Origin of the sequence: Streptomyces sp. S063, assembly GCF_002832675.1 — a bacterium.
Taxonomy (GTDB): domain Bacteria; phylum Actinomycetota; class Actinomycetes; order Streptomycetales; family Streptomycetaceae; genus Streptomyces; species Streptomyces sindenensis.
Window position 1 is genome coordinate 170,615 of the sequence record NZ_CP021707.1, and the last position, 57,671, is coordinate 228,285.

At 72.4% G+C, this 57,671-nt stretch carries 31 protein-coding genes and 13 pseudogenes (1 of these 44 cut by a window edge); 18 read left to right on the plus strand and 26 right to left on the minus strand.

All coding sequences use genetic code 11. The features are described from left to right. The 4 genes and pseudogenes from CCZ36_RS00795 to CCZ36_RS00810 form a co-directional block, all read right to left on the minus strand. Positions 1-759 (minus strand): annotated as a pseudogene (locus CCZ36_RS00795) (xanthine dehydrogenase family protein molybdopterin-binding subunit) (it extends 1,340 nt beyond the left edge of the window). A 126-nt stretch (positions 760-885) separates the two neighbouring features. After that, positions 886-1,887: an FAD binding domain-containing protein gene (locus tag CCZ36_RS00800; protein ID WP_069735098.1), complete on the minus strand. Its 1,002-nt coding sequence runs from the start codon at positions 1,885-1,887 to the stop codon at positions 886-888. Beyond that, positions 1,884-2,444: a 2Fe-2S iron-sulfur cluster-binding protein gene (locus CCZ36_RS00805; protein WP_128816847.1), complete on the minus strand. Its 561-nt coding sequence runs from the start codon at positions 2,442-2,444 to the stop codon at positions 1,884-1,886. Before CCZ36_RS00805 ends, CCZ36_RS00800 begins: the two co-directional genes overlap by 4 nt. A 148-nt stretch (positions 2,445-2,592) precedes the next feature. Next, the gene (locus CCZ36_RS00810) at positions 2,593-2,931 is read right to left on the minus strand and encodes a hypothetical protein (RefSeq protein WP_128816848.1); all 339 of its coding nucleotides are present in this window, start codon (positions 2,929-2,931) and stop codon (positions 2,593-2,595) included. A 204-nt stretch (positions 2,932-3,135) separates the two neighbouring features. On the opposite strand from CCZ36_RS00810, the gene CCZ36_RS00815 reads away from it, so the two are divergent. Both CCZ36_RS00815 and CCZ36_RS00820 read left to right on the plus strand, forming a co-directional pair. Then, entirely contained in the window at positions 3,136-3,477 is a 342-nt protein-coding gene (locus tag CCZ36_RS00815) for a DUF6479 family protein (protein ID WP_069735101.1), read from the plus strand. A gap of 221 nt (positions 3,478-3,698) precedes the next feature. Further along, positions 3,699-4,510 (plus strand): annotated as a pseudogene (locus CCZ36_RS00820) (VOC family protein). Positions 4,511-4,516: 6 nt separating this feature from the next. On the opposite strand, the gene CCZ36_RS00825 reads toward CCZ36_RS00820, so the two are convergent. Then, positions 4,517-5,074, minus strand: coding sequence for a DUF6328 family protein (locus tag CCZ36_RS00825; RefSeq protein WP_069741933.1), 558 nt, complete (start codon positions 5,072-5,074; stop codon positions 4,517-4,519). A gap of 209 nt (positions 5,075-5,283) precedes the next feature. On the opposite strand from CCZ36_RS00825, the gene CCZ36_RS00830 reads away from it, so the two are divergent. Beyond that, on the plus strand, positions 5,284-5,664 hold the full coding sequence (locus CCZ36_RS00830) for a VOC family protein (protein ID WP_128816849.1): 381 nt from the start codon (positions 5,284-5,286) through the stop codon (positions 5,662-5,664). 95 nt (positions 5,665-5,759) lie between these two features. On the opposite strand, the gene CCZ36_RS00835 is transcribed toward CCZ36_RS00830, so the two are convergent. Both CCZ36_RS00835 and CCZ36_RS00840 read right to left on the minus strand, forming a co-directional pair. Then, positions 5,760-6,257, minus strand: a complete 498-nt coding sequence (locus CCZ36_RS00835) for a GNAT family N-acetyltransferase (RefSeq protein WP_128816850.1) — start codon at positions 6,255-6,257, stop codon at positions 5,760-5,762. 10 nt (positions 6,258-6,267) lie between these two features. After that, positions 6,268-6,695, minus strand: a pseudogene (locus CCZ36_RS00840) (J-domain-containing protein). 220 nt (positions 6,696-6,915) lie between these two features. Between CCZ36_RS00840 and CCZ36_RS00845 the strand changes: the two are divergent. Both CCZ36_RS00845 and CCZ36_RS00850 read left to right on the plus strand, forming a co-directional pair. Continuing rightward, positions 6,916-7,494, plus strand: coding sequence for a hypothetical protein (locus tag CCZ36_RS00845; protein WP_069735107.1), 579 nt, complete (start codon positions 6,916-6,918; stop codon positions 7,492-7,494). After that, on the plus strand, positions 7,491-8,015 hold the full coding sequence (locus CCZ36_RS00850) for a hypothetical protein (protein WP_128816851.1): 525 nt from the start codon (positions 7,491-7,493) through the stop codon (positions 8,013-8,015). The genes CCZ36_RS00845 and CCZ36_RS00850 overlap by 4 nt, the downstream gene beginning before the upstream one ends. Before the next feature lie 99 nt (positions 8,016-8,114). Here CCZ36_RS00850 and CCZ36_RS00855 read toward each other — a convergent pair whose 3' ends face one another. Both CCZ36_RS00855 and CCZ36_RS36830 read right to left on the minus strand, forming a co-directional pair. Next, positions 8,115-8,912, minus strand: coding sequence for a tyrosine-protein phosphatase (locus CCZ36_RS00855; RefSeq protein WP_128816852.1), 798 nt, complete (start codon positions 8,910-8,912; stop codon positions 8,115-8,117). A 261-nt stretch (positions 8,913-9,173) separates the two neighbouring features. Continuing rightward, positions 9,174-9,494, minus strand: a pseudogene (locus CCZ36_RS36830) (DUF6325 family protein); the annotation flags it as partial. Positions 9,495-9,760: 266 nt separating this feature from the next. Between CCZ36_RS36830 and CCZ36_RS00865 the strand changes: the two are divergent. The 4 genes from CCZ36_RS00865 (at position 9,761) to CCZ36_RS00880 (ending at position 15,359) form a co-directional block, all read left to right on the plus strand. Beyond that, positions 9,761-11,623 carry a methylmalonyl-CoA mutase family protein gene (locus CCZ36_RS00865; RefSeq protein WP_128816853.1) on the plus strand — a complete coding sequence of 621 codons (1,863 nt, stop codon included), beginning with the start codon at positions 9,761-9,763 and terminating at the stop codon, positions 11,621-11,623. After that, complete coding sequence (scpA, locus tag CCZ36_RS00870) at positions 11,623-13,863, plus strand: methylmalonyl-CoA mutase (RefSeq protein WP_128816854.1); 2,241 nt, start codon at positions 11,623-11,625, stop codon at positions 13,861-13,863. The genes CCZ36_RS00865 and scpA overlap by 1 nt, the downstream gene beginning before the upstream one ends. A 12-nt stretch (positions 13,864-13,875) precedes the next feature. Continuing rightward, positions 13,876-14,880 carry a methylmalonyl Co-A mutase-associated GTPase MeaB gene (gene meaB, locus CCZ36_RS00875; protein WP_128816855.1) on the plus strand — a complete coding sequence of 335 codons (1,005 nt, stop codon included), beginning with the start codon at positions 13,876-13,878 and terminating at the stop codon, positions 14,878-14,880. A 92-nt stretch (positions 14,881-14,972) separates the two neighbouring features. Beyond that, entirely contained in the window at positions 14,973-15,359 is a 387-nt protein-coding gene (locus tag CCZ36_RS00880) for a hypothetical protein (protein WP_443069779.1), read from the plus strand. A gap of 66 nt (positions 15,360-15,425) precedes the next feature. Here the strand turns inward: CCZ36_RS00880 and pgm are convergent. From pgm to CCZ36_RS00895, 3 genes and pseudogenes are all read right to left on the minus strand, one after another. Beyond that, positions 15,426-17,068 (minus strand): annotated as a pseudogene (gene pgm, locus CCZ36_RS00885) (phosphoglucomutase (alpha-D-glucose-1,6-bisphosphate-dependent)). Between the two features lie 211 nt (positions 17,069-17,279). After that, positions 17,280-18,347: a chitinase gene (locus CCZ36_RS00890; protein ID WP_206515701.1), complete on the minus strand. Its 1,068-nt coding sequence runs from the start codon at positions 18,345-18,347 to the stop codon at positions 17,280-17,282. Positions 18,348-18,720: 373 nt separating this feature from the next. After that, positions 18,721-19,152, minus strand: a complete 432-nt coding sequence (locus tag CCZ36_RS00895; RefSeq protein WP_443069780.1) for a hypothetical protein — start codon at positions 19,150-19,152, stop codon at positions 18,721-18,723. 278 nt (positions 19,153-19,430) lie between these two features. Between CCZ36_RS00895 and CCZ36_RS00900 the strand changes: the two are divergent. Then, positions 19,431-20,392, plus strand: a pseudogene (locus CCZ36_RS00900) (DUF3048 domain-containing protein). 67 nt (positions 20,393-20,459) lie between these two features. Here CCZ36_RS00900 and CCZ36_RS00905 read toward each other — a convergent pair. Beyond that, a complete protein-coding gene (locus tag CCZ36_RS00905; protein WP_128816857.1) occupies positions 20,460-22,196 on the minus strand; it encodes a discoidin domain-containing protein in 1,737 nt (578 codons plus the stop codon). A 352-nt stretch (positions 22,197-22,548) separates the two neighbouring features. Here CCZ36_RS00905 and CCZ36_RS00910 point away from each other — a divergent pair, with 352 nt between their 5' ends. Next, positions 22,549-24,738 carry a discoidin domain-containing protein gene (locus CCZ36_RS00910; protein ID WP_128816858.1) on the plus strand — a complete coding sequence of 730 codons (2,190 nt, stop codon included), beginning with the start codon at positions 22,549-22,551 and terminating at the stop codon, positions 24,736-24,738. A gap of 196 nt (positions 24,739-24,934) precedes the next feature. Here the strand turns inward: CCZ36_RS00910 and eno are convergent, their stop codons facing one another. Then, on the minus strand, positions 24,935-26,236 hold the full coding sequence (eno, locus tag CCZ36_RS00915; RefSeq protein ID WP_069735120.1) for a phosphopyruvate hydratase: 1,302 nt from the start codon (positions 26,234-26,236) through the stop codon (positions 24,935-24,937). Positions 26,237-26,434: 198 nt separating this feature from the next. On the opposite strand from eno, the gene CCZ36_RS00920 reads away from it, so the two are divergent. Further along, positions 26,435-26,857: a MarR family winged helix-turn-helix transcriptional regulator gene (locus tag CCZ36_RS00920; RefSeq protein ID WP_069735121.1), complete on the plus strand. Its 423-nt coding sequence runs from the start codon at positions 26,435-26,437 to the stop codon at positions 26,855-26,857. Between the two features lie 163 nt (positions 26,858-27,020). Then, entirely contained in the window at positions 27,021-28,127 is a 1,107-nt protein-coding gene (locus CCZ36_RS00925) for an alpha/beta hydrolase-fold protein (protein WP_128816859.1), read from the plus strand. Between the two features lie 78 nt (positions 28,128-28,205). Here CCZ36_RS00925 and CCZ36_RS00930 read toward each other — a convergent pair. The 9 genes and pseudogenes from CCZ36_RS00930 to CCZ36_RS00965 form a co-directional block, all read right to left on the minus strand. Then, positions 28,206-29,905: pseudogene (locus tag CCZ36_RS00930) on the minus strand (ABC transporter ATP-binding protein). A gap of 5 nt (positions 29,906-29,910) precedes the next feature. Then, complete coding sequence (locus CCZ36_RS00935) at positions 29,911-37,818, minus strand: amino acid adenylation domain-containing protein (protein ID WP_443069781.1); 7,908 nt, start codon at positions 37,816-37,818, stop codon at positions 29,911-29,913. 197 nt (positions 37,819-38,015) lie between these two features. Continuing rightward, positions 38,016-40,879 (minus strand): annotated as a pseudogene (locus CCZ36_RS36835) (amino acid adenylation domain-containing protein); the annotation flags it as partial. A 57-nt stretch (positions 40,880-40,936) separates the two neighbouring features. Continuing rightward, the gene (locus CCZ36_RS00940; RefSeq protein WP_128816860.1) at positions 40,937-42,724 is read right to left on the minus strand and encodes an ABC transporter ATP-binding protein; all 1,788 of its coding nucleotides are present in this window, start codon (positions 42,722-42,724) and stop codon (positions 40,937-40,939) included. Positions 42,725-42,770: 46 nt separating this feature from the next. Next, entirely contained in the window at positions 42,771-43,823 is a 1,053-nt protein-coding gene (locus tag CCZ36_RS00945) for an iron-siderophore ABC transporter substrate-binding protein (RefSeq protein ID WP_069735126.1), read from the minus strand. Between the two features lie 163 nt (positions 43,824-43,986). Further along, complete coding sequence (locus CCZ36_RS00950) at positions 43,987-44,841, minus strand: ABC transporter ATP-binding protein (RefSeq protein WP_128816861.1); 855 nt, start codon at positions 44,839-44,841, stop codon at positions 43,987-43,989. 37 nt (positions 44,842-44,878) lie between these two features. After that, the gene (locus CCZ36_RS00955; protein WP_206515702.1) at positions 44,879-45,985 is read right to left on the minus strand and encodes an iron chelate uptake ABC transporter family permease subunit; all 1,107 of its coding nucleotides are present in this window, start codon (positions 45,983-45,985) and stop codon (positions 44,879-44,881) included. Between the two features lie 17 nt (positions 45,986-46,002). Further along, positions 46,003-47,060 (minus strand): annotated as a pseudogene (locus tag CCZ36_RS00960) (FecCD family ABC transporter permease). Between the two features lie 90 nt (positions 47,061-47,150). Then, positions 47,151-48,527: a lysine N(6)-hydroxylase/L-ornithine N(5)-oxygenase family protein gene (locus CCZ36_RS00965; protein WP_069735130.1), complete on the minus strand. Its 1,377-nt coding sequence runs from the start codon at positions 48,525-48,527 to the stop codon at positions 47,151-47,153. A 536-nt stretch (positions 48,528-49,063) separates the two neighbouring features. Between CCZ36_RS00965 and CCZ36_RS00970 the strand changes: the two genes are divergently transcribed. Next, on the plus strand, positions 49,064-50,176 hold the full coding sequence (locus CCZ36_RS00970) for an NAD-dependent epimerase/dehydratase family protein (RefSeq protein WP_128816862.1): 1,113 nt from the start codon (positions 49,064-49,066) through the stop codon (positions 50,174-50,176). Here the strand turns inward: CCZ36_RS00970 and CCZ36_RS00975 are convergent. Both CCZ36_RS00975 and CCZ36_RS00980 read right to left on the minus strand, forming a co-directional pair. Beyond that, positions 50,157-51,261: pseudogene (locus CCZ36_RS00975) on the minus strand (sensor histidine kinase). The gene CCZ36_RS00970 and the pseudogene CCZ36_RS00975 overlap by 20 nt on opposite strands. After that, entirely contained in the window at positions 51,258-52,016 is a 759-nt protein-coding gene (locus tag CCZ36_RS00980) for a response regulator transcription factor (protein WP_128816863.1), read from the minus strand. Before CCZ36_RS00980 ends, CCZ36_RS00975 begins: the two are co-directional and overlap by 4 nt. A gap of 124 nt (positions 52,017-52,140) precedes the next feature. On the opposite strand from CCZ36_RS00980, the pseudogene CCZ36_RS00985 reads away from it, so the two are divergent. From CCZ36_RS00985 to CCZ36_RS00995, 3 genes and pseudogenes are all read left to right on the plus strand, one after another. Next, positions 52,141-52,875, plus strand: a pseudogene (locus CCZ36_RS00985) (glycosyltransferase family 2 protein); the annotation flags it as partial. A gap of 22 nt (positions 52,876-52,897) precedes the next feature. Further along, a pseudogene (locus CCZ36_RS00990) lies at positions 52,898-53,553 on the plus strand (TIGR04282 family arsenosugar biosynthesis glycosyltransferase). Next, entirely contained in the window at positions 53,550-54,383 is an 834-nt protein-coding gene (locus tag CCZ36_RS00995; RefSeq protein ID WP_128819378.1) for a class I SAM-dependent methyltransferase, read from the plus strand. Before CCZ36_RS00990 ends, CCZ36_RS00995 begins: the two are co-directional and overlap by 4 nt. Positions 54,384-54,777: 394 nt before the next feature. Here the strand turns inward: CCZ36_RS00995 and CCZ36_RS01005 are convergent, their stop codons facing one another. Next, complete coding sequence (locus CCZ36_RS01005; RefSeq protein WP_128816864.1) at positions 54,778-56,049, minus strand: molybdopterin-dependent oxidoreductase; 1,272 nt, start codon at positions 56,047-56,049, stop codon at positions 54,778-54,780. Between the two features lie 169 nt (positions 56,050-56,218). Between CCZ36_RS01005 and CCZ36_RS01010 the strand changes: the two are divergent. Beyond that, positions 56,219-57,664, plus strand: a pseudogene (locus CCZ36_RS01010) (hypothetical protein). Positions 57,665-57,671: the final 7 nt, after the last annotated feature.

Below are 57,671 nucleotides of genomic sequence, written 5' to 3' on the forward strand. Positions count from 1 at the left end.
ACTGGGCGGCCATCGCGGCCAGGACCCCCTGGGGACGGGTGGTGCCCTTCGAGCCGAAGCCGCCGCCGACGTGCTCGGAGACCACGGTGATCCGTTCCGGGTCAAGGCCGAACGCCTGGGCGAGACTGCCGCGTACCTTGTCGGATCCCTGGCTGGAGTCGTGGACGGTGAGGTGTCCTTCGGCCCATACGGCCGTGGCGGCGTGCGGCTCCATGGGGTGATTGTGCAGCGCGTCCATCCGGTACGTCGCGTCGACCTGGACGGGCGAGTCGGCCAGGGCCCGCTCCACGTCGCCCCGGTCACGGACGGCGGGGAACCCGCCGTTTGCCTCCTCGGGCGTGTAGAGGCCGGGTGGTCCTCGGTGAGGGTGACGTCGTGCGGGTCACGTTCGTACTCGATGTGGAGTTCCCCGGCTCCCGTCCGGGCGGCCTCCGGGGAATCCGCGATCACGAGGGCGACCGGGATGCCGTGGTGCGGGACGCGGTCGTCCTGGAGCACGGCGAGGATCGGGTCGTCGGGCTCCTGGAGCCGGGGCGCGTTGTCGTGGGTGAGGACGGAGTGGACGCCGGGCACGGCGAGGGCGTCGACGGCCCGTACGGCGGTGACGCGTCCGGCCGCGATCGTGGCCGGAACGGTCCAGGCGTACAGACAGCCGGCCGGTGCGCGGTCGGCCGCGTAGCGGGCGCTGCCGGTGACCTTGTCCCGGGCCTCTCTGCGGACGACGGGCGCACCGGGGAACTGCGGGGCCTGCGTGGTCATGGCGGGGATCCTCGGGGGTCGGTGGTGCGGGAGAGCCTCCGGTACCTGCGGGGCAGCCGGGACGGCGGGGTCAGCCGGTCCGGACGGTGTCGGGCCGTCCGGGCGGCGTCCGCGGGGACGGCGGGATCAGCCGGCCCTGCTCGGCTGCCGCTCGGTGAGTTCGCCGAGTACGTCCAGGGCGAGGCGGCGGGCGAGGTCCACCTTGAACGCGTTGTCGCGCAGCGGCCGCGCCTCGGCCAGTTCGGCGATCAGGGCGTGCTGGAAGGCGGCGGGGGTGGCCGGGGCGCCGCGCAGTTCGGCCTCGGCCCTGCGGGCCCGCCACGGCCGGTGGGCGACGCCGCCGAACGCGAGCGTGGCATGTTCCACGCGGCCCGCCGCCACCCGGAGCGTCGCGGCGACGGAGACCAGCGCGAAGGCGAAGCTGGCCCGGTCGCGGGCCTTGCGGTAGCGGGAGGCCGCCCCGGGCGCCGGCGGCGGGAGCACCACCTCGGTGATCAGCTCGCCGGGCCTGATCACGGTGTCCTGGTCGGGGTTCTCCCCCGGCAGGCGGTGGAATTCGGTGAGCGGCACGGCCCGTTCGCCCTCGGGCCCGATGAGGTGCACGGTCGCGTCCAGAGCGGCGAGCGGCACGGCCATGTCGGAGGGGTTGGTGGCCACGCACTCCGGGGAGTGCCCGAGGATCGCCAGATCGCGGTGGGTTCCCTCGCGCGCGGGGCAGCCGGAGCCGGGGAGCCGTTTGTTGCAGGGCTTGGAGACGTCCTGGAAGTAGCGGCACCGGGTGCGCTGGAGCAGGTTGCCGCCGGTGGTGGCCGCGTTGCGGAGCTGGCCGGAGGCCCCGGCCAGCAGCGCCTGGGACAGGGCCGGGTAGTTCTCCGTCACGTCGGGGTGGGCGGCGAGGTCGCTGTTGCGTACGGTGGCGCCGATGCTCAGGCCGCCCTCCGCCGTCCGTGTCACCCGGTGCAGGGGCAGGCCCGAGACGTCGATGAGGACCCGGGGCGTCTCCACGCCGAGCTTCATCAGGTCCACCAGATTGGTGCCGCCGCCCAGGAAGTGGGCGCCGGGGCCGGCCGCGCAGAGCCGGACGGCCTCGTCGGTGGAGGCGGGGCGCGCATAGCCGAACGGTTTCACTCGATCACGTCCTCGATGGCTTCGACGATCCGGGGGTAGGCCCCGCACCGGCACAGATTGCCGCTCATGCGTTCCCGGATCTCGTCGGCGTCGAGTGCGACCGGCCCGGTCGCGTGATCCGGTTCGGTGACGTGCGAGGGGTGCCCGTCGGCGGCCTCGCGGAGCATGCCCACGGCGGAGCAGATCTGGCCCGGGGTGCAGAAGCCGCACTGGAGGGCGTCCCGCTCGACGAACGCCTGCTGTACCGGGTGCAGGCTCTCGCCGTCGGCGAGCCCTTCCACCGTGGTGATCGTGGCGCCGTCCCGGGTGACGGTGAGCAGCAGGCAGCTGTTGACCCGCCGCCCGTCGACGAGAACCGTGCAGGCTCCGCACTGGCCGTGGTCGCAGCCCTTCTTGGCTCCGGTGAGGCCGAAGCCCTCGCGGAGCGTCTCCAGGACCGTGGCGCGGTGGTCGACGGTCAGCGTCGTCTCCTCGCCGTTGACGAACAGCGTCACGGTGGAGTGTTCGTCGACGACCGGTTCCGGTTCGAGGTCCGCTCCGAGAGCGAGGGAATCCATGCGCGCGCCTTTCGCTTCGCCGCGGGGCAGGTCCCGCCCCGGTCGGTGTCCGGTCGTTCGCCGGGCGTGTTCGTTTCCGGTCGTTCGCCGGGGGTGTTCGTGCCTGTTTGTTCGCCGGGATGTTCCGGGTGTGTCGTCGTCCGGCCGGTCACCGGCTCTGGAGCCGCAGCCGGACCTCCTGTTCCTGGTCACCGGCGGCCGTGCCGACGACGCTCACCGCGAAGGCCCCGGTGAGGTGGGTGCGCAGCCGGTCGACGGCCCAGTAGCCGCCCTGGGCGTCCACCGTGACCGGCGCGGTGAGGTGGGCGGGGGTGGCGTCGGCCTTCGGCTCGGACACGTCGACGGTGGTGACCCAGACGGTCGGGCGGGGGCCGGAGGCGTGCTCAGGGGTCTCCCCCATCGGGTGGTCGGAGGCGAAACCCGCGGCGAGCACGTCGAACACGGTCCGGGCGTCCTCCGTGTCGCAGCGGCTCAGCGAGACCACCACCTCCCGGCCCGCCGGATGATCCTCGCCGCTCTGCTCGGGGTGCTGTTCACCGTGGTTCCTTCCGGAGGGTCTGAACTTCCTGATGGCGGGCAGAAGGGCTGTCCTGACTCGCCGTCTTGAAACGCGTTTCCCCTGAGATACCCATAAAACATGAATTGCTGTGAATAGCTGACTGATGCCCTTCTCTCGGGGTATGCGAGTGACATGGATGTTCTCAAGGCAGTCAATGCGGTCGATGCGCCCGCCGAGGTCACGCTGGCGGACGGCACAGGGGCCCTCGGGGTCTTCCTGGGCGTCGTGGCACTGGCCGTCGTGGCCCTGCTGATCGGCGGCTTCCTCCTCAGCAAGCGCAAGCACGACGCCGAGCCGCCACCGCCCCAGCCCCATGAGCAGCCGCCGAAGCCCGAGCGGCGTACGCACATCGAGCAGACCGACCCGCATTCCTCCGACCGCTTCCCCGAGGACGGCCACGCCTTGTCGCCGTACGAGCTCAAGGACCACGGCAACGGCCCGCTGCCGCCCGACGAGGAGCAGCCCCGCGGCTGACCCGCCCGTCCCCCCGGGGGAGCCTCGCCGGTTCCTCTGTCCAGGAGGTCCGGGAGGTGGTGATGGCCGGCCCGGCCGCGTCACGAACGCCCCGCCGCGCGCCGGGCTGTGACCCGGGCACGGGTCCGGCCCGCGTTGCGGGACCGGGCGGGCCGGTCGAGTCTGGTTGCTGGACCGCAGCGGCCGGGCAGGACGCCGCTCCCCGACGAAGGCAGTGGACCATGACCGGAAGCGATCCCCGTACGGCCTCCTCGGCAGCGCCCCTGACGGGGCCGGCCGCACCGTGCTGGGTCACCCTCATGACACGGCACCGGGAGACCGCGGAGCGTTTCTACTCCCAGGTTCTCGGCTGGTCGTTCCGCCCGGGCGGCTCGGGTCCGACTTCTCGGTCGCCTACCGCGGTCAGGTCCCGGTGGCCGGCCTCTTCGCCGTCTCCTCGGCGCTCCAGGTCGCGGTGGCGTGGACCCCGTACTTCTCGGTGGAGGACGCGAACGTGGCCGCCGCACGGGTCCGCGAGCGCAGCGGGACCGTGGCGGTGGGCCCGCTGACGCTCGGCAAGGGGCGCGGGGTGCTGGCCTCGGACCGGGACGGGGCGTCCTTCGGCCTGTGGGAGCGCACCGAACCCTCCACCTCGCCGCAGGCCCCCGCCGACCACGCGCACTCCTGGCTGCGGCTGCGGACCCGGAACGCCTTCGACGCGGCGATTTTCTACGGCGAGGTACTCGACTGGGCGAGCGGGCGGCCCGGGGGCTGCGATGTCGCGTACGAGGGCGAGGAGGTCATCGTGCGGTGCGAGGGCCACCCGCTGGCCCGGATCAGCTCCGGGGCCGTGGAGACCGCGGTCGACCCGCTGGTGCGCCCGCACTGGCAGGTCCAGTTCCCGGTGGCAGACCTCGCGGAGACGGTCTCGGCCGCCGAGCGGCACGGCGGCGCCCTCGTCGAGGACCGCAGCGGTTTCGAGGGCACCGAGGTCACTCTGCGCGATCCGGACGGCGCGCTGTTCGCGGTCACGGATGTGCGCAGCCCCGCCTGACAGCCGCTAGGCTCCGCGCCCCCGGTCCCCCCTGTCGTCCACGTCGTCCGTGTTGCCCCCGCCGTTGGTGTCGGTCTCGCGCGGGCCGGAACGTCCCCTGGCGATGGCCCACACCGGGAAGACGAACCAGCAGGCCAGGAACCACAGGGCCATCCCGCCGACCAGCCACAGGGCCACCTCGTTGTGCAGGGCCACGCGCAGGATCAGCAGCAGCGCCGAGCACATGGTGCAGAAGAGGAGCACCAGGCCGAGGACGGTCATCCGGGAGGCCCAGGTCACCGTCTGGGGCTTCATCCGGCGGCCGGTGAGCAGCCGGTGGTACGAGACGGGGCCGATGAGCGCCGCGGCGGTCGCGCAGCCCAGCATCACGGTCACCACGTAGATGTTCCGGTCGGCGTCCCCCAGGTCCTCGAACCGTGACTGGAAGACCACCGCGAGCAGGAAGCCGAACAGGATCTGCACCCCGGTCTGCGCGACGCGCAGTTCCTGGAGGAGTTCGGACCACCGCCGGTCCGCCCGCTCCTCCTGGGTCTCCTCCCGGCCTCTGCCGTCGGTCTCCGTCATCGGTGTCTCTCCTCGTCTCGACCCGGCCGGGGCGCTTAAACGCACGTTCGATGCAGGACTACGGATGCCCCGGCGGGGCGAGGCCAATCCGAACGCACTCGACCCGGCTGCGCGGCGCGTCTAAGATCGCCCCACGGCATCGCGCGTCGGTCACCGGCCGGGTGAGGCGTGGAGGTAGCCCGTGAGATGCCCGTTGGAGGCATTCCACCGTGTCAGTCGAGTTGAACCACACCATCGTCCATTGCAAGGACAACCGCGAGTCCGCCGAATTCTTCGCGGATCTGCTGGATCTCCCGGTCGGCGAGGAGTGGGGCCCGTTCATTCCGGTCGTTCTCGCGAACAGCGTCACGCTGGATTTCGCGACGATTCCCGCCGATTCGATCGCCCCGCAGCACTACGCCTTCCTCATTTCGGAGGCGGAGTTCGACTCCGCGTTCGCGAAGATCCGGGCGCGGGGAATCGAGTTCTACGCCGATCCCCAGAAGAAGCACCCCGGAGAGATCAACCGCAATGACGGCGGGCGGGGCGTGTACTTCCCCGATCCCGGCGGTCATTGGCTGGAGCTGATCACTCGCCCGTACGGCGGCTGACCGGCACCGGGAAGCGTCGCCTTTCGAGCCGGGGCACGGCCGCGCGCGTCGCGGCTGGGCCCCGGTCGTCCCCGGAACCGCCCGCCACGGCAGCCTCAGCCGGTCCGGAGCAGGAGTTCGGGCCGGTCCCACATCACAGCCGGCGGGTTGGCCCGGACCGTGCCGACGGGTTCGGCGCCGATGCTCCGGTAGAACCCCTCGGCGGGCGGGTGGGAGACGATCCGGACGCCCGTGAGCCCGGCGCCCCGGGCCTCCTCGCGCAGATGGGCGGCGAGCAGCCGGCCGATGCCGAGCCCCTGGGCGGCGTCGGCGACGAACATCAGGTCCAGTTCGGGCGGATCGAGGAGCAGCGCGTAGAACCCGAGGACCTGGCCCGTGGCGTCGTCCGTGGCGACGAAGACCCGGTGCGCGTCGATGTAGTCCGGCCCGACCCGGTAGCCCGCGACCATCGGGGCGTACGGGCCCTCGTAGGCGCGTGACGTGCGGACCAGCCGGGTCAGTCGGTCGGCGTCGCGCACCACGGCGCGTCGGACCACCACCTCGGCACGGCGTGGGGCGCGCCCGTTCCGTCGTCCTGCGCTGCCTGCTTCCATACGGCGATTATCAGGCACCGCCCCGCGGCGGGTCCCAGGCGGTGCGGCGCTCCTCGCGCCAGCGGCGGACGGTCGCCTCGACGTCGAAGGGTTTGAGGTGCAGCGGCGGGCCCTCGGGAGGCATCGTGACGGCCCGCTCGATCTTCTCGTTCACCCCGGTGAGGATGTGCCGTACCTCGGACTCGGTGCGGGCCGCGGCCACCGCGGCGGGAACGTCCTCCGCCTCTTTGCGCAGGGCCAGCGCGGGCGGCAGCATCGACACACCCTCCCGCTGCATCTTCTGCTTGATCCACCAGGCCTCGTCGTACGGACGTTCCAGGCCGGCGATCGGTTTGCCGAACCCCGGGAGCCGTGAGAAGTCGCCGCGCTCCTGCGCCTCGTGGATCTGCCGGTCGACCCAGGACTCGAAGCTGACCCGGGTGGTTTGCGCTCCGTCATCGCGTGCCCCTTTGACCTGCCGTCGATCCGACGCTTCTCACCCTACACAGGACGCCCTGCGGAGCTTTCCGTCGCGGGAGGCTGCCTCGAACGGGGATCCGGGGGTACACGAACTCCTGCACGTCGTCCGGCGATTGCCGTCGGGCCCGGACCGAAAGGGGTTGACCACTGTGCGACAGCAGAGCTACGTACCGGCCGATGAACGTTGGGGGCGGTAGCCGTGACGACAGCGATCATCATCATCGCCGTGGTCGCCGTGGCGGCCATCGCCGCGTTCTTCCTGCTTCGTGGACGTCTCACCGGCGGCCGGGGGCTGCGCAGCCGCTTCGGGCCGGAGTACGACCGGGTGGTCGCCCGGCACGGCGGCGACACCGAGGCGGCCGAGCGGGAGCTCGGTGATCGGGTGAAGCGGCACGGGGCCATCGAAGAGCGCCCGCTGACCGAAGAGGCCCGCGCGCGCTACGCCGCCCGCTGGGCGGGCGCCCAGGAACTGTTCGTCGAATCGCCGGAGCGCTCGCTCACCGAGGCCGACGCGCTGCTGGCCGAACTGTCGCGCGAGCGCGGCTTCCCGGACGGCGACGACTTCGAGGACCGTACGGACGCGCTCTCCGTCCACCACGCCGCGCACGTCGACGGCTACCGTCGGGTGCACGGCGCGCGACGCGGCGACGCGGGCACCGAGGAGATGCGTGAGGCCCTCATCGAGGCCCGCAAGCTCTTCGACGCCCTGCTCGAGGGCGGCGGATCGGGGCGTGGGCACGGCAACCGGCATCTGGTGAAGGGACGGGGCACATCATGACGCGGACACCGGACGACAGGACGAACCCGCCCGCCGGCTCCCGGCTTCCGGAGGGCGCCGGCCCCATCGACACGGGTACCCCCATCAGCCGCACGGGTGCGCCCGCCCCGGCCACGAGGACGGTCACGGGCAAGGAGACGGCTCCGGTCGCACCCGGCCCGGTCGCACCTGATCCGGTCGCACCTGATCCGGTCGCGCCCGGCCCGGTCGCGCCCGACCTGGTCGAGGACGGTCCGCGCCCCGGGAGGTCACTGTTCGCCCCCGCGGAGCAGGAGGCCTTCGCCGCCCGGATCCAGCAGGCGGTGACCGCGTTCGTGGAGGACCCGCACCGGGCGGTGCGGGACGCCGACGCCACGTTCGAGGAGGTCGTCGCCGAACTCGGCGCAGCCCTGGCGGAACGCGGGCGGCGGCTGCGGTCCGGACAGGACGGGAGCGGTGCGGACTCCGGGCCGGACACGGAGGAACTGCGGATCGCCCTCCAGCACTACCGCGACCTGACGGAGCGCCTCGTACGCCTCTGACAGGGGGCCTCTGCACGACCGTATGAGGGGGCCGGTCCGGGCGAGATCCTTCTCGCCCGGACCGGCCCCCTCACGTCGGCGACGCCTCGGGCGTCCGCTTCAGCCGCGGATCACCAGGCCCTCACGCAGCCGTTCCAGTACGGCGTCGGGCACGCGCAGGCCGTTGCGGACATAACCGTCGAGGCCGCCCCACCGCTCATCCATGGCGTCGAACGCCACGTCGAGATAGCGGGGGCGGACCTCGATGATGGCCGCGGCGACGGCCGGGTCGCCGCCGCCGTCCAGGAACTTCGCGACCTGCGGGGCGAAGGCGGCCCGCAGGGCGGGGTTGACCGCGAGGAAGTCGGCACGCACCGTCGCGCGGGGCGCTCCCAGGATCATGAGCAGCACGGCGGCCGCCCAGCCGGTACGGTCCTTGCCCGCCGTGCAGTGGAAGAGCAGGGGGCGCGCGGCGGGGTCGGCCGCTGTCTCCAGGAAGGCCCGGCAGGCGGCCGCGGCGCCCGGTGAGAGGACCATTTTGCGGTAGGTCTCGGCGAAGAGTTCCTCGGCCCGGCCGCCCCCGAGAGTCCGCTCGGCCTCGACCGGGTCGGCGAGCAGGGAGCGCAGCCGGGCGGGCGCCACGCCCGGGTGGTCGCCCAGCACGTCGGCGACGAAGAGCCGCGCCCGGTCCGGCAGCCGGTCCGGGGCCCACTGACGCTCGTCGGCGGTGCGCAGGTCCACGACGGTGCGGATGCCGAGCGCGGCCACCGCGCGGTCGCGTGCCGGGTCGAGTTCGCTCAGTTGCCCCGAGCGGAAGAGGAGGCCCTGCCGCACCCGGCGGTCACGCCCGAGCGCGATGCCTCCCAGGTCGCGCAGATTGACGACGGTGGCGGCCGGAACGGTCCGGGCGGTCTGCACGATGCACTGCCTCTTTCCCTGATGAATTCCAGGAATTCCTGACCAGGATCAACGTCGTGTGCGTCAGTCCGACAGAAGCCTGGTCTTCTGCTCCACGAACTCGGCGTCGGTGAGGATCTCGCGCTTCCACAGTCCGGTGAGCCGCTCCAGCCGGTCGATGATGTCGTCGCCCGCGGCCTCGCCCGTCTCCGCCCCACCGGTCCCGAGGCGCTCGTGCGCCACGAACGCGCCTCCCGCCTCGCGGGCCGTACGGGCGAGCTCCGTGGTCCACAGGTCCTCCCGGACGACGATCGCGACGACATCGCCCGCCGGTACGCTCCGGTCGAGCCGGTCGATGTCCTCCGCGCTCAGCAGCGCCGCCGCCCCGCCGGCGGCCGTATCGGCGGGAATCACCCCTTCCGGGTCCAGTTCCCGCAAGTCCACGGGGGCCGGTGCGCCGCCTTCGGTCCGCCGGACGAACGCAAGGTCACCGGCGCGTACGGCGCCGGACGACACGGCTTCGGCGAGAGTGGGGGCGACCGCCCCGGAGAAGCGACTGCCGGGGAAGGCGATGACGAGGTGTTCCACAGGTCCGACGGCCACGGTCGCGTCCTCTCCGTGTCCCGGCGGCCTCAGGGGCGCCGGGGTGGATACGGCATTCCAGGGATGACATAAGAAATCAGGAAACTTCGCACATAATATGCACCAATGCCCTCATTCCTCCGATGTCGAGCATTGCCGTGTTGCCCCCGTCCGTCCGCCGAGCCGGTTACGCGACCGTATGTAAAGGATCAAGTACATGCCTGAGAGGGCAAGGTCACAGCACGTGCCCCTGCTGCTCCTTCGGCGCACTGGCCTAGCATCTGAGCATGACGGTCCAGCCTGCTGACGGGCTCTCTCCGGCCGCCGCGTTCCCCGACCCTTCCCATGACCAGTGGCAGAGCCTCGTCGAAGGCGTACTGCGCAAGTCGGGCAAGGAAGTCACGGGCTCGGCCGCCGAGGAAGCGCTGTACACCACACTGGAGGACGGGCTCACCACCCGCCCCCTCTACACCGCGAGCGACGAGTCGCCGGACACCGGCTTCCCCGGCTTCGCCCCCTTCACCCGGGGCAGCAGGCCCGAGGGGAACGCGGCCGGCGGCTGGGACGTGCGCCAGCGCCACGCCCTCACCGACCCGGCCCGGCTCAACGAGGCGCTGCTCGGCGATCTGGAGAACGGGGTCACCTCACTCTGGCTCACGGTGGGCGGCCCGGCGGGCGTCCCCGTCGACGGGCTCGCGCGGGCGCTGGAGGGTGTGTACCTCGATCTCGCACCCCTCGCGCTCGACGCCCCGGCCGACCTGGACGCCGCCGCGACACGGTTGCTGCGCCTGTACGAGGAGCGCGGCGTCGCCGGGAACGAGGCGCGCGGCACGCTGGGCGCCGACCCGCTCGGCCATGAGGCCCGGACGGGCGTGGAGGCGGACCTCGCCCCCGCCGTGCACTGGGCACAGCGGTGCGACGCGGAGTACCCGGGGCTGCGGGCGATCTCCGTGGACGCGTTGCCGTACCACGAGGCGGGCGGTTCGGCCGGCGAGGAGCTGGGGCTCTCCCTGGCCACCGGCGTCGCCTATCTGCGGGCCCTGACCGGCGCCGGGATGAGCGTGGAGGCGGCCTGCGGCCAGTTGGAGTTCCGTTACGCGGCCACCGCCGACCAGTTCCTGACCATCGCCAAGCTGCGCGCGGCGCGCCGGCTGTGGGCGCGGGTCGCCGAGGCGTCGGGCGCTCCCGCCGCCGGGGCGCAGCGGCAGCACGCCGTCACCTCGCCGGTGATGATGACGCGCCGCGACCCGTGGGTGAACATGCTGCGCACCACGCTCGCCACGCTGGGCGCGGGGGTGGGCGGCGCGGACTCCGTGACCGTGCTGCCGTTCGATCACGCGCTGGGCCTGCCGGACGCGTTCGCGCGGCGGATCGCCCGTAACACCTCGACGATCCTCATGGAGGAGTCGCATCTGGCCCGGGTCATCGACCCGGCGGGCGGCTCCTGGTACGTGGAGCGCCTGACCGACGAACTGGCCGTGGCCGCCTGGGCGTTCTTCCAGGAGATCGAGCGGGCGGGTGGCCTGCCCGCCGCCCTGCGCTCGGGGACGGTCGCGGAGCGGCTGGCCGCCACCTGGGCGACGCGCAGTGCGAAGCTGGCGCGTCGCGAGGAGCCGATCACGGGCGTCAGTGAGTTCCCGATGCCCGGTGAGCGTCCGGTGGAGCGCGAGCCCGCCCCCGACGCGTACGCCGGTGCTCCGGGCGGTCTGCCCCGGGTCCGGCGGGACGAGGCGTTCGAGGCGCTGCGCACGCGGTCGGACGCGCACCTCGCGGCGACGGGAAGCCGCCCGAAGGTGTTCGTCGCGGCGCTCGGTCCGGCCGCCGCGCACACGGCTCGGGTCTCGTTCGCCGTCAACCTCTTCGGGGCGGGTGGCATCGAGGCGGTGCACGATCCGGTCTCGGTGGACGCGGGCACGGCCGCCGGTGCGCTGGCCGCCTCCGGGGCGTCGGTCGCGGTGCTCTGCTCGTCGGACGCGCTCTACGCCGAGCAGGCGGAGCAGGTGGCCGGTGCGCTGAAGTCGGCCGGCGCGTCGCGGGTGTTCCTGGCAGGGCGCCCCGGCGAGTACGCCGATGTGGACGCCTACGTCTTCGCGGGCTGCGACGCGGTCGCCGTTCTCACCTCCGTTCTCGACCGTATGGGAGTGGCGTGATGCCGACCTCGCCCACGGACCGTCCATCCTCCGTTCCCGATTTCTCCGACGTACCGCTCACGCCCCCCGCGTCCGCCGGCGCGGCCGCTTCCGCCGTTTCGGCCGGGGAGTGGCAGGCGGCCGTGTCGAAGGCCGCCGACGGCGCCGAGGCCCCGCTCTGGGAGACGCCCGAGGGGATCACGGTCAAGCCGCTCTACACCGGTGAGGACCTGGAGGGCCTGGACGCCCTGCACAGCTACCCGGGCATCGCCCCGTATCTGCGCGGCCCCTACCCGACGATGTACGTCAACCAGCCCTGGACGATCCGGCAGTACGCCGGTTTCTCCACGGCCGAGGAGTCCAACGCCTTCTACCGGCGTAACCTCGCGGCCGGGCAGAAGGGTCTGTCGGTCGCCTTCGACCTGCCGACCCACCGGGGTTACGACAGCGACCATCCCCGGGTGACGGGTGACGTCGGCATGGCCGGGGTGGCGATCGACTCCATCTACGACATGCGCCAGTTGTTCGACGGTATTCCGCTGGACCGGATGTCGGTGTCGATGACGATGAACGGCGCGGTGCTTCCCGTGCTGGCGCTGTACATCGTGGCAGCCGAGGAACAGGGCGTACCGCCCGAGAAGTTGGCCGGGACCATTCAGAACGACATTCTGAAGGAGTTCATGGTCCGCAACACCTATATCTATCCGCCGTCGCCCTCGATGCGGATCATCTCCGACATCTTCGCGTTCACCTCGCAGAAGATGCCGCGCTACAACTCCATCTCGATCTCCGGCTATCACATCCAGGAGGCCGGGGCGACGGCCGACCTGGAGCTGGCGTACACGCTCGCCGACGGGGTGGAGTATCTGCGTGCCGGGCAGGAAGCGGGCCTGGACGTCGACGCGTTCGCGCCGCGTTTGTCGTTCTTCTGGGCGATCGGGATGAACTTCTTCATGGAGGTCGCCAAGTTGCGGGCGGCCCGGCTCCTGTGGGCGCGGCTGGTCAAGCAGTTCGATCCGAAGAATCCCAAGTCGCTTTCGCTGCGCACGCATTCGCAGACCTCGGGGTGGTCGCTGACGGCGCAGGACGTGTTCAACAATGTGACGCGTACGTGCGTGGAGGCGATGGCCGCGACGCAGGGGCACACCCAGTCGCTGCACACCAACGCCCTCGACGAGGCGTTGGCGCTGCCCACCGACTTCTCGGCGCGGATCGCGCGTAACACGCAACTCCTGCTCCAGCAGGAGTCCGGTACCTGCCGGGTCATCGACCCGTGGGGCGGCAGCGCGTACGTGGAGAAGCTGACGCGCGACCTGGCGGACCGGGCCTGGCAGCACATCGAGGAGGTGGAGGCGGCCGGCGGGATGGCGAAGGCGATCGACGCGGGTATCCCCAAGCTCCGGGTGGAGGAGGCCGCGGCGCGCACGCAGGCGCGGATCGACTCCGGGCGGCAGCCGGTGATCGGGGTGAACAAGTACCGGGTGGAGACCGACGAGCAGATCGACGTGCTCAAGGTCGACAACTCCTCGGTGCGCACTCAGCAGATCGAGAAGCTGCGCCGCCTGCGCGAGGAGCGCGACGAGACGGCGTGCCAGGAGGCGCTGCGGGCGCTGACGGCGGCCGCCGAGCGCGACCCGGGTCCGGGCCTGGAGGGCAATCTGCTGGCGCTGGCGGTCGACGCGGCGCGGGCGATGGCGACGGTCGGGGAGATCTCGGACGCGCTGGAGAAGGTGTACGGCAGGCACGCGGGGCAGATCCGTACGATCTCCGGTGTGTACCGCAAAGAGGCAGGAGAGTCCCCTTCCGTGGACCGGACCCGTGCGCTGGTCGACGCGTTCGAGGAGGCGGAGGGCCGTCGGCCGCGCATCCTGGTCGCCAAGATGGGCCAGGACGGCCACGACCGGGGCCAGAAGGTGATCGCCACGGCCTTCGCCGACCTGGGCTTCGACGTGGACGTCGGCCCGCTGTTCCAGACGCCGGGCGAGGTGGCGCGGCAGGCCGTCGAGGCCGACGTGCACATCGTGGGCGTCTCCTCGCTGGCGGCGGGTCACCTGACGCTGGTGCCCGCGCTGCGCGAGGAACTGGCCGCCGAGGGCCGCGAGGACATCATGATCGTGGTGGGCGGGGTCATTCCGCCGCAGGACGTCGAGGCCCTGCACGAGGCGGGCGCCACCTCGGTCTTCCCGCCGGGGACGGTGATCCCGGACGCGGCCCACGACCTGGTGACGCGGCTCGGCGCCGCGCTCGGTCACGAGCTGTGAGCCGCTGACCGGATGGCTGCGAAGATCGACATCGACGGTTATGTGCAGGGAGTGCTCGACGGGAAGCGGGCGTTCGTGGCGCGCGCGATCACGCTCGTCGAGTCGACACGGGCCGAACACCGGGTACTGGCCCAGCAGTTGCTGAGCCGACTGCTGCCGCACGCGGGGGCGGCCCGGCGGATCGGGATCAGCGGGGTGCCGGGCGTGGGCAAGTCCACGTTCATCGACGCGCTCGGCACGATGCTCACCGGTCTCGGTCATCGGGTGGCGGTGCTCGCGGTCGACCCGTCCTCCAGCCGTACGGGCGGTTCCATCCTGGGCGACAAGACCCGGATGGAGCGGCTCGCGGTGGACCCGGCCGCCTTCGTACGCCCCTCCCCCACGGCGGGCACGCTGGGCGGGGTGGCGAAAGCGACCCGGGAGTCCATCGTGGTGATGGAGGCGGCGGGGTATGACGTGGTGTTGGTGGAGACGGTAGGGGTGGGGCAGTCGGAGACGGCGGTGGCCAACATGGTCGACACGTTCCTGCTGCTCACCCTGGCCCGTACCGGCGACCAGTTGCAGGGCATCAAGAAGGGTGTCCTGGAGCTGGCGGACGCGATCGCGGTGAACAAGGCCGACGGCCCGCACGAACGTGACGCCCGCTCGGCGGCGCGTGAACTGGCCGGTGCGCTGCGGCTGATGCATCCGGCGGACGCGGCCTGGACTCCCCCGGTGCTCACGTGCAGCGCACGCGAGTCGACCGGGCTCGACACGCTGTGGGGCCGGCTGGAGCAGCACCGTACGGTCCTGGAGGCCACCGGGCGGCTGGCGGCCAAGCGCCGTGACCAGCAGGTGGACTGGACGTGGGCCATGGTCCGGGACGAGCTGCTGGACAGTCTGTACGGCCACCCGGCGGTGCGGAAGCTCGCACCGGAGCTCGAACAGCGGGTCCGGGAGGGGACGTTGACGGCGACGCTGGCCGCCGAGGAGATCCTCGGCGCGTTCCGCGGCGGCGGATCGGGCACGTCCGCCTGAAGGCGCCGGCGCGGCTGCTGGCCCACAACAACGCGGCCCGCGCGGGCGGCCGGACCCTGAGCGGCGGCGGCGTCGACGCGGCGGCACTGACCGTGCCCAAGAAGCTGTTCGGCGCGGCCCGTTGCGCCGGCGAGGGCGGTTCGCTGACCGTTTTGGCGACGGCCCTCGTGGAGACCGGTTCACGGGCCGACGAGTTCTTCTTCGAGGAGCTGAAGGGCACCGGCAACATGGAGCTGCGCCTGGACCGCTCCGCCGCCGAGGCACGGATCTTCCCGGCCGTCGACATCGCCCGGTCCGGCACCCGGCGTGAGGAACTGCTGTTTGATCCGGACGAGTTGGCGGCGGTGCGGGCACTGCGCCGCGCCCTGAACACCCGGGACGGCCAGGGCGCCCTTCAGGTGCTGCTCGACAAGGTCCGGGGCACCCCGGACAACGCGGCCTTCCTGCGCCGGGTGCGGCCCACCGTGCCGGGCGCCTGAGGACTGCTGCCCAGCGGGGGCCCGGGACGCCGCGTCCCGGCCCCCATGGACGTACGCGCCGCCGGTTCAGGCGTTGCCGAGCGCGTCGGACACCAGCGCCCTGGCCTCCTCCTGGACCCGGGCGAGGTGGCCGGGGCCCTGGAAGCTCTCCGCGTACACCTTGTAGACGTCCTCGGTGCCCGAAGGGCGGGCGGCGAACCAGGCGCTGTCGGTGCAGACCTTGAGGCCGCCGATCGGGGCGCCGTTGCCGGGGGCCTCGGTGAGGACCGCGGTGACGGGTTCCCCGGCCAGGGTGTCGGCCTTGACCTGCTGCGGGGAGAGCTTCGCCAGGACGGCCTTCTCCTCACGGGTCGCGGGGGCGTCGACGCGGGCGTACGCCGGGTCGCCGAAGCGGTCGGTGAGGCGGGCGTAGTGCTCGGAGGGGTGGTGCCGGTGACGGCGGTGATCTCGGCGGCGAGGAGGGCCAGCAGGATGCCGTCCTTGTCCGTGGTCCAGACCCGGCCGTCGCGGCGCAGGAAGGAGGCCCCGGCGGACTCCTCGCCGCCGAAGCCCAGGCTGCCGTCGTAGAGGCCGTCGACGAACCACTTGAAGCCGACCGGGACCTCCACGAGGGTCCGGCCGAGGTCGTGGGCGACCCGGTCGATCATGGACGAGGAGACCAGGGTCTTGCCGATGCCGGTCCCGGCGGCCCACGCCTCGCGGTGGGTGTAGAGGTAGTCGATGGCGACGGCCAGGTAGTGGTTGGGGTTCATCAGCCCGCCGTCGGGGGTGACGATGCCGTGCCGGTCGGCGTCCGCGTCGTTGCCGGTGGCGATGGCGTAGGCGTCGCGCTGCTCGATGAGCGAGGCCATGGCGTGCGGCGACGAGCAGTCCATGCGGATCTTGCCGTCCCAGTCCAGCGTCATGAACCGCCAGGTGGGGTCGGCCAGCGGGTTCACCACCGTGAGGTCGATCCGGTGGCGTTCGGCGATCCGGCCCCAGTAGGCGACGGACGCGCCGCCGAGCGGGTCGGCCCCGATGCGGATGCCCGCGTCCCGTACGGCGTCGAGATCGAGGACGGACGGCAGGTCGTCGACATACGCGGTCAGGAAGTCGTGGCGGCGGGTGGTGTCGGCGGCCAGGGCGCGGGCGTACGGGATCCGGCGGACCTCGTCGAGCCCCGCCTCGATGAGGGCGTTCGCCCGGTCCTGGATCCAGGAGGTGGCGTCCGATGCGGCCGGTCCCCCGTTGGGCGGGTTGTACTTGAAGCCGCCGTCGGCGGGCGGATTGTGCGACGGGGTGACCACGATGCCGTCGGCCGGATGCTCGGTGCGGCCCCGGTTGTACGTGAGGATGGCGTGCGAGACGGCGGGGGTCGGGGTGTAGCCGTCCTCGCTGTCGATGAGGACGGTGGCCCCGTTGGCGGCGAGCACCTCCAGCGCGGTGACCCGGGCGGGCTCGGACAGTGCGTGGGTGTCGGCGCCGAGGAACAGGGGGCCGTCGGTGCCCTGGCGGGCGCGGTAGTCGCAGATCGCCTGGGTGGTCGCGGCGATGTGGTCCTCGTTGAACGCGGCGGCGAACGCGGAGCCCCGGTGGCCGGAGGTGCCGAAGGCGACGCGCTGGGCGGGGTCGGCCGGGTCGGGGTGGAGGGCGTAGTAGGCCGTCACCAGCCGTGCCACGTCGACCAGGTCTGCGGACTGTGCCGGGTGACCGGCCCGTTCGTGCGCCATCGGGGCTCCTCGTACGTCTTCGTCTTCGGCCGGCCCGCGGGGAGACGGGCCCGTCGCACCGGGAAACGATCACCCGGTCCGTACCCGATTCTGCTCTCTCGACCGCCCCGGTGCGCGACCGGTTCACGCCTTCCTCGTGTCATCCCCGGCCGGAGCGGCGCCGCGCCCCCGGTCATCGGCGGACCGGGGGCGGAAACCGTGCGGGCCGGGGTCAGCGGCCCTGGAGGGCCTTCACGTTGTCGCCGAAGGTCCAGCCCTTCGAGCCGTCCCAGTTCAGTGACCAGGTCATCAGCCCCTTCAGTGAACCGTTGTAGTGGTTCCAGGCCTGCGAGACGAGTCCGGTGGACATGTGGCCGCCACCCGCGCCGGGCTGGGCGGGCAGGCCCGGGACCTGCTTGTCGTAGGGCACCTTGATCGTGGTGCCCTGGATGACGAGTCCGTTGTTCAGGCAGTCGGTCTGGGCGGTGAAGCCCGTGACGGTGCCGGCGGAGTAGGAGTCGCCTGAGCAGCCGTACATGCTGCCGTTGTAGTACTGCATGTTCAGCCACCACAGCCGGCCGTTGTCGGCGTACTTCTTGATGACCGGGAGGTACGCGCCCCAGATCGACCCGTAGACGACGCTGCCGCCGGTGACGTACGCCGTCTCGGGGGCCATGGTGAGGCCGAAGTTCGACGGCATGGCGGCGAGGACGCCGTCGATGATGCGGATGAGGTTGGCCTGCGAGGGCGACAGCTGGTTGATGTTGCCGCTGCCGACGAGTCCGGTCTCGATGTCGATGTCGATGCCGTCGAAGTTGTACTTCTTCAGGATCGGGACGATCGTCCCGACGAACCGGTCGGCCACCGCGCTGGAGCTGAGGTCGATCCCGGCCGTGGCTCCGCCGATGGACATCAGGAGGGTCAGACCGGAGGCCTTGGCCTGGCACATCTCGGCGGGGGTGGCGACCTTGACGGTGCGGTCCATGCCGTCCTCCCAGAGGACGGTGCCGTCGGAGCGGATGACGGGGAAGGCCGCGTTGACGACGTTGTAGCCGTGCTGGGGGATGCGGGAGTCGGTGATCGGGATCCAGCCGAGCGGCGGGTGCACGCCGTTGGCCGCGCCGTCCCAGTTCTCCCAGTACCCCTGGAGCACCTTGCCGGTGGGCTTCGACTTGACCGCACAGGTCTCGGCGGCGGTCCCGGTCGTTTCCGCGGACTTCGGCGGTGCGGCCGCGGCCAGCATCGGTACGACGAGCGCCGCGGCCAGGCCGAGGCCCAGCAGTCGTGATGTACGCCCCATGATTCGGTTGTCCTTCCTGCCCGGGTCCGCCGCCGCCGGGCGAAAGGTTCGCCCGACCCGCCCAATGTCGTGACCCCGTCAAAACGTAGAATGGTCCAGACCTTCGGTCAAGAGGTCTGGACCAGACGGTCCGTCGGGATCGCGGACGGACGAGCCGTCGAGCAGATCGGGCATCCGGTCCCGGTTGCGGAACCGCACGGTCAGGGGCAGGGCCTCGTCGGGCGCGGCCCACGCCCCCTCGGGCTCGGCCGGCCGCACGTGACAGGTGATGCCGCCGTGGATCGCGGCGGCCTGCGTGAACGGGCGGTGGCTCGGGCCGGAGAAGCCGTCCCGCGAGTCGGTGTGCCGGGCCGGGTGCCGGAACTCGGGGTCGTCACGCGGCGCCCGGCCCCCGGCGGGGCGTGGCGGGAGCGCCGTCGTTGACCCACTGCGCCATGATCACCGGGCCGTTGTAGTGGCCACCGCTGATCGTGTTGTGGTTGATCGCCACGGTGGGGCCGGCGGCCTGCTGGGGCGCCAGCTCGTCGAGGATGGCGCGCAGCTCCTGCTCGGCCTCGGGGTTGTCGCGCAGGGCCTGCCGGATCCTGATCCGCCACTCGGCCGCGACATCCCTGGCACCGTCCTCGTCTCCGTCCCGGCGGGCGGCGATCAGCGCCTCACGGGACTCCTCCAACTCGGCGTCGATCACCTCGTCGTTCCCGCCACGGCCCAGGAAGCGGACCAGCCGCCCGCGCACCTGCGTCCATGCCTCCGTCGCCATCAGCCCCACGAAGGTCGCCGCACCCGATGCCGCCAGTGCCGTCAACTCGGCTTCCTCCGATCCCCCTCTGCCTCGCCTGTTCACCTCGCGCGGGTATGCGAACCCGTCACTGGTGCAACCGTAGAGAGCGAACAGCGCCTTCGGAAGGCGGATCGGGGGCGCGGCGCAGAGCAGTTCCAGCCATGTCAGGACCGTCCGGGTCCGGCGCCCTCCCGCGCGACCACGGGCGCGCCGGAGCCGTGATGGTGGATGATGGACGAGGGGCCGCGACACGTCGACGTTGCGCGGACGTCGTCGGCCGGCGCCCCGGAAGGGCGGTCGTCGTGTCCGCAGCCGGAGTGGTGCCCCGAGTGAGGAACCGGGCCGCGGCACTGTTCGCCGTGCTCGTGCTGGCCGTCACCGCCGCGTGCACGGGCGGAGACGGCTCGTCGCCCTCCTCCACCAGCCCGTCCCCCCGTACCGGCGCAGCCACCCACGTACTCGCCGTGAAGATCGACAACGTCGCGCCCGCACGCCCCCACACCGGGCTGGAGGGGGCCGACATCGTCTACGTCGAGCAGGTGGAGGCGGGTCTGAGCAGGATCCTCGCCGTGTACTCCGCCGACCTGCCGCCGGTCATCGGCCCGGTGCGCAGCGCCCGGGAGACCGATCTGGAGCTGCTGCGGCAGTTCGACCGGCCGGCCCTCGCCTTCTCGGGGCGCAGAGCAGGCTGCTGCCGGTCATCGACCGCGCGCCGGTCGATGCCGTACCGCCTTCCCAGGCGCCCCGGGCGTACTTCCGGAGTCCGGACCGCCCCGCGCCGCACAACCTGTATCTGCGGCCGGAGCGGATCCCGTTCACGGCCTCCGGGGTGGATGCGGCTGCGGAGCTCGGGCTCCGGGTCGGTGCGGCGCCGTCCGGCGGGGAGCCGGAGGACAGCCGTACGGTCCGCTATCCGTCCGCGTCGGTGACGTTCACCTGGTCCGCCGAGGACGAGCGGTGGCTCGTCTCGCTGGACGGCGCCCCTGCCCGTACGGCCCAGGGCGAACGGATCGGGGCAGGCACGGTCGTCGTCCAGGACGTGGACGTACGGGAGTCGGACTTCCGCGACCGGTCGGGGAACAACACGCCGTTCACCGAGACCGTGGGGGCGGGGGACGCGGTCGTCCTGCGGGACGGCCGGGCGTACGAAGCCCGGTGGTCCCGGAGCTCAGCAGCCGCGGACACGGTGTTCACCAGCCCCGAGGGGCAGCGCGTCGACCTCGCCGAGGGACCGTTGTGGATCTTGTACACGCCCCGGGGCTGAAGCGCTTGGGAGGGCGTCCGGACGGTCGGAGGACCGCACCGTCCGGACGCCGGGGCCTGCGGGTCTCCTACTGCCAGACCTTGATGTAGTCGATGCTCATCCTCTGCGGGAAGCGGGTGGTGGCGTCGGGCGAGCCCGGCCAGTCACCGCCGACCGCGTTGTTGAGGATGAGGAAGAAGTCGTGGTCGAACACCCAGGGTCCGCGGGTGCTCTCCAGCTCCTCCTTGTCGACCGTGTGCGTGACGTTGCCGTCGACCCGGAACGTCATTCCCTCGCTGTTCCAGTCCACCGCGAAGGTGTGGAAGTCGTCGGCGAAGTTCGCGCCGCCCGGCAGGGAGTACGGGGCTCCGTAGCCGGCCGCACCGTTGTACGCGGGTGCGTGCAGGGTGGAGTACGTGGTGTTCGGCTCCTTGCCGACGTGCTCCATGATGTCGATCTCACCGGTGTAGGGCCACGGGCGTCCCTTGTCGAAGTAGTCCGCGCCCAGCATCCAGAACGCCGGCCAGAGCCCCTGCGTGCCGGAGACCTTGATGCGGGCCTCGACCCGGCCGTAGGTGAACTGGAACTTTCCGTAGGTGTTGAGCCGCGCCGAGGTGTACTGGCATGTGGTGCTGCCGCTCAGCGGGTCGGGCGGGCAGGCCGACCCGGGGGTCTCCTCGCGGCGGGCCTCCAGGACGAGGCTGCCGTTGCCGTCCTGCGCGGCGTTCTTGTTGTTCGTGTAGTACTCCAGCTCGTTGTTGGGGCCGGTGCCGGTCTCCGGGACCCACTTGGCCGGGTCGGGCGCCTCGCCGGCGGGGCCGTTGAACTCGTCGCTGAACACCAGCCGGTCGTACGTGGGGTCGGCGGGCAGCGGCGGTGCGGGGATCGGGGCTCCGCCGGTGCCCCAGACCTGGAACTCCCAGAGCGAGTAGCCGTATTCACCGCTGCGCCGGGTGGCGTACAGGCGTACGTGCCGGCCGGTGCCGCTGACGTCCAGCGTCTCCTTGAAGCCGGTGCCGGTGGTGGTGGAGTGGAGCGTCGTCCAGTCGGTCCCGTTGTCGGAGACCTCGATGCGGTAGGCCCTGGCGTACGCCGGGTCCCACTGGAGGACCACCCGGCTGATCTCCGCGCGGGCGCCGAGATCCACGGCGATCCAGCCCGCGTCGGTCCAGCCGCCCTCGGGGCTGGTGGCCCACCGGCTGGCGGGGTCGCGGTCGAACGCCTTGTCCGGGGAGCACTCCCAGCAGGTGCCGTCGTGCTGGGAGGTCGAGGCGGAACCGGCCTTGCCGTAGGAGAGGAGGATGTCGTCGTCGCCGGGGGCGGTGCCGCCGGTGGTGGAGTAGACCTGGAACTCGTGGAGGGAGTAGCCCCAGGGGGTGGCGCGCTCGGTTCCGTGCATCCGGACGTAGCGGCCGGTCCCGGAGACCGTCAGGGTCTCGACGCCTCCGGAGCCGGTGGTGGTTTCGTGGAGCGTCGTCCAGTCGTCTCCGTTGTCGGAGACCTCCAGGCGGTAGCCCTTGGCGTACGCGGCCTCCCAGTCGAGGACGACCTGTCCGATCGAGGTGCTCGTACCGAGGTCGACCCGGATCCACTCGTCGTCGGTGAAGGCGCTGGACCAGCGGGTGGAGGTGTCGCCGTCGACGGCGGACGACGCCGTGAAAGGGGCTTCCGTACTGGAGGCGGTGGCCGGCTTCCCCTGGGAGACGAGAACGGCCGCCGCGGCGGCCCGTTCCGGGGTGAGGGCCACCGAGAGGGTGAACAGGAGGGCCACGGCGGCCATGACCGCCAGGGCACCGCGCAACCGTGGTGTTCCACGGACTTCCATGCGAACTCCTCGCGCTGTGAGGGGATGAGGCGAGAGAGCGCTCCCCCTGCAGAGGGGAGCGTCGCCGGAGCAAAGTGAACCGTCAAGGGTTTGGGCCGAGTTGATTTCAGATGCCGCCGAGACGGCGTCCGACTTGTCACGCTGACGCCCAGTCAACTGCCACCAAGGTTTCAGGAGATGAAACAGTCCCTCCGCCGGAGGAGTCGGGGCGGCAATCCTGTGCACAACTCTTGACGCGACGGAAACACGGGAGAATCATTCGACAACCGAGAGAGCGCTCTCTCCTCTCGCAGGGGAGCATGCGCCCGCAGCTGAACCGCCCCCGCCCACCTGACGTTTCAGGAGATCACACATGTCCGTTGCCCTCGCCAGAACCTCGCGGCCTCCCCTGGCCGCGTCCCGTCGACGGCGCACGCCGGTCCTCGCGGTCATCACCACCCTGGTCGCGACGCTGCTCGCGGCCGTGCAGGCGGCTCCGGCACAAGCCGCGCCGGTCCTGCTCTCCCAGGGCAGCACGGTGACCGCCTCCAGCCAGGAGAACGGCGGCACCGCGGCGGGCAACGCCGTCGACGGGGACGGCGGGACCCGCTGGTCCAGCGCGTTCGCCGACCCCCAGTGGATCCGGATCGACCTCGGTTCCCCGGCGGCTCTGAGCCGGGTCGAACTCGCCTGGGAGGCCGCGCACGCCAAGAGCTACCGCATCGAGCTCTCGACCGACGGCAACGACTGGACGACCGCCTACAGCACCTCCACATCGGCGGGCGGCAACGAGACCCTGGACATCTCCGGCGACGCCCGTTACGTGCGGCTGACCGGCACCGAGCGTGCCACCGGATACGGCTACTCGCTCTGGGAGTTCAAGGTCTTCGGTACGCGGGACGGCGGCGGTCCGGAGATTCCGGGCGGTGGCGACCTCGGTCCGAACGTCCATGTCTTCGACCCGTCCACGCCGAACATCCAGGGCAAGGTCGACGAGATCTTCAAGAAGCAGGAGTCCGCGCAGTTCGGCCTCGACCGCCACGCGCTCCTCTTCAAGCCGGGCACGTACGACGACATCAACGCGCAGATCGGCTTCTACACGCAGATCGCGGGTCTCGGCCTCAACCCGAACGACACCACCTTCAACGGTGATGTGACCGTGGACGCGGGCTGGTTCGACGGCAACGCGACGCAGAACTTCTGGCGTTCGGCGGAGAACCTGACGCTCAACCCGGTCTCCGGCACCAACCGCTGGGCGGTCTCCCAGGCGGCGCCCTTCCGCCGGATGCACGTCAAGGGCGGGCTGAACCTCGCCCCCGACGGCTACGGCTGGGCCAGCGGCGGCTACATCGCCGACTCCAAGATCGACGGCACGGTCGGCCCCTACTCCCAGCAGCAGTGGTACACCCGCGACAGCTCCGTCGGCGGCTGGACCAACGCCGTGTGGAACATGACGTTCTCCGGTGTCCAGGGCGCCCCGGCGGCGAGCTACCCGACCCCGCCGTACACCACGCTCGACACCACTCCGATCTCGCGCGAGAAGCCGTTCCTCTACCTCGACGGCAACGATTACAAGGTCTTCGTCCCCGCGAAGCGCGTCAACGCGCGCGGTGTCTCGTGGGACGGCGGGACCCAGACGGGCGAATCCATCCCGCTGGACCGCTTCTACGTCGTCAAGCAGGGCGCCACGGCGGCGACGATCAACGCCGCGCTGGCGCAGGGCCTCAACCTGCTGTTCACGCCCGGGGTTTACCACATCGACCGGACCATCGACGTGAACCGGGCGAACACCGTCGTCCTGGGCCTCGGTCTGGCCACGATCATCCCGGACAACGGGGTGACCGCGATGAAGGTCGCCGATGTCGACGGGGTGAAGCTGGCGGGCTTCCTCATCGACGCGGGTCCGGTCAACTCGGAGACTCTGCTGGAGGTCGGGCCGCGGGGCGCGTCCGCCGACCACGCGGCGAACCCCACCTCGCTCCAGGACGTGTTCGTGCGGATCGGCGGGGCGGGCCCCGGCAAGGCGACCACGAGCATCGTCGTCAACAGCGACGACACGATCATCGACCACACCTGGGTGTGGCGGGCGGACCACGGAGAGGGCTGGGGCTGGGAGACCAACCGGGCCGACTACGGGGTCCGGGTGAACGGTGACGACGTCCTCGCCACCGGACTGTTCGTGGAGCACTTCAACAAGTACGACGTGGAGTGGTACGGCGAGCGCGGCCGCACGATCTTCTTCCAGAACGAGAAGGCGTACGACGCGCCCAACCAGGCCGCCATCCAGAACGGGAGCACGAAGGGCTACGCCGCCTACCGGGTCGACGACTCGGTCGAGCAGCACGAGGGCTGGGGCATGGGCAGCTACTGCTACTACAACGTCGACCCGACCATCGTGCAGGAACACGGGTTCAAGGCCCCGGTGAAGCCCGGCGTGAAGTTCCACAACCTGCTGGTCGTCTCGCTCGGCGGCAACGGCCAGTACCAGCACGTCATCAACAACGTCGGGTCCCCCACGTCGGGAACGTCGACGATCCCCTCGACCGTCACCAACTTCCCCTAGATCCGGGCCTGTCAGGGCCCGACCCGGAGACCCGGGAGCGGTGAGCCGGTCCGGTGTCCGGCGGCCCGGACCGGCCCGCCGCGAACGGAGGGCGGCCTCCGGTGGACGTGACTGTCCGCCGGAGGCCGCCCGTTCCGTGTCGCCGGGGCGGACCGGGCGGCACCTGGCGGTGCACCCGGCCGGCCCGGGGCTCCCGTCAGGAACGGGACAGCAGCGCCCCGCCCGCGTACTGCGCCGACGCGCCCAACTCCTCCTCGATCCGGATCAGCTGGTTGTACTTGGCCGTGCGGTCGGAGCGGGACAGCGAGCCCGTCTTGATCTGGCCGCAGCCCGTCGCCACCGCCAGGTCCGCGATCGTGGTGTCCTCCGTCTCGCCGGAGCGGTGGGACATCACGGCACTCCAGCCCGCACGCCGGGCGGTGGCGACCGTGGCGAGGGCTTCGGTCAGGGTGCCGATCTGGTTGACCTTGACCAGGACCGAGTTGCCGACGCCGGTACGGATACCCTCACGGACCTGCGCCTCGTCGGTGCAGAAGACGTCGTCGCCGGTCAGCTGGCAACGGTGGCCGACGCGGGCGGTCAGCTCGCGCCAGCCCTCCAGGTCGTCCTCGGCCATCGGGTCCTCGATGGAGACGATCGGGTAGGCGTCGATCAGCTTGGCCAGGTAGTCCGCCTGTTCGGAGGGCGTACGGCGGACCCCTTCACCCGTGTACACGTACGCGCCGTCGTGGAAGAACTCCGACGATGCCGGGTCCATGATGAGGCCGATGTCCTCGCCGGGGCGGTATCCGGTGCGTTCGACGGCGCTCAGGACGAAGTCGAGGGCCTCCTCCGCGGTGCGGAGGGCTGGGGCGAACCCGCCTTCGTCGCCGACCCCGGTGGCGTGACCGGCGGCGAGCAGGTCGCGGCGCAGGGTGTGGAAGATCTCGGAACCCATCCGGACGGCTTCCGCGAAGGTCTTCGCCCCCACCGGCGCGATCATGAACTCCTGGAAGTCCAGCGGATTGTCGGCGTGGGCCCCGCCGTTGATGATGTTCATCATCGGCAGCGGGAGCAGGCGGGCGTCGGCGCCGCCGAGGTAGCGGTAGAGCGGCTGGCGGTGGGCCGCCGCGGCGGCCTTCGCGGCGGCGAGCGAGACGCCGAGGACGGCGTTCGCACCGAGCCGGGACTTGCCGGGCGTGCCGTCGAGCGCGACGAGGGTGGCGTCCAGACCCGCCTGGTCGTCCGCGTCACGGCCCACGACCGCGGCCGCGATCTCCCCGTTGACGTGGCCTACCGCGCGGTCGACCCCCTTGCCGTGCCACTGCCCCGCGTCCCCGTCGCGCAGCTCCACGGCCTCCCGCGCACCGGTGGAGGCACCGGAGGGGACGGCCGCGCGCCCGAGGGATCCGTCGGCGAGGCGGACGTCGACCTCGACGGTGGGGTTGCCCCGGCTGTCGATGATCCGGCGGGCGGTGACGGACTGGATGGCGGTGGGCTCAGCTGTCGTGCGGGACATGCGAGGTCCTTCCGTAGTCACGTGTCGCGGCACTGGTGCGACAGCGCCGGCGCGAGCCGCGACAGCTAAACTCTACAGCAATGCTGTTCAGATTAGCTGTTTAGCTTGGCTGCGCAGTTGTGCTGCCGACTTTCACCGGGGACCTACCGGGCCGACCACCTGGGCGGACGTGCCCGCAACCGCGGGTTAAAGTGCCCTATGCCCACCCCGGAACCTGCCACCGTCGCCGCCGATCTGCGCACCGCCATGGGCAAACTCGCGCGGCGGGTGAAGCAGGAGGACCGGATTCCGCACGGCCAGGTCGCGGTGCTGGGGGTCCTCGACCGGGACGGGGCGATGACCACCAGCGACCTCGCCGCGGACCAGCGCGTACGGCCCCAGTCGATGGCCCGCGCGGTCGGCCTGTTGATGGAGCAGGGCCTCGTGGTCCGCCGGGCGCACCCGACGGACGGCCGCAAGTCGCTCGTCGATCTCTCCGAGGTGGGCCGGGCGGCGCTGAAGGCGGAACGCGACCGGCGCGCCGACTGGCTGGCCCGGGCCATCGACCTCGAACTCAGCGCGGAGGAGCAGCGGCAGCTCGCGCACACCGTGGCCCTGATGGAGCGGCTCGCCGCGTACTGACCCCGCACGGACCTGCCCCCTCGGGCCGCTCGGTCGCCCTCGGGCCGCCTTCCGCGTCGCATCCCCAACATCCCCCCATGGACGTTGAGTTAGGATCGCCTTACCCAGGCGGGGCCCGCCTCGGCCTGGCTCTCCTCTCTTCCCCTCTCGCAAGGAGACGTTCATGCCTCCGGTGGACGCCGAGAGCCCCTTCGCCGCCTTCGGTCTGCGGGGCCGCCCCGGCTCCGAAGCGTTCTGGGCGGCGGCGCGTACGCCCGCGTCGGTGCCCGCCGACGGCGGCTGGCGGACCCTCTTCCTGTGGCGCGGTGCCCGGGCCGCACTCGACGAGACCGTCCTGGACTTCGAGAGCTGGTCGCCGCCCGTGCCGTTGCGGCGCTGGGAGGACACCGACTGCTGGTACGCGGAGGTGTCCATGCCCGCTCGGCTGCGGGTGACCTATCGCGTCCTCGTGGCGGGCGAGGCCCATGCCGATCCGTTCAATCCGGTCGGCGCGGGGGCCGATCGTTCCGTCGCCGCGACGCCGGACGCCCCGCCCCAGCCGCACTGGCCCGCCCTCGGCCCGGACGATGTGCCGCCCCTCCCCCGGACCCGGATCCGCTGGAACAGCGACCGGCTCGGCGGGCGGCGTACCGTGCGGGTCCACCCGGTGGGCGGGGGCGGCCCGGTGGTGGTGCTGCTCGACGGGGACGACTGGCTGTATCTGCACCCGGCCGCGACCGCCTTCGACGCGGCTTTCGAGACGGGCGACCTGCCTCCGCTGACCCTGGTGTTCCTGCCGGCCAAGGACCGGGAGGCCGAGTTCCTCTGCCGCCCGGAGCTGTGGGAGGCGGTCCGGGACGAACTGCTGCCGCTGGTGGGCGACTGCGGAGTGCCGGCCGAGCCGGACCGGCTGGTGGTGGCCGGGCAGAGCCTGGGCGGGCTGAGCGCGCTGTACGCGGCGCTGGAGTTCCCCGAGCTGGTCTCGCGGGTCGCCTGCCAGTCGGGGTCCTTCTGGTGGGCGCCCGGAGCCGTGGACCTGCCGGATCCGCTGGGCGGGGCCGTCGGCGGCGCCCTCGCCGAGCGGCTGCGCCGGGGGGCCGACCTGTCGCGGCTGCGGTGCGCGTTCGACGTGGGAGAGCACGAGAGGCGGATGCTGCCCCACTGCGAGCTGACCGAGTCGCTCACCGAGCGGGCCGGAGCGACCGTGCGGGTCTCGCGGTCCGCCTCGGACCACGACCGGGCGGGCTGGCGCCACGCCCTGCTCAGGGATGTCGCCTGGGCCCTGGGCTGAGCCGCGGGCAGGGGCGGGCGGCGCCGGAGGCTCCCGGGCGGCCCCGGCCCCCATGGCGGGCCCGCCCCTACGGGTGGCTCACCGGGCCACGGCCAGGCAGTACGCCTCGTCCCCGGCGAGGAGGTTGCGGTGGGTGTCCTCCGCGGTGATGACGCCCCCGTCCAGGACGAGCACCCGGTCCGCCGCGTCCAGGAGTGCCGGGCTGCTGGTCAGCACGAGCGTGGTGCGGCCCCGGCGCAGCTTCGCGATGTTGCGCGCGATGAGCTGTTCGGTGACCGCGTCCACGGCCGTCGTGGGGTCGTGCAGGACGAGGACCTCGGCATCGGCTGCCAACGCGCGTGCCAGGGAGAGGCGTTGGCGCTGGCCGCCCGAGAGGTTCGCCCCCCGGTCGCGCACCACGTGGTCGAGTCCCTCGCGGTGGAGGGCGACCACGTCGGTGAGCATGGACGCCTCGACGGCCTCCGCGATCTCCCGCCCGCTGCCCGACGGGTCGATGTTCGTCCGGAGGGTGCCGGCGAAGATCTCCCCGTCGTACGGGTTCACCAGCAGGTGTTCGCGGACCGCCTCGATCGACAGGCCGCCGATCTCCCGGCCGCCCACCCGGACCACTCCCCCGTACGCCTGCGGGGCGACGTTGACCGCGAGGACGGCGGCCAGGTCGGCCGCCGCACGCGGCTGATAGGCGGCGACCGCCACGAACTCGCCTGCCGCGACGGTGAACGTGACCCCCGGAGGGAGCCGTGGTGGACGCCGTCGACCTCCAGGGCCCCGCCGGGCTCGGGGCGTTCGGGCCCCGGTGTCGCCACCGGGGACGCGTTCAGGACAAGGGCCATGCGCTCGGCCGAGGCGCGGGCCATCATCACGTACTTGGGCATCTCCGAGAACATCTTGAGCGGTTCCATGATGAACTGCGCGAGCCCCACGGCCATGACGAGTTCGCCGATGGTGATCCGGCCCTCGAACGCCAGCCAGCCGGCGGTCAGCGAGACGGCCGTGGCGAGGGCCGCGTTGAGGGCCAGCGCGGTGCCCGCGTAGGTGCCGTTGACCCGGGCGACGGTGATCGCCTGGCGCTTCGCGTCCGTGCTGACCTCGCGGTAGGCCCCGAAGGCGGCGTGGTTGCCGCCGAACCCGTGCAGCGGGCGCAGCCCGATGATCAGGTCGGCGACCTTGGCGCCCGCCCGGGCCACCCGGGCCTGCTGTTCCTGCGTACTGGCCCCGATCCGCCGGGACATCACGGCGAGGACCGACAGGATCGCTACGGTTCCCACCATCACCAGCAGACCGAGCCTGAGGTCGGCGAGGCTCAGCGCGACCGCCGCGACCACGATGGCGACCAGGGAGCTGATCAGCAGCGGCACCACCTCGATGATGTCGGCGGTCTGGTCGGCGTCCTCGGTGGCGATGGTCAGGATCTCGCCGGACTTGAGGTCCACGTCCCTGGCGACCGGCTGGAGTCCGCAGGCGGCCACCCGCACCCGCCAGCGGTGGGCCTCGGTCGTGTTGGCCTTCTGCAGCACGCGCATGCCGAACCGCCACGACAGGGACACCGTCGTGATGATCACGGCCAGCGAGCCGATCGAGACGCCGAGGGAGCCGAGGCTGCGGTCCTGCATCGTGTGCTCGACGATGAGTCCGAGCGCGATGGGGAACGCGGTCTCCGCCGCCTGGTACAGGCTCATCAGGACGGTGCCCGCGATCATGGCGCCGACGTTGCGGCGCAGTGCCGTCCGCAGGATCGCGGCCCCCGGGCGGGGCCGCGCGGTCTCAGGAGTCTTCATCAGGGTCAGGAGTTCTCGTCGAGGTGGTGGGCGATCGCTTCGGGGGTGCGCAGGGTGAACAGATCGCGGATGGTGATGACAGGACCGTACTCGCGGCGGAGCAGTCCGATCAGCCGCACCGCCAGCATGGAGTGCCCGCCGAGGGCCACGAAGTCGCTGACCGCGCTGACCTCGTCGTCGTCGAGGTCGAGCGCCTCGGCGTAGAACTCGCAGACGACGCGCTCCGTCCCGGTCTCCGGGCCGCGCTCCCCCGCCGTGGTCAGGGCCCCCAGCGGCCTTGCTTCCGGCAGCGCCTTGGTGTCGGCCTTCCCGTTCACCGTCAGCGGGATGGCGTCGACCTGGGCGTAGTGCGTCGGGCGCAGGAAGTCCGGCAGCCCGGCGCCCACCTCGTGCGCGACCTGCGCGAGGCCGACGGGGCCGGTGAGGACGAGATAGGCGGCCAGCCGGTACGCGCCGTCGACCCCCGGGTCGGGCTGGGCGACGGCGGCGACGAACCGCACCGCCGGGTGTGCGGCGAACACGGCCTCCACCTCGCCGAGCTCGACCCGGTGACCGCGGATCTTGACCTGCTGGTCGGTGCGGCCGAGGTAGGCGATGTTCCCGTCGGGCCGGCGGATCACCAGGTCCCCGGTGCGGTACATGCGCTCCCCGGGTGCGCCGAACGGGCAGGCGACGAAGCGGTGCGCGGTCTGGGCGCTGCGGCCCAGGTAACCGCGGGCGATGCCGATGCCGGACACGTACAGCTCGCCGGGAACGCCGTCGGGCAGCGGTCGCAGCCAGGGGTCCAGGACGTACACCTCGGTGTTGTCGATGGCGACGCCGACGACCGGGTCCTGGCACTCGAAGGTGCCGACGCCGAGGGTGTTGATGGTGTATTCGGTTGGCCCGTACAGGTTGTAGCCGACGGTGCCCTCGGTCTCGGCGAGGCGCTGCCAGAGCGTCGGGGTGACGGCCTCGCCGCCCAGCAGAACGAGCGCGGGGCGCCGTTCGGGGTCCTCCAGCAGCCCTTCGGCCACCAACTGCTGGGCGTAGGTGGGCGTCACGTTGATGACGTCGATCCCGTGCCGCAGGCAGTAGTCGACGAGACGGGGTGCGTCGCGGCGCAACTCCTCGTCGCAGATGTGGACTTCGTGGCCGTCGGCGAGCCACAGCAGCTCCTCCCACGACATGTCGAAGGCGAACGACACGGTGTGCGCGATGCGGAAGGTGCGGTGGCCGTGCTCGGCGAGGACCGGCTCGAAGATGCGGCGCTGATGGTTGATCAGCATGTTCGTCAGGCCCGCGTATTCGGTCACGACCCCCTTGGGCTTCCCGGTCGATCCCGAGGTGTAGATGGTGTACGCGGGGTGGCGCAGCCGGTCCGGGTCCTCCGGCGCGAACGTCGTGTACGGTTCTGCCTCCGGCAACGGGCGGTCCAGTTCGATGAGTTCGCCGGACAGCCGGGGTGACACCGCACTGACGGTGAGGATCACCTCGGGCCGGGCGTCCTCGACGATCGCGGCGATCCGCTCGTCGGGGTGGTCCAGCTCCAGCGGTACGTACGCGGCCCCGACCCGCAACACCGCGAACAGGGCGGCGATCCAGTCGAGGGAGCGCGGGATCGCCAGGCCCACCGTCGTCTCGGGCCCGATGCCCCGCGCGGCGAGGACGCCCGCCACGGCACGGCTGCGCTCCTGGAGTTCGGCGAAGGTCAGGGTCGCGCCGCCGGCGACGAGGGCGGTCCGTTCCGGGGCGCGGTCGGCAGCGATGTCGAAGCGGTCGACGACGGTGTCGGTGCCGACCTCGGTGCGCGCGGCGGGCACGGGGGCCGGGCCGAGTCCGGGCAGCGCGCCCATCGGGCCGGTGGCCCCGGCGAGATCCTCCAGGACGCGCAGGTAGTCGTCGAGGAGGCGGCGGGCGCTGTGGGCGTCGCCGTGGCGGTGCTCCAGCTTGACCGTGAGCCGGTCGCCGGGCGTCACGACCCAGGTGTAGGGGTAGTGGGTGGAGTCGTCGGCACGGACCTCGGTGATGCCGTGGCGGGCGTTCATCTCGGCGAACGCGTCCAGGTCCAGGAAGTTCTGCAGCACGAACAGATTGTCGAACAGGGTGTCGTGTCCGGCGGCCCGCTGGATCTCGCCGAGGCCGAGGTGCTCGTGGTCCATCGCCGCGACGCGCGCCGCCTGTACGGAGGACAGGTAGGCGTCGACCGAGTCGTCGGGCCTGGCCCGCGTCCACAGAGGGACGGTGTTGAGGAGCACGCCGACGATGTCGCCGTGCCCTTCGCCCTCGCGTCCCGAGACGGTGACGCCGAACACGGCGTCGCTCCGGCCGGTGCGGGCCCCGAGGAGGAGGCCGAAGGCGCCGGTCAGCACCGAGTTCAGCGTGACGCCCCGGGTCCGGGCCGTCTCGCGCAGCGTCTCCGACAGCTCGGCGGAGAGGGTGTGCACGAGCGGCTGCGGCAGCTCATCGGCCAGGGCCGGGGCCGGTCCGGCGAGGAGGGTCGGCCCCGGCAGACCTGCCAGATGCTCCGCCCAGAAGCGCTCCGCCACGGCCGGGTCCTTGGCTGCCAGCTCCCGGGCGTACTCCTCGAAGCCGGGTACGGCGGGCGTCGCGTCCCACGGTTCGCCGGCGACGACGGCCTCGTACGCGTCGAACAGGTCGCGCAGCAGGATCTCGCGGGACCAGCCGTCCCAGAGCAGCAGGTGGTAGCTGAGCAGCAGGCCGTCGCGGCCGTCGGGCAGCCGGACCACGGTCATCCGGACGAGCGGCGGCTCCGCCGGGTCGAAGCCCTGTGCGCGGTCCCGGGTACGCAGCGCCTCCACCTCGGCGTCGGTGGCCAGGTCGAGCGTGCGGACGGGGACGCGGCGGCCCGCCCGCAGGACCTGGACCGGGTTTCCGTCCGGATCGGTGGTGAATCCCGCGCCGACGACGGGGTGGCGGCCGATGACGTACGCCATCGCCTCGGCCAGCGCGTCGGGGTCCAGGCGGCGGTCGAAGGCGAACCAGCTCTGCGCGACATAGTGCCCGGCCGGGCCGGCCGCTCCCGAACTCCCCGCTTCCGCAACCGCATCCGATGCCGCTCCTGTGCCTGTGCCCGTCAGCTGGGCCTGGAAGTACAGGCCGCGCTGGAGCGGGGTGACGGGCGCGGTGCGCTCGGCGGTCGTGGACGCGTCCGCGATCTGCTCCAGGGCGGTCAGCCAGTGGCCGGTGATCGCGTCGGGGACGGCGTCGGCGAGGGTGAAGACGGCGTGGAGGGAGCCGGTGGTCCCGTCGGTCCAGGCGTTGACCTCGACGGCGTACGGGCTGTCGCCCTGGTCGGCACCGGTGATCCGCAGGGCTTCCGATTCGCTGCCCCGGCCGAGGTAGTTGAAGAGGACCTGCGGCCGGGCGGTCAGCAGCGGGGCCGTCTGGGGGTTGAGGTAGCGGAGCCGCCCGTAGGCGACATGCCCGTCCCCGTCCGGCTGGTGCTCGGCAAGCTCGCGGGCGGCGGCGACGGGGTCGGTGCCCGCGGTCAGGCGTACGGGGGCGATGGAGGTGAACCAGCCGACGGTGCGGGAGTAGTCGTGGTCGTCCCGGGCCGGGACGCGGCCGTGCCGCTCCAGGTCTATGGCGAGGTCGGTGGGCTCGGTCTGGATCCGGGTCAGCGCGGTGCGCAGGGCTCCGCAGAGCAGCTCGGTGAGGCCGAGGCCGAGCGCGCCGGGCGCGTCGCGGGTCACCCGGTCGCTGACGCCGGGCGGCAGGACGACGGTGGTCTCCCGGGCCCCTCGGACCGTGGGCACGAGTGCCGGGGCGCCCAGGGTGGTGATCCAGTGGCCGAGCTCGTCGGCCGCCTCGGCGGACCGCAGGGCCAGCGCCTCGGCGTACGCGGCGTAGGAGGTGGTCGGCGGCAGGGCGGGGCGGCCGCTCAGGACGGTGGTCAGATCGTCGAGGAGGACGAGCCAGGACACCGCGTCCACGGCGATGTGGTGGACGGTGACGACCAGGGTGCGGCTCGCCGGGAGCCAGGAGAACGCGATGACGTCCCCGGTGGAGGGGTCGAGCCGCCCGGCGGCCTCGTTGGCGGCGGCGGTCGCGTCGGTGGTGTGCTCGGTGACGACGGAGGCCGTGCGGGCGGGTTCGGTGCGCAGGGACCAGACACCGTGCTCGATGTGGAGGCGCAGTCGCAGGGCCGGGTGTGCGGCCACGACGGCGTCGGCGGCGCGCCGGATGTCCGCGAGGCCGGTGCCGGCGGGGACGGTGAGGGCCCTGGCTTGGGCGAACCGGGCGAGCGAGCCGCCCAGTTCGCGCCGGCGCAGGATGATCGGCGTGAGGGGCAGGGGGCCGTCCTCGCGGCGGGCGGGTGCCGACGGCGCGGGGGCCGGGGCGCGCGTCGCGAGGTGGTCGGCGAGGGCGCGCGGTGTCTTGAACAGGAACACGTCCCGGGGTGCGATCGGCAGGCCGAGTGCCCGGGCTCGGTTGATCACGGCGATGGCGACGATGCTGTCGCCCCCGGCGCCGAAGAAGTCGGTGTCGGCGTCGACGGTGGCGCCGGTCAGGGTCTCGGCGAAGATGCCGGTCAGGGCGGTGAGTGCGGAGTCGTCCGGGCGCTGCGAGGTCGCGTGCGGGGTGTCGTCCTGCTGTGCCGCCCGTTCCGTGAGGGCCTTGCGGTCCAGCTTTCCGTTGACGGTCAGTGGCAGTACGCCGATCGGCAGGACCCGGCCCGGCACCATGTGCGGGGGGAGCTTGGCGGCGAGCAGGGCGGAGAGGCCGGTGGGCGGCTCGCCGACGACATGGGCGACGAGGTGGTCGCCGCTGTCCGCCACGGTGACGGCCGCATCGACGACACCCGCCACCTCCCGGACCGCGCTTTCGACTTCGCCCAGCTCGATACGGAATCCCTTCAACTGCACCTGGTCGTCGGCGCGGCCCGCGAACTCCAGCTCACCGTCGAGCGTCCGGCGGGCGAGGTCGCCCGTGTGGTACATCCGGGAGCCGTCGGCGGCGAACGGGTTCGCCACGAAACGCCCTGCGGTGAGCCCGGGGCGGCCCAGATAGCCGAGGGACACCTGGTCGCCCGCGACGTAGATGGCGCCCACCCGGCCCGGCGGCACCGGCCGCAGCCGGTCGTCGAGCAGATGGACGGTCAGGCCCGGGATCGGGCCGCCGATGGGGCTGGTGTCGCCGCCACGGGTGAAGTCCTCGTCCGTCAGCACCCGGTGGGTGACATGGACGGTGGTCTCGGTGATGCCGTACATGTTGACCAGTTCGGGCGCACGGGTGCCGTGCCGCTCGACCCAGCCGCGCAGCCGCCCGAGGTCGAGTGCCTCGCCGCCGAAGACGATGCGGCGCAGCGCCGTGACCGGTTCCTCGGCGCGCAGGTCGGCCTCGACGAACTGGTGGAAGGCGGACGGGGTCTGGTTGAGCACGGTCACGCCGCGTTCGCGGACCAGCCGGTGGAAGTCGACCGGTGAGCGGGTCAGGGCGTAGTCGGGGACGAGCAGTTCGCCTCCGTGGGCGAGTGCGCCCCACAGCTCCCAGACGGCGAAGTCGAAGGAGAAGGAGTGGAACTGGACCCAGACGTCGTCGGGGCCGAAGTCCATGTCCGGCCGGGTGTTGGCGAGGAGCGTCGCCACCGCGGAGTGCGGGACGACGACGCCCTTGGGCCGTCCGGTCGAACCCGAGGTGTAGATGACGTACGCCGGGTCCCCCGGCCGGACCTCGGGCGCGGCGGGTCCGGCGGCCTGCGGAAGGTCCTCGTCCTGGACGAGCACGCGGGCCGCCACTTGGGCCTTCTCCAGCAGCCGGGTGAACCGGCCCCGCTGCTCCCGGTCCACGAGGACGGCCTGCGGGGCGGCGTCGGCGAGGATGTACTCCAGCCGCTCGTCCGGGTAGGCCGGGTCCAGCGGTACGTACGCGCCTCCGGCGGTGACGACGGCGACCAGGGCGACGACCTGTTCCAGGGAGCGGGGGACGGCGACGGCGACCCGTTGCCCGGGGCGGACCCCGGCCGCGCGCAGGGTGGAGGCCAACGCGTCCTTTTCCGCCGCCAGTTCACCGTAGACGAGGGAGCGGGTGGTGCCGTCCAGCGCGCACTGGGTGACGGCGGTGGCCGCCGGGTCGCGAAGCGCGGCGGCGTCGAACAGCTCGCCCAGGGTGGCCGGGGCCTCCCGCACCGGAGCCCCGTCCGGCGCGGGGAGCAGCGCGTCGACCGGGGCGTCCGGGCGGCCGAGCAGTTCGGTGAGGGTCCGGGCGAACGTGGTGAGGATCGCCTCGGCGCTCGCGGCGCGCAGGAGTTCACCGTCGTAGATCAGGTTGAAGCGCGGCCGGCCGTCCTGTGCGCGCTCGACGACGAGCGTCAACGGGTAGTGCGGTGCGCCTTCGTTGACGATGCCGGTGATGACGAGGGTGTCGTCGGGTTCGCGCAGGGCGGCCACATCGGTGGCGACGTCGAAGACGACCAGGGTGTCGAACAGGGTGCCCGTGCCGCTCTGCCGGCCGGTCCGGGCCAGTGAGACGTGCTGGTGCGGAAGGACCGCTCCCTGATGCCGCTTGACGGCGTCCAGCAGGTCGTACGCCGTATCGGTGGACGACCAACGGGCCCGCACGGGGATGGTGTTGATGAAGAGGCCGACCATGTCGCGGATGCCGGGGACGTCGGCGTCGCGCCCGGAGACGGTGGAGCCGAAGACGACGTCCCTGCTGTGCAGCAGCCCGCCCAGGGTCGCCGCCCACGCGCTGTGCACGGCCACGCTCAGGGAGACTCCGGCGGTGCGGGCGGCCACGTCGATGTCCTCGGCGGGCTCCGCGGTGACGTCGGCGAACCGTTCGGAGGGGGTGTGGCCCTCGGCGACCAGGGAGGGGCCGGGCAGTCCGGCGAGCTCCTCGCGCCATACCCGGTCGCTCTCGTCCTGGTCGCGCGCGGCGAGCCACTCCACGTAGTCGCGGTAGCCGCCGAGCGCGTACACCGAACCCGGCCGGTGGTACTCGGCCAGCAGGGTGCGGAGCATCGGCGGCACCGACCAGCCGTCCGCGATGATGTGGTGCACGGTCTGGACGAGGACACAGCGGCCCGCGTCGGCGGGGATCAGGGTGTAGCGCATCAGGGGCCCGGTGGCGAGGTCGAAGCCGGCCCGGCGGTCCCGCTCGGCGAGTTCGCGGATCTCCTCGTCGGTGCGGGCGGGGCCGTCCAGGGTGGTGAAGGGTGCGCTCCTGCCGTTCTCGACGACGGAGACGACCCGGCCGTCCGCGAGGGCCGTGAAGCGGGCGGCAAGGTTGGGGTAGAGGGTGAGCAGCCGCGTGGCCGCCGCCGCCAGCCGGTCGGCGTCCACGTCGCCGTCCAGCGTCATCACCTGCTGTTCGACATAGCTGCCCGTGGCGTCGTCGTCGAAGACGGAGTGGAAGTAGAGGCCCTCCTGAAGCGGGGTCAGCGGCAGGATGTCGCGCAGCGCCGGGCCGTCCAGCGCGTCCACGTCGGCCTGGGTCAGCGGCACGAGCGGGAAGTCGCTGGGCGTGTGGCCGCCGTCCTCGAGCGCGGCGAGGGCGGTGAGGGACGAGCGGAAGTGGTCGCCGAGGGTGGTGATGTCGTCCTCGGTGAACACGCCTTCCGGCCAGGAGATGGTGGTGACCAGTTCGTACGCGCCGCTCGCGTCGGGTTCGGCGATCGCGTTGAACTCCAGGGCGCGCGGCAGCCGCATGCGGGGGTCGCGCTTCTCGCCCAGCTGTCCGGTCGTTCCCGCGAGCTGCCAGTCGCCCGGGCCGCCTGCGTCGAAGCGGCCCAGGTAGTTGAAGAGCACCTGGGGAGCGGGGTGCCCGGTCGGTCCGTCGCCGGTCAGGTAGCGCAGGGCCCCGTAGGAGAGGCCGCCCGCCGGTACGCGGGCGAGGTCCTCCTTGACCGCCTTGAGAGCGGCGGCGAGGTAGTCGGGCGCGGTGAGGTCGCTCGCTGTTCCGGGGTCCACGGTGACGGGGAGGAGAGTGGTGAACCAGCCGACGGTACGGGACAGTTCGGGTTCGAATCCGGCCGAGGGCGCGACGAACCGGCTCTCACGGCCGTGCCCTTCCAGTTCGATGTGGGCGAAGGTCTGGTCCTGGCCCGTTCGCGTCGCCAGCGGGCAAGGGCGACGGCGAGAGCGGTCAGCAGGACGTCGTTGACGCCCGCGTGGAACATGGCGGGGATCTCCCCGAGCAGCGCCGCCGTGGTGACGGGGTCGACCGCCACGGTCCGGGTCTGCTCACGGGCCACGGTGTCGTCCGCCGTGAGGGCCCGCCTGCCGATCGGCGCGTCGGCGGCGGGAAGCGTGCTGGCGTGGTGCGTACGGTCCGCGTCGAACGGGGTGCGGCCCAGGAGCTGGGTCCAGCGCCTGAACGACGTTCCCACCGGCGGCAGTTCGACGGGCGACCCCGATGAGTGCTGTCGCCAGGCAGTGGCCAGGTCGTCCATCAGGATGCGCCAGGACACACCGTCGATGACCACATGGTGCGCGACCAGGACGAGTTGGCATGCCGCGCGGCGCCAGACGGCGCGCAGCATGATGCCGCGGTCCGGGTCGAGCGCGGCGGTCGCGAGGGCGACGCAGTCCTCGACCGGGGCGTCGCTCTGCTCCCAGCAGCGGCTGGTCGCACCGGCCTCGGGGATGTCGAAGCCCCAGCGCTCGCCCCGTACCAGCCGGGCGCGGAGCATGTCGTGCCGGGTGAGCACGGCGGTCAGGAGGTCGTCGAGGGCGTCGGGGGTCAGCTCGGCCGGCGCGGTGAGGACGACCGACTGCACGAAGCCGTCGATGGCGTCGGTGGTCTCGCCGAGCCACTGCACGATGGGTGATCCGACGACGGTGCCGGTGGCGACGTCGCCGTGGTCCACGGCGGCGACGGACTCCCGGCTCGCCACCGCCGCCAGTGCCCCGACGACGGTGTGGGCGAAGATCTGGCGTGCGGTGACGTGGAGGCCGGCCTCGCGCAGGGCGCTGAGCAGCGAGATCGCCAGGATGCTGTCGCCGCCGAGCTGGAAGAAGTCCTGGTCCGTGCCGACGGCGTCCAGGCGCAGCACCGCGGCGACGGCCTCGCACACCAGCCGTTCGTTCTCGGTGGCGGGGGCCTGGAGGGCGCGGGTGTCCGTGGCGGGCTCGGGAAGCGCGTTCCGGTCGACCTTGCCGTTCGCGGTGAGCGGGAACTCCGGCAGGACGACGACATGGGTGGGCACCATGTACTCGACCATGGCGGCCGTGGCCCATGCCTTGACGTCGTCGGCGCTCAGGTCCTCGTGCCCGCCCGCGGGGATGACGTAGCCGACCAGGTAGGTGCCGCCCGCCGTGTTCTTCCTCGCGACGACGCACGTGTGCCGTACACCGGGGTGTTCGGCGAGGCCCGCCTCGACGTCCTCGATCTCCAGCCGCATGCCCCGGATCTTGATCTGGTTGTCGGCGCGGCCGAGGAAGTCCAGCGATCCGTCCGGGGCGTACCGCGCGAGGTCGCCGGTGCGGTAGAGCCGGGAGCCGTCGGCGGCGAAGGGGTTGGCGACGAAGCGGGAGGCGGTGAGGCCGGGCGCGCCCGCGTAACCGCGCCCCAACAGGAGCCCCCCGACGTACAGTTCGCCGCCGACGCCGGCCGGGACGGGGCGCAGTTCGTCGTCGAGGACGTAGAGCTGGGTGTTGGGGTTGGCCTTGCCGATCGATGTCGACAGGCGTGTCGCGGCCCCCGGTAGATGACGTGGGAGACGCCGATGGTCGTCTCGGCGGGGCCGTAGCCGTGGTACAGCGGGATGTCGAGGCGGGTGCGGAAGCGCTCGTAGAGCTCCGGCGTGAGGACCTCGCCGCCGCACCAGACGTGCCGCAGGCTGTCGAGGCGGCCGGAGTCGCCCACGATCTCCAGGAGGACGTCCAGCATGGAGGAGACCAAGTAGGTGAAGGTGACGCGCTGTTCCTCGATGACGCCGAGGAGGTGGTGCGGGTCGCGTTCTCCGCCGGGCCGCAGGACGACGAGCCGGCCGCCGGTGGTGAGCGGCAGGAAGATCTCGTTGACGGAGATGTCGAAGGAGAGCGGAGCCTTGAAGAGCGAGGCGTCGTCGTGGCCGAAACGGAGGATCTCGCGGGACTGCCAGAGCAGGCGCTCGCTGATCGCCTCGTGCCGGATCATCGCGCCCTTGGGCCTGCCGGTCGAACCGGACGTGAAGATCACGTAGGCCAGTGAGCCGCCGGGGACGGTCACGTCGGGCGCGTCCGTCGGGCGGTCGCCGTACTTCCAGTCGCCGAGGTCGACGGCGACGGCGTCCGGCTCCGCGGCATCGGCCTTGCCCGTGGCGTTGAGCTGGAGGACGATCCGGGCGTCCTCGGCGACGACGGACCGGCGGGCGGCGGGCCACCGGGGGTCGAGGGGGACGAAGGCGCCGCCGGCCCGGAGTACGGCGAGGAGGCCGACGACCATGTCGGCGGAGCGGTCGAGCGAGATGCCGACGACCTGTTCGGGCCCGAGGCCGCGCTCGATCAGGTGATGGGCCAGCTGGGCGGAGAGCCGGGCTGTTTCGCGGTACGTCAGTGAGCGGTGCTCGTCGACGATCGCGACGGCGTCCGGCCGCAGGCGCGCCTGCTCGGCGAACAGCTCCATGACGGCCGGCCGGTCCCGGTCGGCCCGGGTGTCGTTCCACCGGGCCAGCTCCTCGGCCCGGTCCCGGGGGCCGGACGGGCCGATGGTGCCGAGGGGCCGGTCCGGGAAGTCGGCCAGGTCGTCCAGGGCCCGTTGGGCTGCGGCAGGGTCGACGCCGGGCGGCACGGTGATGCCGAGGGCCCGGACGTCGGTCTCCCACCCCTGGGCGCGGCTGGTGCCGCTGCCGGCCCGGCCCAGGAGGTCGGGGAAGGGGGTGGCGGGGGTGAGGTCCATGCCGTCGGGACCCTTGCCGGTCGCCCAGTACGCGAGTGCGACGGCGCACGCCTCGACGACGGTCCGTTCGCCGTGGTCGCCGATCCGCCGACGTACGGCGGCCAGTTGAGTGGGGGAAAGCCGTATGCGAGAAGCGCCCGGTTGCGACATCGAGTCTCAGCGTCCTTTCGAGGCGTGCGAGTTGAACGGCCGTGGCCTGGTCTGCCGCTAACTTCCCTCGCGCCAGGCGCGCCACAGCCGGGCGTACTGTCCTCCCCGTTCGACCAGTTCGCCGTGTGTTCCTTCCTCCACCACGCGTCCGGCGTCGAGCACGGCGATCCGGTCCGCGGCCATCGCCTGGGTCAGCCGGTGGGCCACGAACAGGGTGGTCCGGCCGGAGCAGGCGGCCAGCACGGCGCGTTCCAGTTCGGCGGCGCCCTCGCTTCCCGCCTCGGCGGTCGACTCGTCGAGCACGACCACCGGCGACCGGCGGAGTACCAGCCTGGCCAGGGCCAGTTGGGCGACCTTGGTGACGTCCAGGCGTTCGCCGCCCTCGCCGACCGGGGTGGCGAGGCCGTCGGGGAGGGATGCGGCCCATTCCCCGGCGCCGACCGTGCGGAGGGCGTCCATCAGGTCGTCGTCGCTCGCGAGGGGTGCGGCGAGCCGCAGGTCCTCGGCGAGCGGGCCGGAGAACACGTGGGTCTCCTGGGTCAGGATGCTGACCAGGGCGCGGGCCCCGGCCTCGTCCATGTCCGCGAGGTCGTGCGTCCCGATGTGCACCGATCCGGCCTGCGGTCTGCCGATGCCCGCGATGAGTGCGGCCAGGGTCGACTTGCCCGCGCCGGTCGCCCCGACGAGGGCGAGCGAGCCGCCGGCCGGGATGGACAGGGACACGTCCCGCAGCACGGGATCCTCGGCCCCGGGGTAGGTGAACGCCAGGTCCCGGACCGTGACCGGGTAGGGCGCGACGGGGGCGGCGGCGACCGAGGCGTCGCCCACCAAGCGCTCCTCGGAGGGTTCCGAGAAGACGCCGACCAGGCGGGTGAGGCTCGCGCCGGACTTCTGGGCCTCGTCGAAGGTGAACATGATGGCGCCGAGCGGGGTGAACAGGCGGTGGAACATCAGCGGTGCCGCCGACACCTCGCCGAGGGTGGCGGCGTCCGCCTCCAGCAGGGCGTATCCGACGACCAGGATCAGCACGAGTCCGATGAACTCGGCCCGGTTCTCGCGGCCGACGAACCGGCCGAAGAAGCGGAACACCTCGATACCGAGGTTGCGCACCCGCCACGACTCGTCCGTGACCTTCTCGCGTACGGCGTCCTCCAGGCGGTAGGCCCGGACGGTGTCGATCCCGTTGAGTCCGCTGATCAGGGCCTGGGCGCGGTCGGCCTGGGCCGCCCGCTGCTTGCGGTAGAGGGGCGCGGAGCGGGGCAGGTACCAGCGCAGTGCCAGCGCGTACGCGGGCAGGGCACAGGCTCCGGCCAGGCCGAGCCGCCAGTCCAGGCCGAACATGCCGATCGTCGCGATGGCGACGAGGACGCCCGCCGAGAACACGGTGGGGACGGCCGCCCGGATGCCCTTGGAGATGACGGCCACGTCGTCGCCGACACGGGAGAGCACGTCCCCCCGGCCGACCTCCTCGACGCGGGCGCTGGGCATGCCGAGCACGGCGCGTACGGCTTCCTCGCGGAGCCGGGCGAGCAGTTCGGCGCCCAGCTTCCCGATCAGGAAGGTGGAGGCCGCGGTGGCCGCCGCGCCGAACAGGGCGGCAGCCACCATCAGGATGCCGATGGTGAGGAGTATCGAGCGGGGCTCGCCCCCGACGATCCCGTCGACGACCTGCCCGAGCAGCAGTACGGGGAGCACCTGGAGCGCGGCCCCGGCCACCGTGGTGAGGACGGTGGAGGCCGTCAGCCAGGGGGCTCGCCGGCAGTGCCGGGCCACCCAGCGGGCGGCTTCGCTCCCGCTCGCCGTGCGCAGGGTCGTGGGGGCGGCGGGGGTGTCGGTGACAGTCACACGAAGACCGATTCTCGCCGGGGGACGGGCCGTCGGGTCGCCATCGCTACTTGGCCGACTCGACGAGTTCGTCGATCGCGTACGGCAGGGAGAGCAGGGTGCCCTGGGACATCGCGGCACCGACCGCGGGGCCTTCGCTGTCCAGGAGGTAGGAGACCTGGTCGTTCTTGACGGCCGGCAGGTTGGCGAACAGCTCGAACTTCTTGAGCGCTTCCGTGTCGGCCTTGTCATTGACGACGAAGATCCGGTCGACGTCGATCAGGTCGATGCGCTCGGGCGAGAGCTCGGTGGAGAAGCCGCCGTCGGCGATCTTGTCGATCTCGGTCTGGTAGGTGAATCCGGTACCCGTGACGAGCCGTCCGCGTACGTCGGTGGAGGTGAAGGCCGAGATGGAGTCCTTGTACCAGGACAGGGCGACGGCCTTCTGCCCGCCGAAGTCGGGGTTGGCCTTCTTGGCGGCGTCCAGCTTGGTCTGGATGCCCTTGATCAGTTCGGCGCCCTCCTTCTCCTTGCCGAGCGCCTTGGCGATGTGCGCCGCGTTGTCCTGCCAGGGGGCGCTGAAGAGCTCCTTCTCCCCCTTGGTGCGGCCGACGGTCGGGGCGATCTTGGAGAGCTTCTCGTAGGCCGCCTCGTCGACCTCGGAGTAGACCGCGATGATCAGGTCGGGGCGCAGCGACGCGATCTTCTCGAAGTTGGGTCCGGCGTCCCCGTTCTTCATGACGACCTCGGGGCGGGCGTCGCCCCACTTGTCCTTCACCCAGGGCCACTGGGTGTTGATGTCGGGGGTCTGACCGGCCGGGTTCGGGTACTGGTCGACCATGCCGACCGGCTTGATGCCGAACGCCAGGACGGCCTGGTCGTCGGTGTAGCCGACGGTGACGACCCGCTGGGGGGCCTTCTTGACCTCGGTGGACCCGAACGCGTGCTCCACGGTGACCGGGAACGCGCCTTCGGCCGCCGCCGGGGCGTCGTCGCCCTTCTTCTCGTCCGCCGAGTCGTTGCCGCATCCCGCGAGGAGGCCGACGCCGAGGGTGGCAGCGGACACCGCCGCGGCCAGCCTCTGCCACGGCTTCCGGGGCGTCGTTCGATGGAGAAGCATCGTCAAATCCCTTGCTTTCGCGCTGTCCACTGCGCCCCGGTATGAGGGCGTTCAGACTGTACCCCGAGCAAGTGAGGCCAGCCTAGCCTAACTAATCAACTTTCACCTGATCACGACGAGTTGGACCTGTCACATCGTCAAGGTCCCTTGGTGAAGCTGCTGTTCACACCTCGGACCACGGTTCGGTACGCACATGGGCCCGGCCGATCGGGACGATCAGCGGCCGGTCGCCCACCGGGTCGTCGATCACCCTGGCCCGCAGCCCGAACGCCTCGTGCAGCAGCTCCGCGGTGATCACGTCCCGGGGATGCCCCTGGGCCAGGACGGCTCCCCCGCGCATGACGACGAGATGGTCGCTGTAGCGCGTGGCCAGGTTGAGATCGTGCAGCACCATGACGACGGTGCAGCCCGACTCGTGCAGATCGTCGACCAGATCGAGCACGTCGATGGCGTGGGCCAGGTCCAGATACGTGGTCGGCTCGTCCAGCAGCAGCAGATCGGTGCCCTGGGCGAGGGTCATCGATATCCATACGCGCTGGCGCTGGCCGCCGGACAGGGAGTCCACCGTCCGGTCGGCGAGGTCCGCCACCCCGGTCATGGCCAGGGCGCGCCGCACCACGTCGGCGTCGTCCGAGGACCACTGCCGCAGCCAGCTCTGGTGCGGGTGGCGTCCCCGCGCGACGAGGTCGGCGACGGTGAGCCCTTCCGGGGCGACCGGCGCCTGCGGCAGCAGTCCGAGCTTCTTCGCCACGTCCTTGGTCCGGAGCGTGCCGATGTCCTCCCCGTCCAGGACGACAGTGCCGCCGGACGGTCTGAGCAGCCGGGTCAGGGTGCGCAACAGGGTCGACTTGCCGCAGCCGTTGGGGCCGATGATCGTGGTGATCACCCCGGGCGGGATGGCCACGTCGAGCTGGTCGATGACCGTCCGGTCACCGTATCCGACGGTGACGCCCCGGGCTGCCAGCCGTGGGACGTCCTGGACGCCGGTATCGGTCCGCGCGGTGAACTGAGCGGCCACGAGCCCCCCTTGTTGAGGTCAGCCTTACTTTTACCATCTACCGGAGGTTCGCCCGTACCAACAGGTAGACGAGGAACGGGCCGCCGATCACGGCGGTGACCACGCCCACCGGCAGACCGATCGGCAGCGCCGCGCGGGCGATCAGATCGGAGCCGATCAGCAGCAGCGCGCCCACGAGGCCGGAGGCGATCAACGGCGGTGTGGGCCACCGGGCCAGACGCATCGCCACCTGGGGGGCCACCAGCGCGACGAACGGGACCGGCCCCGCGGCGCTGACCCCCACGGCGGCCAGCAGGACCGCGCAGAGCAGCAGGACGGCCCGCACCCTGCCGAACCGGACGCCCAGCCCGGCGGCGACGTCGTCGCCCAGGTGCATCGGTTTGAACGGGAAGGCCACGGAGGCGACGACGGCCAGCAGGACGAGCGTGGCCCAGAACGCCACTTCGACCTCGTCCCAGGACCGGTTGTCCAGCGAGCCGACCAGCCATACCTGGGCGCGCGCCACGTCCCGGATGTCGGCCGAGACCAGCAGCCAGGTCGTGATCGCCTGCATCACGGCGGTCACCGAGATGCCGATGAGGATGAGCCGGAAGCCGTCGACGCCACGCCGCCAGGCGAGGAAGTAGACCAGCAGCCCCGTGCCGAGACCGCCCAGCAGTGCGGCGGCGGGCAGCCCGACCGAGCCGGTGATCGCCGCGGCGGTGCCGCCCGTCGCCGTCACCAGGAACACGGCGACGGCGCCGGCTCCGGCGGTGATCCCGAGGATGTCCGGGCTGGCGAGCGGATTGCGCGCCACGGACTGGGTGATCGCCCCGGAGACGCCCAGGGCGATGCCCACGACGAGGCCCGCCAGGGCCCGGGGCATGCGGAGGTCCATCACGACGAACTCGTCGACCTGTTCACCCTGGCCGAGGACGGTGGCGATCACCCGGGAGAGGCCGATGGGGAAGTCGCCGACGCTGATGGAGAGGCAGAAGATCAGGAAGGCCGCCGCCGCGAGGACCAGGGTGACCAGCACCAGCCAGGGCCGCCAGACGAACGACATCCGGCCGAGCCGCACCCCGGGCGGCATCGACGCCTTCACTTCGGTTCCACCGGTCCCACCGGTTCCAGCGGCCGCACCGGCCGCTTCGGTCCCGTTCATGCGCTCCTGAACTCTCCTCATGCGCTCGTGAACTTCCCTCGCCACACCAGGACCGCGAAGAAGGGGGCTCCGAGGAGGGCGACCACGACGCCCGCCTCCAGTTCACCCGGCCGTACGACCACCCGGCCCACGATGTCGCAGACCAGCAGGACACCGGCCCCGAGGAGACCGGCGTACGGCACCAGCCAGCGGTAGTCGGGACCGGTCAGATAGCGGGCCACGTGGGCCACCATGAGCCCGAGGAAGGCGATGGGGCCACAGGCGGCGGTGGCGGCCCCGGCCAGCAGGGTGACGGCGACGATGCCGAGGGTCCGGCTCGCCGCGATGTTCACCCCCAGCGCCCGCGCCACGTCGTCGCCCAGGTTGAGCAGGTTGAGGGCGGGCAGGGTGATCAGCGCCAGGGCCAGTCCGACGGCGATGAACCCGGTCACCGGCCAGATGACGTCGAACCGGACCCCGGCGACGGAGCCCGCGTTCCAGAACCGCAGCGCGTTCAGCGACTCCTTGTCGGCGAGCGCCACCGCCGTGGTCATCGCCGCGAGGAACACGGTGACGCCCTGGCCGGCCAGGGCAAGGGTCAGCGGGTTGCCCGCGCCCCTGCCGATGCTCGCCAGCCCGAAGACGACGACACCGGCGAGCCCCGCCCGACGAAGGCGAACCAGACGTACTGGAACGGGTCGGTGAACCCGAACACGGCGATGACCGACACCACGGCGAAGGAGGCCCCGGCGTTCACCCCCAGCAGTCCGGTGTCGGCGATGGGGTTGCGTGTGTACCCCTGGATCAGCGCTCCACCGACCCCCAGGGCCAGGCCCGCCACGATCGCGAGAACCGTCCGGGGCACGCGGACGGTCTGGACGATGAGCCGGATCTCGGTGAGCTTCTGGTCGGGCTCGGGCTCGGCGAACAGCGCGTGCCAGACCTCGGCGGGGCTCAACGCGCGCGCCCCGACGGCCAGCGACACGGTCGCCGCGACCAGCAGGGTCGCCGTGAGGACGACCAGCCCCGTGACCCGGCGCCGGTGGGTGTCCGTCGCCCCCTCCGGCACGGGGCGCTCCACTGCGGTGGTGAACATGACGAGGAACGATATCCCTTTGATCGGACCGGCCATGCCCGGTCCGCCCGAGGGGTCACCGGGCGGACCGGACGTCGGACCAGCGGTGTTTCAGAGGTTGCTGGGAGCTGCCTGACTCCCCGCCCCCTCTGCTGCCTCGACCGTCGGCCGGGACTCCTCGGAGGCGGCTCCGCCCCGCCGGCCGAGCAGCGAGTCCAGGATCTCGCCGACCCGTATCGCGGTGTTGGAGAGCAGCGAGGTGGTGATGCCGTGCGTGTGCTCCGTACCGCCCTGGAGGTAGATGCCACAGCGCAGGGCGGGATCGGTCGAGATCCGGTAGTCGCGCCGCACACGTACGCGGCCGGCGTCGTCGCGCAGGCAGTGCTCGCCGACCCGGCCGAGGAGGGCGAGCGGATCGGCGGGGCTGTAGCCGGTGGCGAACACCACGACATCCGCGTCGAGTTCGGACTCCTCGTCGGTCACCAGGGATCTCACGGTGGCGCGGACGCTCTCGGGCTTCTCGACCACGCCGGTGACCCGGGAGACGTTGAGGAAGCGCAGCCGTTCGGTGCCGAGGACCTTCTCCCGGTACATCTGCCGGTAGAGGTCGTCGATCAGGTCGATGTCCACCACGGAGTAGTTGGTGTTGCCGTGGTAGGCCATCAGCCGGTCCTTGACCTCTTCGGGGGCGGCGAAGAAGTCGTCCACCGCGCCGGGGTCGAAGATCCGGTTGGCGAAGCTGCTGTCGTCGGCGGGGCTGTAGCCGTAGCGGGAGAAGACCGCGCAGACCTCGGCGTCGGGGAACCTGCGGTGCAGGTAGGCGACGTTCTCGGCGGCGCTCTGGCCGGCACCGACGACGACGAACCGGGAGGGCGATTCGCCTTCCAGCTCTTCGACCTTGCGCAGCAGATCGGAGTTGTGCCAGACCCGGTCGCCGCGTTCCACACCTTCCGGCATGAGGGGGCGCAGGCCGGTTCCGATGACGAGGTTGCGGGCGCGGTGGACGGAGAGCCCTTCGGCGGACCGGACGGTCACGTCCAGGTACTCCACGGTCCCGTCGTGGAGGTACGGCGTGACCGCGACGACCTCGTGTCCGTAGGAGACCAGGTCGTCGACCTTGGCCGCCGCCCACTCGAAGTAGTCGTGGAACTCCACCCGCAGCGGGAAGAGGTTCTTGTGGTTGATGAAGTCGATCAGCCGGCCCCGGCTCTGCAGATAGCACAGGAAGCTGAATTCGCTGGCCGGGTTCCGGAGCGTCACCAGATCCTTGAGGAAGGAGACCTGCATGGTGGCGTCGTCGATGAGCATGCCACGGTGCCAGCCGAAGTTCGACTGCTGCTCGAAGAAGTGGGCGGTGACCGAATCCTGCCTGCCGACTTTGCTGTTGTGCTCGCTGAGCGCGATCGCCATGGCCACATTGGACGGGCCGAAGCCGATACCGATGAGGTCGTGGACCAGTGGTGTGTCGCCAGGAAGGCCCTGAGACATGTCACTCCCATCATCCGGGAAAGCCGCCTGTCAGGCGTGAGGGGAAGGGTTCGCTGAGTGGGGCACGCCGACGGGCCACGCACCCAAACTTAGGTGAGCCTAAGCTCATCAACTCGCCTTGTCGATAGGGCACATGGAGACGATCTGCACTGGCTGTCCGTCAATTCTGGCTCAAACCAATCGGTGTTTGCCCTCGTCGCGAGACACTCCGGCGCTCCCCACGCGGCTGCACGGCGAACAACCGGCACCAGCCGGCCCCGAGGACGGCCGGTTTTCGCACCATGGATCCGGAGGCGATCGTCCACCACCCGGGCGCCGGACGGCCCGGCGCTCCCACCGGCCGGGCTCAGCGCCCGTCCGCCGCCCCGACGGCCATGCCGTCGGGGCGGCCGTTGAGACAGGCGGGGGCACTGGGCCCGGAGATCCTGACCGCCGAGGGCCGGTGACCGCCCACCGCGCCCGCAGGTCCTTACGGAGTCGTGACGTGTGCGCGCCGCACCCCGGCCGTCGCCGCGCCGGGCCCTAGCGTGGCCGTCATGCGCGTACTGGTCACCGGCGGAGCCGGGTTCATCGGGTCACATGTCGTCGCCGCCCTCGCCGCGGCCGGGCACGAGAGCGTGGTGCTGGACGCCCTGCTGCCCTCGGCCCACCCCGGTGGCACACCGCCCGAGCTGCCGGGCGGCCGGGTGGTCGTCGGGGACGTCCGGGACCGGGAGGCGGTGGCGGACGCGTTGGCCGGGGTGGACGCCGTGTGCCACCAGGCGGCCATGGTCGGCCTCGGCAAGGACTTCGCGGACGCCCCGCTGTACGTGGGGTGCAACGACCTCGGTACGGCGGTGCTGCTGGCGGAGATGGCGGCGGCCGGGGTCCGGGACCTGGTGCTGGCCGGGTCCATGGTGGTCTACGGCGAGGGTCGCTACGACTGCCCCCGGCACGGCACGGTCCGCCCCGGCCCGCGCGCGGAGGCCGACCTGCGGGCGGGAAGCTTCGAGCCGCGCTGCCAGGACTGCGGGGCGGAACTGACGCCCGGTCTGGTGGCCGAGGACGCGCCGGCGGATCCCCGCAACGTGTACGCGTCGACCAAGCTGGCCCAGGAGCACCTGGCCGCCGCCTGGGCACGGGCGACCGGCGGCCGGGCGGTCTCCCTGCGCTACCACAACGTGTACGGGCCGGGCATGCCGCGCGACACCCCGTACGCGGGGGTCGCCTCGTTCTTCCGCTCGGCCCTGGCGCGCGGCGAGGCCCCCCGGGTCTACGAGGACGGCGGCCAGCGGCGCGACTTCGTCCACGTCCACGATGTGGCGGCGGCGAACACGACGGCCCTGGAGGCGGTGCGGGAGCGGCGGCCCGCGTCCTTCGCCGCGTACAACACCGGCAGCGGTGAGCCGCACACCATCGGCGAGATGGCCACCGCGCTGGCCGACGCGCACGGCGGGCCGGACCCGGTGGTGACCGGGGAGTACCGCCTCGGCGACGTACGCCATGTCACGGCGGACTCGCGGGCGCTGCGCGAGGAGCTGGGGTGGCGGCCCCGGGTCTCCTTCGCCGAGGGCGTGAAGGACTTCGCGGTAGCCCCGCTGCGCGATGCGCGGGGCCGGGAGAGCCGGGATCGCCGGGAGGAGGACGCCGTCACGCTGTCGGGAGCGTGACCGAGAAGCAGCAGCCGCCCCGGACGTTGCGGACCTCGGCCCGTCCGGCGTGGGCCTCGACGATGCCGCGCACGATGGCGAGCCCGAGGCCCGCCCGGCCGGCGGGGTGCGGGCGTGGCTGCCGCGCCAGCCCGTGTCGAAGACCCGGGGCAGATCCTCCTCCGGAATGCCGCCGCACCCGTCGGTGACCGACAGCACGACACCCCGTCCGAGCGGTGCGCGGCGACGGCCACGGTGCCGTCGGGCGGGGTGCGGCGGATGGCGTTGACGAGAAGATTGCCCAGGACCCTGCTCATCTCCTTGCCGTCGACCTCCACCGGCACCTCGTCGATCCGGTCGCCGACCAAGCGCACCCCGTGCTCCCGGGCGAGCGGGTCGGCCCCGGCCAGGGCGTCGCCGACCAGCTCGTCGAGGGAGATCCGGGCCGGCTCCAGGGTGAGCGAACCGGCCTGGATCCGGGAGAGTTCGAAGAGGTCTCCGACCATGCCGTTCATTCGCTCGACCTCGGTCCGTATCTGCCGTAGATAGCGCCCGGAGTCGGCCGCCATGCCGTCCTCCAGCGCCTCGGCCATCGCCCGGAGACCGGCGAGCGGGGTGCGCAGATCGTGCGAGATCCACGCGACGAGCTCGCGCCGCGAGGTCTCCAGCGCACGTTCCCGCTCCCGCGAACTGTCCAGTTTCGCGCTGGTGGCGGCCAGTTCACGGGCGAGCTCGGCCAGCTCGGCAGTGGGCTGTCCGGCGGGTGCGGCGAAGGTGCCGCCGTCACCGAACGACCGGGTGGCCAGTGTCAGTTCACGGCTCCGGGCGGCCACCCAGCGGCCCAGCAGAACGGCGGTGGCCAGGGAGACCACGGCGGCCATGGCGACGACGGTCGTGACGACGTAGAGGTCATGGGACGAGAGGAACATCGCCCAGCAGACCGTCAGCGTCCCGGCGAGCATCGCCGCCACGGCCACTCCGGCGACGACGCTCAGCGAGACCACCAGCGAACGGTGCCGCAGGAGGCGCAGGACACCCGCGCCGAGGAGCCCCGCGGCAGCCGCTCCCAGGAAGGCGAAGAGCGCGATGAGCAGGACGTCGGTCACCGCGACCGGCCTCCCGCCCGGCCCGCGGCCGCACCGGCGCCCGGGCCGTCCGCGTCCAGGTCCAGGCGGTACCCGACGCCCCAGACCGTGCGGATGAGCCGGGGGCGGGCCGGGTCCTCCTCGACCTTGCCGCGCAGCCTGCGGATATGGACGGTGACCGTGGAGAGGTCACCGAAGTCCCAGCCCCAGACCTCCCGCATCAGTTCCTCCCGCCCGAACACCTTTCCGGGGTGCCGGAGGAAGAAGGCGAGGAGGTCGAACTCGCGCAGCGTCAGGGCGAGTCCACGCCCGTCACGGTGGGCCCGCCGGGCCACGGGGTCGAGGCTCAGCCCGCCCCAGGACAGCGGACCGGCCTCGTCCACCGGTGCGACGGCCCGGGCCCGGCGCAGCACGGAGTCGACCCGCAGGACCAGTTCGCGTGGGCTGAACGGCTTGGTGACGTAGTCGTCGGCACCGGTCTCCAGGCCGAGGATGCGGTCCTCCTCGTCCCCCCGGGCGGTGAGCATGATGACGGGGACCGGACCGTGCTCCCGCATGCGGCGGCAGACCTCGAACCCGTCCATGGCGGGGAGCATGAGGTCCAGGACGACGAGGTCGGGCCGACGGGCCGCAAACAGTCCCAGTGCGGCGGGTCCGTCATCGGCCTGCTCGACGGCGTAACCGGCGCGGTGCAGATAGCCGACGACGACTTCGGCGACCGTCGGGTCGTCGTCCACGACGAGGATCCGGCCGCGGGCGGGCGGGGTGTTCTCCATGGCGTCCACTGTGGCATCCCGCTCCCGGCACGCCGTGGCCCGATCACCCCCATCCGGCCGATGTCCATGTTTCGTAAGAACCTGATGCCTAAAATGCCCGAGTTGTCTCCGTAGGGTGAGGCGGGTGACTGATTCTTCTGCCACCCCTCCGCGTCCGCCCGCCCCGCACACCGGTCTCCCCAAGGCCGACATCGTTCTGCCCTGCCTCGACGAGGCCGCTGCTCTGCCCTGGGTGCTCGATCGCATCCCGGACGGCTGGCGGGCGATCGTGGTCGACAACGGCTCCACCGACGGTTCGGCCGAACTCGCCCGGTCCCTCGGCGCGAGCGTCGTCACGGAGGAACGGCGCGGTTTCGGCGCGGCCGCGCACGCCGGGCTGCTCGCCGCCGAAGCCGAGTTCGTCTGCTTCTGCGACTGCGACGGCTCGCTGGATCCCGCCCTGCTGGCCGGCTTCGTGCGGCGGATCGCGGACGGCGAGTGCGATCTGCTGCTCGGCCGCCGCCGACCCGAGGGCCGGGGCGCCTGGCCGCCGCACGCGCGGGCCGGCAATCTGGCGCTGGCCCGGATGCTGCGCCGCCGGACCGGCCTGCGCCTGCACGACCTCGGACCGCTGCGGGCGGCCCGCCGCACCGATCTGCTGGCCCTGGACCTCACCGACCGGCGCAGCGGCTACCCGCTCCAGATGGTGGTCCGGGCCTCGGACGCCGGGCTGCGGGTCGCCGAGAGCGACGTCCCCTACCGGCCGCGGACCGGGAAGTCGAAGGTGACCGGGACATGGCGCGGGACCTGGCACGCGGTGCGCGACATGCGGGGCGTCCTGCGCGAGCCACCGGCGGACCGGGCGCCCGGCCGGGCCGCCCACGCGGGGGCGGGGCCCCGCGATGAGCGCGTACGGGCCCACGGGGCCGACGGAGCTGCTGGTCATCGCGAAGGAGCCGGTGGCGGGACGGGTCAAGACCCGGCTCTGCCCGCCCTTCTCCCCCGTCGAGGCCGCCGAGCTGGCGACCGCGGCCCTCACGGACACCCTGGAGACCCTGCTCACCCTCCCCGCCCGGCGGCGGGTCCTGGTGCTCGACGGGCGGCCCGGCCCTTGGGCGCCCCCGGGTTCGAGGTGGTGCCGCAGAGCGGGGGCGGTCTGGACGAACGTCTCGCGGCGGCCTTCGGCGGGTGCACCGGGCCGGCCCTCCTGGTCGGCATGGACACCCCGCAGTTGACGGCCGGGGTGCTCGCTCCCGCTCTCGCCCCGGACGCCTGGGACGGCTGCGGGGCCTGGTTCGGTCCGGCCGAGGACGGCGGATTCTGGGCCCTGGGCCTGGCGGAGCCCGATCCGGCTCTGCTGCGCGGGGTGCCGATGTCCCTCCCGGAGACCGGCGCGGTGCAGCGACGCAGGCTGGTGGAGGCCGGGCTCGTCGTGCGCGATCTGCCGGTACTGACCGATGTGGACACCGCCGACGACGCCCATCGGGTCGCGTCGGCCGCGCCGGGCGGCCGGTTCGCCGGGGTGCTCGACCGGCTGACCGGGGCGGAGGTGCGATGAGTACGACCGTGCCCTCGTCCGAGCTGACGGGGTCGGCCCCCGCCGAAACCGGTACGGGTCCGGCCGCGCCGCGCACCGCTTCCTGGGGCGCCGACCCGTACGCCAACGCCCTGCGCACCGGTCGTGGCCCGCTTTTCCTGCGCCGCAGCGACGGCTGGCTGCTGCCCCTGGACGTGGAGCGCTGGTGCTCCGACGCGGGCTCCGCCGACCTGTCCGCGCTGCACCGGTGCGAGGGGCCGGTGCTGGACATCGGCTGCGGACCGGGGCGGTTGGTCGCCGAGCTGGCCTCGCTCGGGCACCGGGCACTGGGCATCGACGTCAGCGAGACGGCGGTGGCCCGCACCCGCGGCCTCGGCGGTGCGGCCCTGCTCCGCAGCGTCTTCGACCCGCTGCCCGGGGAGGGCCGTTGGGGCACCCTTCTGCTCCTCGACGGCAACATCGGCATCGGCGGGGACCCGGCCGCGCTGCTGGACCGGGCGGCCGATCTCCTCCGCGCCGGCGGGCTGTTGATCGCCGAGACCGCCCCCGTCGATGTGGACGAACGGGTCCGGGTCCGGCTCGACGACGGCCGGGGCGGACCGGGGGCGAGCACCGCCCCCGCCGGGCGCGAGGCCGACGCCGAGCCGTTTCCCTGGGCGCGGATCGGGACGCCGGCCCTGCTGCGGCACGCCGGCGCGGGCGGCTGGCGTACGGCCGATCAGTGGGGCGCGGAGGGACGGACGTTCGTGTCGTTGCGCCGTCCCGTACGGGAGCGGAGCGCCCGGACCAGCAGCCAGAGTGCGGAGAGCGCGAAGAGCGTGCCGGAGATCAGCAGCCAGTTGCCGAAGTAGACGTCCGGGGTGGTACCGGCGGCGGCCAGGTACCGCCGTTCGGTCCGCCGGGCGATCAGCGGGAACCAGATCAGCAGGAGCAGCCCGGAGAGGAACGCCGGCACCCGGACGAAGTTCACCAGGGCCGTCCGGGGGCCGAGCGCGGCCCGCAGCGCACGGTCGGCCCCGGCGTACACCGGCAGCAGTACCAGATCGTGCAGGACGGCCGCCCCGGCGAACCAGAGCAGGACGCCGACGGTGTCCCCGTCCAGCAGCCGTACGCCCGCGTAACCGGCCAGGCAGAACGTGGCGGCGAGCAGGATCAGGTGGAGCGGGCCCTCGGCGTACGGGCGGCGGGATGAGAACCGCGAGCGGCGGGGTGCGGCGGAGGGCGGCGGCACGGCGCGGGTGGACATCACAGCTCTCCGAACGTCAGGGTCTCGACCCACTTGGTGTTCAGCACCCCGGGCGCGGCGGGGACGATGATCCGGGCCGGGTAGCCGTGGTCGGGCGACAGCGGGGCGCCGTTGACCTCCAGCGCCAGCAGCGAGCGGCCGTCACGGACCTGGTTGTCGCGCAGTGCGGCCTTGCGGAAGGAACCGCTGCGCTGGAGTGACTCGACGAACACCCCCGGCGGCCGGTCCGGGTGTCCGGCGAGCGCCGCCAGATCGGCGAGCCGTACCCCGCGCCACTGCTGGTCGGATGTCGACCAGCCCTCCACGCAGGCGATCGGGAGCTCCGCGGTGTGCTGCTCCATGGCCAGCAGTTCGGCCCGGGAGAACCGGAACTCCCCGGCCGGCCCCCGTACCGTCAGCCGCCAGTTCTCACCGGTGTCGGCGGGTGTGATCCGTACGGCGGCGGCGGTCTTGTTGATCTGGAAGGCGTTCGGTCCCGGCCCCGGGTCGGTGCCGCCGCGCGGGGTGAGGAGCGCGATGCGGCGCAGCGGCCCGTCGAAGCTGCGGCCGGCGGAGGTGATCAGGAGGAGCAGGGAACCGGCCCCGACCATGGCCAGCGCGCCGCGCCGGGACAGGGTGGCGGGCAGCGGGTCGGGGGCGGCGAGGGTGTCCGCCTCGCCGCGCGGGATGCCGTTGCGCAACACCCGTACGGCCTGCGGCGCCTTGAGGGCCGTATGGGTGACGAACCCGGCCAGGAAGACCCAGGCGCCGTAGAAGTGCAGGGTGTAGAAGGAGCCGGGGAAGAGGTAGTCCAGCTGGATGTTGAGCAGTCCGGTGAGGAACTCGAACAGCGCCCCGCCCACGAGCAGCAGCAGCGAGATCCGCTCCAGGGCGTGGCCCACGGAACGGGCGGGCGGCAGCGCGAAGAGCCGGGGGATCACCGACCAGAGCTTCGCGAGCAGGACGGGCACGAGCACGATGCCGACCGTGACGTGCAGCCCCTGGGTCAGCCGGTAGAGCCAGTGCGGGCCGGTCGGCCAGGAGAACAGGTAGAAGCCCAGCAGGCCCTTGCCCGGGGTCTTGTCGTTGACCCGGTTCAGGTCCGGGTTGTAGGCGGCGTACGAGAGCAGACCGGTGACGAACAACAGGGAGAGGCCGACGAGCAGGACGACGCCGAGCACGGCGGTGAAACGCGCCCCGCGCACGGGGCTGCGCCAGAACCCCGGGTTCGCGGGCGTGCGCCGGGTGCTGAGCGTGTCGGGGAGGGAACGGATGCGGCGGCGTTCGGGCATGAGGCCGACGCTAAGCGCGGAACACCGTCCACGGGCGGGTACGACTCCTGACGGAAATCTGACGTCGGGGCCGGACGAGACGACGGGCGTCACCGCGCGGGCGCGGCGGGGAGGAACGGATCTGACGGTTCGGTGACGCGGCCCCGCCGGACCGCCCGATCGCCGCCCGATGTGCATAGCGTGCCAGCGTGAAGACCGAGGACGTCACCCCACGGAGACCGCCGGCGGCACCGGGCACGGCCCGCCCGCACCGCCGGACCGCATCGACGAACGCGCCCGGCGGGCGGACCTGATCACCGCCGCCTGCGGCGTGCTGCTGGTCGCCGCCGCCGTGCTCATCGGCCGGGTCATCCAGGACCGGGACGGAACCCTGTTCGCCCAGTGGCCGCCCTTCCTGGCCTCCTGGGACCCTCACCTGGGCCCCGGCACCCCCGCCGCGCTGACCATGGCGGCCCTGGTCGTCGCGTACGGCCCGTCGCTCGCCGCCCGGCTGCCCTGGCGCGGGCTGCTCGCGGCGGCCTGGGCGGGATCCATGGCCTGGGTCTTCTCGATGGCGCTGATCGACGGCTGGCACCGGGGGTCGAGCGGCGGCTCACCACCAAGCACGAATATCTGCGGGTCATCGACCGCTTCGCGGACATCCGCAACGCTGCGCGGCTTCACCGACCACATCCTGCTCGACGCGCCCGGCAACTGGCCCGCCCATGTGGCCGGGCACCCGCCAGGGGCGACGCTGACCTTCGTCTGGCTGGACCGCATCGGGCTCGGCGGCGGCGCCTGGGCGGCGGTCTGGTGCGTCGTGGTGGGCAGTTCGGCGGTGCTGGCCGCCCTGGTCACCGTGCGCGTGCTGGCCGACGAGCGCCTGGCGCGACGTGCCGCGCCCTTCCTCGTCCTCGCCCCGGCCGCCGTCTGGGCGGGCGTCTCCGCCGACGGGTACTTCACGGCCGTCGCCGCCTGGTCCGTGGCGCTGCTCGCCCTGGCCGCCACCCGCCGGGTCCGCTTCCCGGCGGTGGCCGCGGCCGGCGGAGGTCTGCTGTTCGGGTGGACCTGCTACCTCAGTTACGGGCTGGGGCTGATGGCGGCCGTTCTGCTCGCGGTCCTCGTGCTCGCCCGGACCGCCCGCCCGGTGCCGGTGTTCCTGCTCGGCGCGCTCGTCGTACCGGTGGCCTTCACTCTCGCCGGGTTCAACTGGTGGACCGCCTATCACCTGTTGGTCGAGCGCTACTACCAGGGTGCGGGTGGCGTCCGCCCGTACGGCTACTGGGTCTGGGCCAACCTGGCCTGCGCCACCGTCGCGGCCGGGCTCGCCGCCGTCGCCGGGCTGCGCCGGAGCGCGGCGGCCGCACCCGGTGCCGTACGCGCCCTGCGGGGCGGATCCGGGGCGGCCTCCCCGGAAGGGCGGCTGGCACTGCTCGTCCTGGCGGCGCTGGCGGCGCTGCTCGCCGCGGACCTCTCCGGGATGAGCAAGGCGGAGACGGAGCGCATCTGGCAGCCGTTCCTGCTGTGGCTGCTGCCCGCGGCGGCGCTGCTGCCCCGCCGGGGGGTGCGGTGGTGGCCGGTCGCGTCGGCGGTTCCGGCGCTGCTCGTCAACCACCTTCTGTGGACGGGGTGGTGAGGGCCGC

Excerpts from the sequence above, each read along its gene's own strand:
- CCZ36_RS00910 (WP_128816858.1), top strand. The coding sequence starts at position 22,549 with ATGTCCGTTGCCCTCGCCAGAACCTCGCGGCCTCCCCTGGCCGCGTCC.
- CCZ36_RS00955 (WP_206515702.1), bottom strand. The coding sequence starts at position 45,985 with ATGAACGGGACCGAAGCGGCCGGTGCGGCCGCTGGAACCGGTGGGACC.
- scpA (WP_128816854.1), top strand. The coding sequence starts at position 11,623 with ATGCCGACCTCGCCCACGGACCGTCCATCCTCCGTTCCCGATTTCTCC.
- CCZ36_RS00920 (WP_069735121.1), top strand. The coding sequence starts at position 26,435 with ATGCCCACCCCGGAACCTGCCACCGTCGCCGCCGATCTGCGCACCGCC.
- CCZ36_RS00980 (WP_128816863.1), bottom strand. The coding sequence starts at position 52,016 with ATGGAGAACACCCCGCCCGCCCGCGGCCGGATCCTCGTCGTGGACGAC.
- CCZ36_RS00805 (WP_128816847.1), bottom strand. The coding sequence starts at position 2,444 with ATGGATTCCCTCGCTCTCGGAGCGGACCTCGAACCGGAACCGGTCGTC.
- meaB (WP_128816855.1), top strand. The coding sequence starts at position 13,876 with ATGGCTGCGAAGATCGACATCGACGGTTATGTGCAGGGAGTGCTCGAC.
- CCZ36_RS00925 (WP_128816859.1), top strand. The coding sequence starts at position 27,021 with ATGCCTCCGGTGGACGCCGAGAGCCCCTTCGCCGCCTTCGGTCTGCGG.
- CCZ36_RS00890 (WP_206515701.1), bottom strand. The coding sequence starts at position 18,347 with ATGGGGCGTACATCACGACTGCTGGGCCTCGGCCTGGCCGCGGCGCTC.
- CCZ36_RS00815 (WP_069735101.1), top strand. The coding sequence starts at position 3,136 with ATGGATGTTCTCAAGGCAGTCAATGCGGTCGATGCGCCCGCCGAGGTC.
- CCZ36_RS00945 (WP_069735126.1), bottom strand. The coding sequence starts at position 43,823 with ATGCTTCTCCATCGAACGACGCCCCGGAAGCCGTGGCAGAGGCTGGCC.
- CCZ36_RS00995 (WP_128819378.1), top strand. The coding sequence starts at position 53,550 with ATGAGTACGACCGTGCCCTCGTCCGAGCTGACGGGGTCGGCCCCCGCC.
- CCZ36_RS00865 (WP_128816853.1), top strand. The coding sequence starts at position 9,761 with ATGACGGTCCAGCCTGCTGACGGGCTCTCTCCGGCCGCCGCGTTCCCC.
- CCZ36_RS00905 (WP_128816857.1), bottom strand. The coding sequence starts at position 22,196 with ATGGAAGTCCGTGGAACACCACGGTTGCGCGGTGCCCTGGCGGTCATG.
- CCZ36_RS00970 (WP_128816862.1), top strand. The coding sequence starts at position 49,064 with ATGCGCGTACTGGTCACCGGCGGAGCCGGGTTCATCGGGTCACATGTC.
- CCZ36_RS01005 (WP_128816864.1), bottom strand. The coding sequence starts at position 56,049 with ATGCCCGAACGCCGCCGCATCCGTTCCCTCCCCGACACGCTCAGCACC.
- CCZ36_RS00835 (WP_128816850.1), bottom strand. The coding sequence starts at position 6,257 with ATGGAAGCAGGCAGCGCAGGACGACGGAACGGGCGCGCCCCACGCCGT.
- eno (WP_069735120.1), bottom strand. The coding sequence starts at position 26,236 with ATGTCCCGCACGACAGCTGAGCCCACCGCCATCCAGTCCGTCACCGCC.
- CCZ36_RS00965 (WP_069735130.1), bottom strand. The coding sequence starts at position 48,527 with ATGTCTCAGGGCCTTCCTGGCGACACACCACTGGTCCACGACCTCATC.
- CCZ36_RS00825 (WP_069741933.1), bottom strand. The coding sequence starts at position 5,074 with ATGACGGAGACCGACGGCAGAGGCCGGGAGGAGACCCAGGAGGAGCGG.
- CCZ36_RS00850 (WP_128816851.1), top strand. The coding sequence starts at position 7,491 with ATGACGCGGACACCGGACGACAGGACGAACCCGCCCGCCGGCTCCCGG.